Here is a 57,671-nt window from a genome sequence, read left to right on the forward strand (position 1 = left end):
AAATTTGGTACAACAGAAAAAGGAGACATTCTGCTTTGAATTATGCAACTATTGAAGAATTTAACAATCAAATTAATTACAAAAATGTAGCTTAACTTAATGTGCAGTTTTCATTTGTATATCCAGTTTGAACTCTGTATTTTCTTCGGATAAATTGACATTGGAATTGGTGAAAATATATAATTTGAAATTGAAATAATTTTTTAATGTAAAGACGCACTGCTGTGCGTCTCTACAATATAATTATCCCAAAATACTTTCAATCTCGGCTAATTCGGCTGCGGAGAAATCCAAATTCTGCAAACTGTCAATATTATTATTTAATTGACCTACAGAACTCGCGCCAATCAAAACCGAAGTGATTCGCTTGTCTTTTAATAACCAAACCAAAGCCATTTGAGCTAATGATTGATTTCTCTGCTGTGCAATGGTATTCAATTGTATAATTTTCTGGATTCTTTCCTCCGAAATTTCATCCGCTCTTAAATGTCCATTTGGATTGGAAGCTCTTGAATTTTCAGGAATCCCTTTTAGGTATTTGTCCGTTAAAAGTCCTTGTGCCAAAGGTGAAAAAGCGATACAGCCTACTCCTTTTTCTTCCAGAACGTCTAATAAACCCGCTTCAGGTTCCCTAACAAACATCGAATATTTCACTTGATGAATCAAACAAGGTGTTCCTAATCTTTTTAGGATTTCGGTAGCTTCTCTGGTTTGTTCCGCATTATAATTAGAAATCCCTGCATACAATGCTTTTCCGCTTCGTACAGCATAATCAAGCGCCATCATGGTTTCTTCCAAAGGCGTTTCCGGATCAAAACGATGCGAATAAAAAATATCCACATACTCTAAATTCATACGTTTCAAGCTCTGGTCTAAACTCGATAATAAATATTTTCGGGAACCCCAATCTCCATAAGGTCCATCCCACATCGTGTAACCGGCTTTGGTAGTAATTACGATTTCATCGCGCAGGTTTCCTTGAAAATTATTCTTCAGGATTTTACCAAAATTAGTTTCGGCTGAACCCGGAACCGGGCCATAATTGTTGGCCAAATCAAAATGCGTAATTCCTTTGTCAAAAGCGGCTTTGACAATGTTTTCTCCATTTTCGAAACTATCTACTGAACCGAAGTTATGCCATAAGCCAAGAGAAATTTGTGGCAGTAACAAACCACTTTTCCCACATCTGTTGTATTTCATTGTATCAATTTAAAGATTTGATTTTCAATTTTATAATTTGTAAAGTTCGTATTCGTATTTTTATAATGCAACAAAACCCGACTTGTTTTTAAATACAAATCGGGTTAAAAACTATCAAAAACTTCTAGCGTTGTCATTTCGACGAAGGAGAAATCACATAACGAGAGCAACTGATGTGATTTCTCCTCCGCCGAAATGACAAAAAAATCGTCTATAATCACTTTTATTTATTCACTCACAAATGACGAAGCAGGTAGATTCGCTTTATTAAACAACTCAGATTGTGCCGTGTTCGTCCATGCAAAACGAACTTTAACAGGATGCGCCACTTTATCCGATTTTAAAATCACTGTATTTTTTTTAATCACGGCTTCTGCATCATAAAACACATTATCAGTTCCGGCAATTTCGAATTGATTTGATTTTTTAGTTGCAAAATGCAATCCGTCGGCATAATCAAAAGCAACAACAACTTTATTTTTATCGATTTTTATTGCTTTGTAAAGTGGTCCGTTAACCACATCCGAATTGGTTTTATACGTATTCGCCAAAGCTAAATTCGCCAATCTTGTTCCAACTGATTTCTTGTCTTTTGGGTGAATGTCATCTATAGGAGAAATATCGCTGGTTATCGCCATTCCGGTATTGGGAACTTCTTGCAATACTTTGCGTTGTGCATTTCTAATTTCAGCGCCTCCAAAATGATTTTCTCCATATTTATATGGTGCTATCTGAACGTAATAAAACGGAAACTCATACTTCCATAATTTTCTCCAAGAAGTAATTAAAGCCGAAAAGGTTTTATCATAAACCGGTGAACCCACATTCGATTCGCCTTGATACCAAATCACCCCTGCAATTTTAAATCCCACCAAAGGATAAATCATCGCATTAAAAGCACGTCCCGGTTGGTTTGGCCCATAGGATTCTTCTTTTCGGGTTTTGGCACTTTCCAGTAAAATTGCATCTTTTTGAATGACTTCTTCCGGCATCCAAATCTCCGCTGGCGTTCCGCCCCAATTCGAACCAATCAATCCGACAGGCACATTTTTCAACTGTTCCTGTAAACGTTTGGCAAAGAAATAACCAGTTGCACTAAAATATTTCATCGTTTCCGGGGTGCATTCCGTCCAGTTACCCGACACATTATTTTGTGGTGCAGTGGCCGTTAATTTGGGAATCATAAAAAATCGGATATTCGGATTCGTGGCATTTTTCACCACTTCATTCCCGTTTTCAATGCCCCAACTCGCTGACATTTCCATATTGGATTGTCCTGAGCAAATCCACACTTCGCCAATCAAAATATTCTTCAAAACAATTTCATTGTATCCTTTTATAGAAATCGTAAATGGTCCACCCTCTTTTGGTGTTGGAATATTTATTTCCCATTTAGCCTGATTACTGGCTTTGATTTTATAATCTTGATGATTCCAACTTGGAGTTAAAACGACCTCTTCCTGTGGATTCGCCCAGCCCCAAATCGTAACTTCGGAATTGCGTTGTAAAACCATATTATCCGAAAGCACATTCGGAAGCGTAACATTTGCAACAGCAGTATTGCAAAGTATCAGAAAGAGAACAAAGGCAATTATATTATTTTTCATCTAGTAATTTTTTAAAGAAAGGAGTTAATTGGGCGGCCATTATTTTGTCATCGGCAATATCCGGATGCGAACCACAACCGTTTGGTTTCATCGATTGGAATTCGAATAAGGCAATGGTTTTGTGTTGGGTATCATTTTCAAAAGCATGAATCACTTTTTTCAAACAACGCACTAAAGTCACATTTCTATCTCCCGAAACCATTGGACTGCTCAACAATACTATTCTGGTATTAGGCGCATGTTTATAGACTGTTTTGATAAAATTGATGTAATTCGAAACATATTTTTCTTCGTTGAAAGGCAATCGTTCTTTTTTTCCGTCCCCGTCAGAAAGGTCATTCGTGCCCAAACAAATACTGACCAAATCCGGCTGAAAAGCAAAATCATAGGGTATTGAATTGTCTTTATTCAAATATAAATTTTCATAAACGTCAGGAATAATTGCTTCGTCTTTATGCTCGTCATTCCAGTTGCGGTACATCCCAAATCCAGAAACGGAACTCAACACATAATCCACATTCAGGCTACGAGAAACGATAGGTCCATACGCCCAATACGCATTATGCTGGTCGTACCATTCTCCTGTTCCACAAGGAATTGCTGCCGTATCATTACCAAAACCACACGTAATGGAATCGCCTATGAGTTCTATTTTCTTTTTGTTTACAGGAGTAATTTGGGTTAGTTCGGCTGTAGTTCCACCAAATAAAACCCCACCATTCGTAGCTTCGGTAGCTTTATAAATCGTGAGACGGTGTGTATTTTTCTTTTTGAAAAATACAATGGGAAAGGACTGCAACGCTCCTTTTTCAATTCGAACTCTTCCAATATAAGTACCATCTAATTCTAATGATACATAATTTTGGTGTTCTTCAAGACTTTGTAACGAAACAGAACATGAATTTCCTTTAAAATTAAACGAAACAGATGAAGCAGAACCTATCAAAATTACTTTATCATCAGCAAGATTCTCCACTCTTCCTGAATAGAGAAAGGAACTGTTTTGCTCCGCTACTTTTTGAGCAAAGGAAACAAAGGAAAGGAATAGTAATACCAGTAAAAGGGATTTCTTTTTAAACATTATGGTTGGTTGGTTAAAATAAAACATAGAAAGCAAACCTATGCTTTTAATTGCTATTAGAAAGATACTAAAATGTCAAATAGCAATAAAAAAATACCAACCAGTATTTTAAAATGACAAAACCATATTAATAAGATAATTCTTAAGATAGATTTCTTTTAGTTATTTTTACAATACTAATATGTATCTGTTTGATAAGAAATACATTTATAGATATTTTTTGGACAAATTGGAAAATAACAAAAGTGGTAAGTATTCATTAGCGTATCTTTTTATAATCCCCCTCATTTTCATCCTCATTTTTGTCATTCCGAGGAAGGAGGAATCTCCACAATACTATTCAAACAAGTGATTCAAAAAATTCAAATCGGGATTAATCGTTTTAATGAGATCCAGTTTTTTCTCTTTTCGCCAACCTTTTATTTCTTTTTCACGTGCGAAGGCTTCCTGAATCCAAGTGAATTTTTCGTAGTAAAGTAAAAAATAAACATTATATTTTGACGCAAATTTTTTATTTCCAGATGTAATATTATCTATGTGTAGCCCCAAACGGATTTTTAAATGGTTTGTTACGCCCGTTTACAAAACTGTTTTTGCTTTATTGGCAATGATATAAATGTAATATGTATGATATCCTTCTTGTAATTGCATCAAACTAAAATAAGGTTTTATTTATAAAATATAAAATAATATTTAAAATATATTATTGAGCAACTTGTAGAGATTCCTCCTTCCTCGGAATGACAAAATAGACGGAAAAACTTATGAAAAAGAAATAAGTATCAGAAAATTACTATCTTTACTATAAACACTCAAATTAAAAAAATAAACCACCTACGTCAGGTGGTTTTCAAATTTCTATACAACAATTACAAAGGAATATTCCCGTGTTTTCTATTAGGGGTTACGCTCACTTTATTTTCGAGCATGCTAAAGGCTTTTATCAGTTTCCGTCGGGTATCTTGAGGTATGATTACCTCATCAACAAAACCACGTTGCGCTGCTGTGTATGGATTCGCAAACAAATCAGCATATTCTGCTTCTTTTTCCAAGAGTTTTGCTTCATGGTCTTCGGCTTCGTTAATTTCTTTCTTAAAGATAATTTCAGAGGCACCTTTGGCTCCCATTACAGCAATTTCAGCAGTTGGCCAAGCAAAATTCATGTCGGCACCAATGTGTTTCGAGTTCATTACATCATATGCACCACCATAAGCTTTACGTATAATCACGGTTACTCTTGGAACGGTTGCTTCGCTTAAGGCATACAACAATTTCGCACCATGAACGATAATCCCGCTCCACTCTTGATCAGTTCCCGGTAAAAAGCCCGGTACATCCACCAAAACCAATAACGGAATATTAAAACAATCGCAAAAACGAGTAAATCGTGCCGCTTTTTTCGAACTGTTCACATCGAGACAACCGGCTAAAATCATCGGTTGGTTCGCTATAATTCCAATACTTTTTCCTCCCAATCGAGCAAAACCGACGAGGATATTTTCGGCATAATTTTTATGAATTTCAAAAAATGAATCTTCGTCAATAATTCCACCAATCACCTCGTGCATATCATACGGTTTGTTGGGATTATCAGGAATAATAGCCGCTAATTTAGTACGTACCTCATCATTGAGTTCGTACGGTAAATTGCGGGGCGTTTCTTTATTGCTTTGTGGCAAATAACTCAACAAGCGTTTCAAATCTTCCAGACATTCCACATCATTTGCTGACGTGCAATGCGCCACACCGGATTTAGTAGAATGTGTACTTGCCCCTCCCAATTCCTCAGAAGTCACGGTTTCATTGGTTACGGTTTTTACCACATTGGGTCCGGTAACAAACATATAACTGGTGTCTTCAACCATCATCGTAAAATCGGTCATCGCAGGAGAATAAACGGCTCCACCGGCACAGGGTCCCATAATCGCAGAGATTTGCGGAATCACACCACTGGCTTGTACATTTCGATAAAAAATATCGGCATAACCACCCAAAGAACGAACACCTTCCTGAATACGTGCTCCACCAGAATCATTCAGTCCAATCATGGGTGCTCCCATTTTGACCGCCATATCCATGACTTTACATATTTTTTCGGCATGCGTTTCGGATAACGAACCACCAAAAACGGTAAAATCTTGAGCAAAAATATAAACCAATCGTCCATTTATGGTTCCGTATCCTGTAATGACTCCGTCACCATAATACAGCTCTTTTTCCATTCCAAAATCAGAAGTTCGGTGTGTGACCAACATCCCGATTTCTTCAAAAGAACCTTCATCCATCAAATAATTGACGCGTTCTCTTGCTGTCAATTTTTTATTGGAATGTTGTTTTTCGATGCGTTTTTTACCGCCACCCAAATGCGCTTCAGCAATTTTATCGTTTAGTGTTTTTATTTTGTTTTGCATACTTTTTTCTTTAACAACTAATTTTTAGTAACCAATGGAACAAATGGAAATGTTTTTTTTAACCATTAAGAGATTAAGAAAATTAAGTTTTCCTTTTCTAAATGAAACTTAATTCCTTAATGGTTCAAATATTTTTTCCCTTTTTGGCCAAAGCCAACTTATCTATCTTTATTATTTTAAACCATTAAGAGATTAAGAGAATTAAGTTTTACTTTTCTTAATGAAACTTAATTCCTTAATGGTTTAAACATTTTTAATTCGGTAAGCGTACGATTTTTTGATCTTCAAAATACTGTTTCAACGCTACCAAAGCAGCGATTTCGGCTTCTTGCGCCATTTGGTTTTTCAATACATCAGCATTGTAATAGTTCTTTACGAAATGCGTGTCAAATTTCCCGGAACGAAACGCCTCATGTTCAAATACAAATTTACCGAAAGGCAATGTCGTCTGTACACCTTCCACTTGATACCCTTCAATGGCTTTGAGCATAACTTGAATCGCCTCTTCACGGGTTTCTCCGTAGGTGATTAATTTAGCCAGCATTGGATCGTAATAAATCGGAATGTCCATGCCTTGTTCAAAACCGTTATCAACCCGAACGCCCTCTCCTTCTGGCAATTGATACACTTCCAAATGACCTACGCTTGGCAGAAAATCATTCATCGGATCTTCGGCATACACACGTAATTCCATTGCATGTCCTTTTATTTTCAAATCCTCTTGTTTGATTGATAATGCTTCGCCTCTTGCAACCCTAATTTGTAGTTCTACCAAATCAGTTCCTGTAATCCATTCCGTAACGGGATGTTCCACCTGCAAACGGGTATTCATTTCTAGGAAGTAGAAATTGTTGTTTTCATCCAATAAAAATTCGACGGTTCCCGCTCCTAAATAATCACAGGATTTGGCAACCAAAACGGCTGCTTCACCCATTTTTTTACGCAATTCCGGAGTTAAAACCGAAGAAGGCGCTTCTTCTATTACTTTTTGGTGACGACGCTGGATACTGCATTCTCTTTCGAATAAATACAACACATTACCATGACTGTCAGCCATAACTTGAATTTCGATATGTCTTGGCGAACCCACATATTTTTCAATAAAAACGGAACCATCTCCAAAAGCGGAAATCGCTTCACTTATAGCGCGATCCATTTGAGATTCGAAATCGGCTTCACTTTCTACCACACGCATTCCTTTTCCACCGCCTCCTGCTGAAGCTTTAATTAAAATTGGAAAACCAATTTCCTTGGCAACTACTTTTGCTTTTTCGACATCAGTAATGGCTTTGTCAAAACCGGGAACCATTGGAATATTGTATTGTTTAACAGCGTCTTTGGCCGCTAATTTACTCCCCATGATTTTTATCGCTTTCGACTTGGGACCAATAAAAATGATATTGTTTTTTTCGGCTTCTTCGGCAAAATCAGCATTTTCACTCAAAAATCCGTAACCTGGATGAATGGCATCTACGTTTAAAGCTTTGGCAACTTCAATGATTTTACTACCTAATAAATAGGATTGACTCGAAGGTGCTTCTCCAATCCAAACGGCTTCATCAGCAAATTTTACGTGAGGTGCATTTCTGTCAGCTGTAGAATATACCGCCACGGTTTTAATCCCCATTTTTTGTGCGGTTTTCATCACCCTGATGGCAATTTCCCCTCTATTGGCAACTAATAATTTTTTCATTTTTTATTTTTTAACCGCAGATTTGCTAATTTTAAATTCTCTTACAATCACTTGCTTTGAATAATTCAACATTCTATTTTTAATTTGCGAATTAGCGGTATTTTATTATTCAAATTCAATTAACAACTGTCCTTTGTCTACGGCATCTCCCATCATTACTGAAATCGTTTTAATAACTCCGTCACGAGGAGAAAGAAAACTGTTTTCCATTTTCATGGCGCCTAAAATAATTAGGTTGTCGTTCTCTTTTACAGTTTGCCCCACCACAACACTAATTTCTAAAATCAATCCGGGCATCGGTGCTTTGATAAAATTGACTTGCTTGGTAAGTCCCACTTCAAACCCCATTTCTTTGATAAGAATATCCAAAGGATTTGAAATTGCCACAACATAGGTGTTGTTATTTACCTTTATCGTATAGCTTTTTTGAAGAAAATCAGAAGTTACGATTTCCGCTTTATAAGGGGTATTTTGATGTAGTATATGAAATTTATTAGCTTCCACACTAACTGAATCCAGTTTTGAAATACTTTCCTTTTCCAAATCAAAATGGAACGTATCATTTACATTTACTTTATAACCAATACTCATTTGTTTCTATTTTAGAATCGTAAAAATAAGTAAAGAAAACGTTTTCGTGATCTAAAAATAAAAATTTTATGCTAATTTGCTATAGTTATCGTAAAATAAATTTACAACACTAACAATCCAAATTCTCTAAGAGTTTTAATTGGTTTCGAGTACCAAAACAATTCAAAGTCTTCAAATTGTGTTTCAAAATCTGCTTTTACTTCTTGAAACGTGTAGATTTTAGCATTCGAAACTGCTATTTTTTGTAGTATTTTCACTAACCATTCTCCTTCGTTTTTATTGGTTTGAATGGAGAAACTTTCTTTTTTATCATGGAAAGTCAAGGTCATCAACTCCCAAGAATTTCCTTTTTTAGATTTGGTAAAATGCTCAATAAATGGCTTCCCCCCTAACCAAATGATTTTGGCAGTAGGTTTACTATTGAAATCATTGTCTTCTTGTAAAGCATCAAAAATAAAATCAGGTGAAATTTTAGTCTTTGGAATTTTAAATTCAAACCAATCCTGCAACTCATAATCAAAACAGATTCCGTGCATGAAATTGAACAAGGATTTCTTGAGTCCAAAACTGAATTTATCGTGGTCGATTCCTGTTGAATCTGTATAATTAATATCATTGTTGGCGAAAGTTCCCAAGATTTCGGTTTCTTTTACCACACCAAATTTCTCCGGATATAAACCCACAGGACTGTGTGCCGTCATGGCAAACTGGTGCCAAAACCCCGATTGCAAAACACCCACTTCAAATAATTGACGTACCATTTCGAGACTGTCTACGGTTTCCTGAATGGTTTGTGTAGGATAACCGTACATCAAATACGCATGAACCATTACGCCGGCTTCGGTGAAATTTCGGGTTACTTTAGCGACTTGTTCGACTGTTACGCCTTTGTCAATCAGTTTTAATAATCTGTCTGAAGCGACTTCGAGGCCACCAGAAACAGCGATACAACCAGAAGCTTTTAGAAGCAAACATAAATCTTTAGTAAAACTTTTTTCGAATCGAATGTTGGTCCACCACGTCACCGCTAATTTTCTGCGAAGGATTTCGAGAGCGAGTGCGCGCATCAAAGCCGGAGGTGCCGCTTCATCTACAAAATGAAATCCGTTCTCGCCTGTTTGAGCAAACATTTCCTCCATTCGGTCGCACAATAAACTGGCGGCAACGGGTTCATACACTTTGATATAATCCAATGAAATATCACAAAATGTACATTTTCCCCAATAACAACCGTGCGCCATGGTGAGTTTATTCCAGCGTCCGTCGCTCCACATGCGATGCATTGGATTCACAATTTCGATAACTGAAATGTATTTATCCAAAAGCAAATCCGAATAATCAGGCGTTCCCACTTGCGATTGTTTGTAATCATGTTTTAGGGAATTATTTTTATAAACTACTTTCCCGTTTTCCAACAGAAAAGTTCGTTTATACCTTCTTGGCTCCCCTCCTTCGGAGGGGTCGGAGGAGGATAATTCTTCAATTGGCATTTCACCATCATCCAACGTAATAAAATCGAAAAACTCAAACACACGAGCATCCGAAAGTGACCGCAATTCAGTATTTGGGAAACCACCGCCCATTGAAATTTTAATTTCAGGATAATGCGTTTTCACCCATTGTGCGGAACGAAAAGCCGAATATAAATTCCCTGGAAACGGAACAGAAATCAGAAATAATGTAGGTTGAATGGTTTCTATTCTCTCTTTTAGAATCGAAAGCAAAATTCCATCAATATAGGTTGGTTCTTGTTGCAAGGCTTCGTACAATTCGTCAAAAGAATTGGCACTTCGTCCCAAACGTTCTGCATAGCGACTGAATCCAAAATTAGCATCGACACATTCCACAATAAAATCTGAAATATCTTCCAGATACAAAGTTGCTAAATGTTTCGCTTTGTCCTGTGTTCCCATAGTGCCAAAAGCCCAATCCAATTCTTCCAATTGTGCAAATCGAGACGCTTCCGGTAAGAAATCTTCCTGACAAATTTGAAGCGCCAATGTTGGATTTTTTCCTTGCAAAAAAGCAATTACAGGATCAATAGTTTTTAGATATTCGTCTTGTAAAGCGAAAATACGTTTCGAATTATCGGAGATCTCTCCAACTTTAAACTTTAAACTTCCAACGGTAAATAATCTTTGCAAACCTTCTTTCGAAAACAATTTCAAAATCACTTCAATACCCAAATCCGCTTGAACAGACTCAATCTTTTTGGTATTTAGAAACCCTTTGATGTAGGCAGTTGCCGGATACGGTGTATTCAGTTGGGTAAACGGGGGCGTAATTAAGAATAATTTGGTCTTCAAAAGAAATAAGTTTTGTGCAAAAATAAGGGATAATTCTATTCTTTTCACGTAAACATGTTACTACAAATTGCATTAGTGATTTAACTTAAAAAACGAACATTATCTAAATTAAAAATTTATAAAATTAATACATATTTAATTACATTTACAATTAACTAAAGATTACAAATTCATTTGAATGACCATCACTTACAACAAAAAAATATTTAAGCAACTTTTGTTACTGTTTTCATTATTAACTTCATTTATTGGAAAAGCACAAGATTTTATTTGGGCATCTAGTACTAACTATGAAGCCGGTTACGGTTATAATGATATTAGATCAATAGTTACTGATAGTCAAGGAAACATTTATTCAACTGGATATTTTGGTGGAACCGTTGATTTTGACCCCAGTGCTAATAATTTTAATTTAACCGCATCTCCAACTTCGATAGGTTTTACAAATGGTTTTATTTTAAAATTAGACAAGGACAAAAACTTTTTATGGGTAAAACAAATTAAATCTAATTGGGCGGATGGAGGTAGATCGATCATTTTAGATAAAAATGAAAACGTCATCATTACAGGTTTAGCAACGGGATTACAAATAGATTTAAATCCTGACGAAGTTGGTCAATATAAAATTAATAACCCAACAGGTAACCCAGGCTCTTACATAATCAAACTTGACTCGGATGGCAATTTTGTTTTTGGTAATTATTATGCAGAAGCCTATGCAGAAGAATCAACATTAGACAACAATAACAACATTATTACAACTGGTGTTGTGGGTAGGACAAGTGTAGATTTCGATGCTGGAACTGGAGTTTATAATTTAAATAATAATTCTGAAGACATATTTATTTTAAAAAACAATTCAAATGGAGGGTTTATTTGGGCTAAAAACATTGGTGGAAGTAGATATGATTATCCTAACGGAATTGTTTGTGACAATTTTAATAATATTATTATCACAGGTATTTTTGAAACCAATATTAGTTTTTTAAATAAAACATACACCTCTAATGGTAATTGCGGTTTTATATGTAAAATTCAGCCAGATGGGCAAAACCTATGGTTCAGACAACTAGGAGATTCTGGAGGGAGCGGTGGCGATAAATCTATAAAAATTGATAGAGCAAACAATATTTATTTTGGCACATCTTTTTCAAGTATGTATAGGCCTTTCATACCAAATTTCGATAATATCAATTTGACTTTCACATCAGATTCTATTGATAGCATACTTTTTAAACTAAATCAAGAAGGTAATTATATTTGGCATAATTTCATATATGGTAGTGAATGGCAACATCTAGGTTCTCTAGCTTTTGATAAAAATGAAAATTTATACGTTACAGCTAATGTTGCTGGAGAAACATTTATAAATAATAGCTGTAATAAAGTTTTTCCAAATGAAAACACACAAATAAGTAAAGAAAGTCTCCTATTAAAATTTGATAATTCTGGAAATTTCATTAATTTCAAAAATATAATAAATCTAGCTAGAAGTTTACAAATCGATTTTGAAAACAACATATTAATAGGTGGACCTTTTTTAAGTCAAGTTGACTTTGACCCAAGCCCAAAATCAACTTATTTTTTACATTCGTTTTACAGTGATGGCTATATTTTAAAACTATCTGAATGCAATTCTAATGTTCCAAAAGGAGAAGAAATTCAGCGTTTTTGTGATTCAAACATTTATAAAATTGAAGATTTAAAACCCTGCTCAGAATCTGTAGATTGGTATGATTCCTTAAATTCAAATACCCCACTTTCAAAACAAACTCCAATTATTGACGGACAAACCTACTTTGCCGCATATAATGACAGTTGTCCTTTGACTGACAGATTATCCGTTAGCGTACAATTCATTCCTTTACCAAAACCACCAGTACCATCAAATCTTGTGTTCTGTAAGAGCGAAAATACAAAACTTTCAGACATTAAAATTATTGGAGAGAATGTAAAATGGTATAATTCATTAACAGATGGAAACCTTTTAAATAATGGCTTAATCATTCAAGATGGAATAACTTACTATGCCTCTCAAACTGTAAATGGATGTGAAAGTAATCGAGTAATTGTAAAAGTAGTGGTAAACAATAATGTCCCCCCTACAACAACAACTCTCCAAACCTTTTGCATTCAACAAAATGCAACAATTAGTAACATTGCAATTACGGGCCAAAACATAAAATGGTATAATACTTTAGCAAATGGAACTCTTTTATCAAACACAACTCCACTCCAAAACGGAACCATTTATTACGCCTCGCAAACCATAAATGGTTGCGAAAGTGATAGAATCCCCGTTGTAATCAATATCCAAAATACAAATGCTCCAACAGGAAATACAACCCAAACTTTTTGTTCAAGTCAGAATCCAACTTTAGATACTATCAGAGTTTCAGGAAGTGCAATAAAATGGTATAATTCAGCCGGAGTCCTTTTGTCTAATTCAACTCCTTTGCAAGATGGAGCGATTTATTATGCTTCGCAAACAGTGAATGCATGTGAAAGCACCACAAAACTGGCTGTTACCGTTTTCTTAATAAACACTTTACCCGCAAACAATTATGCTGAATTATTTTGTGATGATTTGAATGATAGATCCGAAAAAGTAAATTTATCCGATTATAATTCGAAACTAATTTCAAATACTTCCGGATATACATTTTCTTATTATTCGACTTTTTCAAATGCAGAAAATCAATTGGCAACCAATCAAATTACTACTATTTCAAATTATAAGTTAGTTTTGGGTGATAACAAAATCTACGTTCGTATCAATTCAAATACGCCATGTTATGCGATTGCCGAATTAAAACTAACCCTTTTATCCAAACCAAAAATAACGATTCCTGATGTTGTACCCATTTGCGAAAACAATACAATCATGATTGATGCCGGTTCAGGTTTCGAAACTTATTTATGGTCAAACGGAGCTACTACTCAGTCCATAATTGTGGCAAATCCCGGTAATTTTTCTGTAACAGTAACTGATGATTATGATTCCTTTTATTGTTCCAGCACAAAAAATTTCATAGTAAAAAAATCAAACATTGCCACCATTACTTCAATTGACACTCAAGACTGGACGGATAATCAAAACACAATAAGCGTTTTTGTAACCGGTGCAGGCGATTTTGAATACTCAATAGATGGTATTCATTTTCAGGATAGCAATCAATTTTCGAACATCATTAATGGACAATACAACGTTTCTGTTAGAGACAAAAATGGTTGTGGAACTGTAACCGATGAAGTCTATTTATTGATGTATCCAAAATTCTTTACCCCAAACGGAGATGGTTATAATGACACTTGGAAAATCAAATTTTCAGATTTTGAAGCGGGACTAACCATTAAAATATTTGATCGTTTTGGCAAATTTATTACAGAATTATTTGAAAGTTCCTCTTGGGATGGAATGCTCAATGGACATGAACTGACTGCAACAGATTATTGGTTTCTAATTACTAGAGTAAATGGAAAAGAATATCGAGGGCATTTTAGTTTAAAGAGATAGTTCAATATCAAAACTTATGTTCTTCTTTGCTAATCATCAACAACGAAAATAAAGAGATACAGGCTGCAGTACTCAAATAAAAACCAACATAGGTCAAACTATATTGCGTCGCCAACCAAATCGCAATCATAGGGGCAAAAGCTGCTCCGATGATTCCTGCCAAATTAAATGCCAGAGAAGTACCCGAATAACGAACGGTAGTAGGAAACAATTCTGACAAGAAAGTACCCAAAGGACCATAAGTGAATCCCATCAAAGCCATTCCAACACATAAAAACAAAGTCACTAGAATGGTGCTGCCTGAGTTTAAGAAAAAAGAAAATGCAAAACCAAAAATAGCAATAGCAGTCGTGGCATAAATTAACATCTTTCTACGCCCAATACGATCCGCAATTAGAGCCGAAACAGGAATGAAAAGTGCAAAAAACAATACCGAAAACAACTGCATTAATAGAAAATCTCTTTTAGAATAACCCAAATCAGAAGTTGCCCAGCTGAGCGTGAATACCGTCATGAGATAAAACACTAAGAAAGTAGTAATGGCAGCAAATGTGCCAAAAATCAACTGGTTTTTATAAAATTTCAATAAAGTAAAAAAAGGGATTTTCACTTCTTCCTGTTCTTTTTTAGAATTTTCGAAAGCGGGAGTTTCGGTGATTTTTAATCGGATATAAAAACCTACAACTACCAGTAATGAACTCGCTATAAAAGGAATCCTCCAACCATAATCCAGAAAAGCATCCGCACTCATCGTATCAGTCAAAATCAAGAAAGTCCCTCCCGAAAGCAACAAACCTATTGGAGCTCCCAATTGAGGAAACATACCATACCAAGCACGTTTATTAGGCGGAGCATTTTCGATGGCTAATAATACGGCTCCACCCCATTCTCCTCCTAAACCAACTCCTTGACCAAAACGGCACAACATCAATAATAAAGGAGCAGCAATTCCAATACTCGCATAACTAGGTAAAAAACCAATACTCACCGTAGAAATACCCATGGTCAACAAAGCAATTACTAAGGTAGTCTTGCGACCAATTTTATCTCCATAATGACCAAAAACCGCCGAACCAAGAGGTCGAGAAAGAAACGCTATCGAAAACGTCGCCAGGGATAGCAAAACCGAATTAGTACTGTCTGCGGAAGGGAAAAACAATTGAGGAAAAACCAAAACGGCTGCATTTGCATAAATGTAAAAATCGAAAAACTCTATAGTAGTACCAATTAAACTGCCAAAAAGAACATGTTTTAATGAGTTTTCTTTATTAGGATTTGAATTATCTTTCATAGGAATGTTAAAATATTCGATAAAATTGATACTATTTTTCGAAAGTAACAAATATTATAGTTCCAATTATTAGTGGTAATTTAGCAACATATAAAAATTTATTATGCCAACCGACTGTATTAGCTATCAGAATTCCGGATATTTCTCTCCTTTGATGAATGATTATTTAGACCAAAAAACAAACTTAAAATCCCTATATAACAGATTTCCAACGCTTGAAAACTTTGAAGAACAAATTCTGGAGAAGCAAGCAAATTTTGATGATCATTCCCGAAAAACATTAGTTTCCGTTTTACAAAAACAATATTTAAACGTTGAAACTTCGGCTTTGACCAAACAAAATATTGACGCTTTAGGCAAAACAAATACATTTACTGTCACTACAGGACATCAATTAAATTTATTCAGTGGTCCTTTATATTTCTTGTATAAAATTATTTCTACCATTAATTTGACAACCGAATTAAAAGCGAAATACCCAACGCATCACTTTGTTCCCATTTATTGGATGGCAACCGAAGACCATGATTTTGAAGAAATCAATTATTTTAGTTTTAAAGGTAAAAAATTCCATTGGAATAGAGAAAGTACCGGTCCTGTAGGGAGATTATCGACGGAGGGATTGGATGAATTTCTTGAAATATTTGCGTTGGAAATTGGTTCAAGTTTGAATGCAAATGCCATAAAAAAACTATTTGAGGATTCTTACATCAAACATGACAATCTAGCCGATGCCACAAGACATTTAGCAAATGTACTTTTTGGATCCTATGGCTTAGTTATTCTGGATACCGATGATCACGATTTAAAACGCAATTTTATTCCTTTTATAAAAGAAGAATTACTGCACCAATCTTCTCATTTATTAGTACTTGAAACTGCCAAAAAACTAAAAGATTATACGATTCAAGTAAATCCTCGTGAAATCAACTTGTTTTATATCGAGGACAATTTACGCGAACGCATCGTTTTTGAAAACGGGAAATACAAAGTAAATCATAGTAAAATTGAGTTTTCGGAAACCGAAATCCTGACACTATTAGAAAACCATCCTGAAAAATTTAGTCCTAATGTGATTATGCGCCCGTTGTATCAGGAAGTCATTTTACCCAATTTATGTTACATTGGCGGAGGTGGAGAAATTGCGTATTGGTTGGAATTGAAATCATTTTTTGCTTCTGCAAAAGTGACTTTCCCAATACTTTTGCTAAGAAATTCAGTGTTATTAGCAACCGAAAAACAAGCAAAAAAAACAGACAAACTAGATTTAACTTGGAACGATTTATTTTCAAAACAAGCCAATTTAATCAATTACAAAACCAAACAATTGTCTGAGTTTCCAATTGATTTAACCAATTTGAAAGAGCAATTACAAAAACAATTTGAAGCGCTTTATGAAGTTGCAAACAAAACAGATGAATCTTTTATTGGAGCTGTAAAAGCGCAGGAAGTAAAACAAATTAAAGGATTGGAAAACCTGGAGAAACGATTACTAAAAGCGCAAAAAAGAAATTTAAGTGCTATTTTACAACGCATTATTGACTTGCAAAACGAATTATTTCTCAACCAAAGTTTACAGGAACGTCAAGCTAATTTTTCGGAATTCTATTTGGAAAACGGCGACAATTTAATTCCTGCATTGGTAAAACAATTAAAACCGTTGCAATCTAATTTTGACATAATTACACTTCCTTAAAACCAATAACCGCTCAAACCAAACCAAAAAATAATGACCAAAGAACGCCTAATTTCACTGGATGTATTTCGAGGATTTACTATTTTATTAATGACCATTGTCAACAATCCCGGAAGCTGGGCAACGGTATATCCTCCTCTATTACATTCTGATTGGAATGGCTGTACGCCTACTGATTTGGTTTTCCCTTTTTTTATTTTCATTATGGGTGTAGCAGTATCGTTCGCAATGCCTACCAAAACTTTTGACAACAACACTTTTAATAAAATAATGGTTCGTTCATTACGCATGTTTTGTTTGGGGGTATTTTTTAATTTTTTTGGAAAAATACAACTATTCGGATTGGAAGGAATTCCATTATTAGTAGGACGATTAGCTATTACAATTGGAGTGGGCTATGCACTAATGGGTAATTTTTCTTTAAAAAACAAAACCTATTTGATGCTTTCAATACTTGGCGCATATTTATTTTTGGCTTTTAGCGGAATTGAAGCCTATCACGATGTGAGACTTCTAGGTGTTTTACAACGTATTGGTATTGTTTATTTCGTAATAACTCTTTTGTATTTAAAAACGACGCAAAAAATGCAAGCTATAGTTGCATTAGTAATTTTATTAGGATATTGGGGAATAATGACACTGGTACCGGTTCCTGGAATTGGATTAGCAAACCTTGAAAAAGGCACTAATTTGGCGTCTTGCATGGATGGAATTTTATTAAAAGATCATGTGTGGACAGTAACAAAAACTTGGGATCCAGAAGGAATTTTAAGTACTATACCCGCAATAGCTTCAGGAATAATAGGATTACTTATCGGACAACTACTCAATCGTCCTTTACCAAAGATTGAAATTGCAAAAAAAATGGGAATCGCAGGTATCAGCCTTATTGCTCTGGCGCTTTTATGGTCTATTGCATTTCCACTTAATAAATCACTTTGGACCAGCTCTTTTGTTTTATATACCTCCGGTTTAGCGATACTTTCTTTGACGCTTTTTTATTATGTAATTGATATTGCAAACTATAAAAAATGGACCAAGTTATTTCTCATTTGGGGTATAAACCCAATGATTGTCTTCTTCTTTTCGGAGATAATTCCACAAGGATTAGAAATGATTCAATTCAAAAATCCAGAAATTCCTTCAAAGCAAATCAATCTTCAAAGCTATCTTTACGAATTTTGGATAGCTCCTTTTTTCAATAATCCCATGACAGCATCGTTGGCTGGAGCCTTAATCTATGCAACAATCTGGTCTTTAATTTTATGGACCTTTTATAAACATAAATTAATCTTTAAGGTATAAACATCAAAAAATCAACGTTAATCTTAAACAAACACCTTTTTATTGATTATTTATTAAAACATACACATAAAAAAAGGCTACTTTTGCACCCAAATATAAAAAACACAAAAAATGGCTACGAATAGAACTTTTACAATGATTAAGCCTGATGCTGTTGCTAACGGACACATCGGAAACATACTTGCTATGATTACTACTGCAGGTTTCAAAATCGTTTCTTTGAAATTAACTCAATTAACTGTAGCTGATGCGCAAGCATTTTATGAAGTTCACGCTGCAAGGCCTTTTTATGGTGAATTAGTAGAATTCATGTCAAGAGGACCAATTGTTGCTGCTATTTTAGAAAAAGACAACGCTGTTGAAGATTTCAGAACTTTAATTGGTGCTACAAATCCTGCTGAAGCTGCTGAAGGTACTATCCGTAAAGCATACGCAACTTCTATTGGAGAAAATGCAGTTCACGGTTCTGATAGCGATGAAAATGCAGCTATCGAAGGTGCTTTCCATTTTGCTGGAAGAGAGCAATTCTAATTATAGACTTCTTAGATAGTTAGATTTTTAGACTACTTAGACATTCTTTAAAAGTAAAACCCGCTTCAATGAAGCGGGTTTTATTTTTTATCTAATTTTTGCCTTCTTTTAAAATGTTGTTTTTCTAAAAATCTTGATATCTAACTATCTAAGAAGTCTAACGCAAAACTACATCCTTCACCACATCGCGTCTTAATTCCTCGTTAATCATGGCAACGATTTTAGACCTTCCATGACTTAATTCTTCTCTTAATACTGACGAAGTTAACTCCACATACAAAGTACTTCCTTTCAAAACCACATTATTAGTATAACTGTTCACACCGTTCCCCATAAGATTTTTCCATGCGTCTTTAACGTCAATCTGGTCCATTCCGGGTTGTAGTTTATTCACTTGGATAATTTGTTTCAAAACATCCCCTACTGTACTTTGATTATTTAATCTTTTTGCCATCGCCCAGTAAATTTATTGGTCCCGTTTTCTTGTAATGATATTCCTTTTTCTCTGCATTCAGCAGCACTAATTCATTATCTTTTAACGTGATTAATTCCTCACTCCATTTCGTAAAAGGAGTCGAATAATCGATATATGTTTTATCGTCTTTGAATCGTACCGTCACGTTTTCATAAGCATCATTCACTAAAAAAGTCCCGTCCAATTGTGGCATCACTTTCTTCCGAATCCCTTTATTATTTTTATTAATTTTGAAATAATCATAACTTTCATTGATGCTATAATCCTTATCTTTTTCCTTCTCAAAAGTAACCTTCTCGATTTCCCAATATCCATTTAATTTCGTAACATCGTCAGGCTTTATCTTTTGCTGACAAGCCACAAAAAAGAGTGCAATAAAAAGAATGCTGAATGTGTTTTTCATATTTAATTCATTTTTTTAGGAGCTATTTCCTGCTGTCCGTTATATCTTTTTCTTGAGCTTCTTCCTTCGTCAGAAGCTCAAGAAAAAGGATGCCACTTCCATCAGGGCTATGTTATTCGAATAAAAAAGAAGCATATTTCCAAGGACAAAGTTAAACTTAATAAATTCAAACAAAAACAAAAAACTCAAAACACATTAAACTATTTTCTATATTTTTGGTCTTATCCTATAAATAGCCAGAACATGTCAAAAATAATCTACAGCCTGCTTTTCGCGTTTTTATGTATGAGTTGCAGTTCCGAATCTACTAACCCAGCTCCCATGCCTACACCAACAGAAACACTCTATTTTCCTCCCTTATCAGGAATAACTTGGGAAACAAAATCAATTGTAAGTTTGGGATGGAAACAAGCAGCTGTTCAGCCACTTTTGGATTATTTAGAACTCAAACATTCCAAGGGTTTCATCATTCTGGTCAATGGCCGAATTGTAATGGAAAATTATTTCAATGGACATGCAGCAACGACCAATTGGTATTGGGCAAGCGCTGGCAAAACATTGACATCAACAATAACGGGAATCGCACAACAGGAAGGTTTATTGAATATCAACAATAAAGTTTCACAATACATTGGAACTGGTTGGACAAGTGAAACATTAGCCAAGGAAAATCTAATTACCTGCAAAAACTTACTCACCATGAGTTCCGGTATCGAGGACATCGCTAATGGCGATGATGTCTCTCCGGCAAGCCTGCAATACAAAGCCGATGCAGGAACGCGATGGGCTTATCATAATGTGTATGTAAAATTACAAGATGTTATTGCACAAGCTTCCGGTCAAACTTGGAACACTTATTTCAACACCAAATTAAGGGATAAAATAGGAATGGATGGTGCTTGGTTTCAGTCTGGCAATAATTTTGTTTATGGAAGCACCACGCGCAGTATGGCACGTTTTGGATTGCTGATGTATAACAAAGGAAAATGGGACAACACCGTAATTCTCAATGAAAATTACTTTACCGAAGCAACAACTACTTCACAAAATATTAATTTAGGATATGGATATTTATGGTGGCTGAATGGTAAAGCCAGTTATCATTTACCGCAATCTCAACTTACGATTCCTGGAAGTATTATTCCATCTGCACCAAATGATATGTTTATGGCTTTAGGAAAAAATGACCAAAAAATCTATGTCATTCCAAGCAAGAAAATGGTCGTTATCAGAATGGGTGATGCAGCCGATAATGTCAATCTGGCTTTGTCTGATTTTGATGATGTTTTATGGCAAAAAATCAATGCCTTGTATCAATAAATCTATTTTGTTTTCAATCGTTTCATAAAACCTAAAATAAAGAAAACCAAACCAATTACCAATAAGAAATAATAGAAACCAATACTTTTATCTCGGATAAGATTTGCCAGTATAAAAGAAATAATACTTACAAAGTAAAAATAAATGGGGTTGCTATTTTTGATGGAAGAAAAATTCATTACCTAATTATTATTTAAAAAAACTGTCAACAAACTCATATTTATTAAAAACCTGAAGATCTTCTATTCCTTCTCCCACACCAATGTATTTTACAGGAATTTGAAACTGATCTGAAATCCCAATTACTACACCACCTTTGGCTGTTCCATCCAGTTTGGTAACCGCTAAACAAGTAACTTCTGTGGCAGCGGTAAATTGTTTTGCTTGCTCAAAAGCATTTTGACCAGTAGAACCATCCAAAACTAATAATACGTCGTGAGGTGCATCACCAACAACTTTTTGCATTACCCGTTTCACTTTGGTCAATTCGTTCATTAAATTAATTTTATTATGCAAACGTCCCGCTGTATCAATAATAACAACATCAGCATTTTGCGCCACCGCTGATTGTAAAGTATCAAAAGCTACTGAGGCTGGATCACTTCCCATATTTTGACGAACAATAGGTACTCCTACTCTATCCGCCCATATTTGCAATTGATCAATCGCTGCTGCACGAAAAGTATCCGCAGCACCAAGAACTACTTTATAACCTGCTTTTTTGAATTGATAGGCCAACTTACCTATTGTAGTGGTTTTACCTACTCCATTCACACCAACCACCATTAAAACATAAGGTTTTGTTTGAGTCGGAATTACAAATTCAGTAGCTTCACCTGTATTGGTTTCAGATAACAACGCAGCAATTTCTTCTCGTAGAATTTCATTCAGTTCTTCTATTCCAAGATATTTATCTGAGGCAACACGATTTTCTATTCGGGTGATTATTTTCAGTGTAGTATTAACACCCACATCTGAAGCAACAAGGATTTCCTCTAAATTATCTAAAACTTCATCATCAACTTTTGACTTTCCGGCAACAGCTTTAGTTAGCTTTGAAAAGAAATTTGTTTTTGACTTTTCAAGACCTTTGTCTAATGTTTCTTTTTTCTCTGAAGAAAATATTTTTTTAAAAAAACTCATTGTATTTGTGGTATAAAAAATGATGCATGAGCCCTAAAAACCCATACGTTTTTCTAATCGGTAAATATAGAAAATAGAAAAGCTACTTCCGAATGAAAGTAGCTTTTCTATATAATATGCTTGTGAATTATTTCTTTTTCAAGAATTCATCAACTGCTTCTGGAGTCATAATAGATTCTACGAATGTATATGCTCCTGTTTTAGGAGATTTCACCATTTTGATGGCTTTTGATAATCTCTTAGAAGATGTTTGTAACGATGCTACGGTTTTCTTTGCCATGATTCAAATGTTATTTGTATTTTAATACAATCTCCAAATGTGACCATTTGAGATTTTTATTAAAATTTCTAATTATTACTTAATTTCTTTGTGAACAGTTACACGTTTCAAGATTGGATTAAATTTTTTAATCTCTAATCTGTCTGGAGTATTTTTTTTGTTCTTTGTTGTTATGTATCTTGAAGTTCCTGCAACACCTGATGTTTTGTGTTCAGTACATTCTAAAATTACCTGGATTCTATTACCTTTCTTTGCCATCTTGCTATTTATTTATTTTGGAAAAGATTATTTAATAAATCCTTCTGACTGCGCTTTTTTCAAAACTGCAGCGATTCCATTTTTGTTAATTGTTTTTATCGTAGATGCTGCTACTCTAAGAGTAATCCATCTATCTTCTTCTGGAAGATAAAAACGCTTTTTTACTAAGTTTACAGAAAATTTTCTCTTAGTTTTATTCATAGCGTGAGAAACGTTATTTCCTACCATCGCTCTTTTACCTGTAAGGTCACAAACTCTTGACATTATGCTTATCTTTTATCGTTATTCAAAATCAGGGTGCAAAGAAAAGAAAAATAAACCTATTAAGCAACATATTTATCGCACATTTTTCAAAATTTCTTTCTGCAACAGCTCTAAACTTTTAATTACTGCTCTATCTATCACTTTTTCACGGGGTTGACCAAAATTAAATTCTTCTACAATTACTTCAGTTGGTGTAGCTAATGCGATAAAAACGCTACCAACTTCCGCATTAGAATCTCCTTTTGACGGTCCTGCGTTTCCAGTTGTTGCAATTGCATAATCTGTTTTCATCATCTTTTTAACACTCAGAGCCATAGCCGAAACTACTTCACTGCTCACAACAGAATGTTCTTTTATGAGGCTTTCTGAGACCCCTAAAACGTCAATTTTAACATCCGTAGCATAAGAAACTATACTACCTTTAAAATAATTTGAAGCTCCAGGAACCGATGTTAACACTTGTGCGATTTTTCCTCCTGTACAACTTTCAGCAGTGGAAAGGGTTTTATTTTGTTTTGTCAGCATTTTTCCTACTACAACCTCCAAAGTTTCATCATCATCAAAACCAACGATAATATCGTGGATTATAGCATCCAGTGACTTTACATTTTCCTCAATGGCGGCGTCTAATTTTTCTTTATCAGTTCCACGAGCAGAAAGACGCAAACGAACTCTTCCCGGGGCAGGCAAATAAGCTAATTTTATAGATTCCGGAAGGTTGTTTTCCCATTCTTCAATACGCTCAGCAACCATACTTTCGCCTTGACCGTAAGTAAGAATTGTTTTATGAAGAATGTAGGGACGTTTGTATTCACGTACTACTTTAGGAATTATCTCATGCTCTACTAAATATTTCATTTCATAAGGAACTCCGGGAAGCGAAATGAATACTGTATTTTCCTTTTTCATCCACATTCCGGGCGCAGTACCTACCTGATTGTGAAGCACAGTACATCTTGACGGAACGAGTGCCTGATCTTTATTAATTTGGGTAATAGTTCGTTTATAAAAACCTTCAATAAGTTGCGTAACATGAATAAGTACCTTTTGATCAACAACTAATTCATCTTCAAAATAATCACAAAATGTTTTCTTGGTAACATCATCTTTTGTTGGTCCTAAACCGCCAGTAATAATAACCAAATCTACAGTGTTTTGAAGCTTTGCAAACGTATCTAAAATATGTTTTTTATCATCACTTATCGAAATCATTTCATTGATTTCAACTCCAATTTTGTCCAACGATTTAGCAATAAAACCAGAATTCGTATCGACAATTTGGCCTATTAAAATTTCGTCACCTATAGTAATTATGGTTGCTTTCATTTTTTAAGTAAAGTTTTTTTATGAGATTGTAATCTAAAACAGGAACTTGTAAATTAATACATTCCGTTTTTGTGAAGGATAATAATGAAAATTCTCCCGAATAAAAATCGGGAGAATTTTCACATAATAATTATTTTTAAAGAATTCATTAAACTTCGTTTGTAACGGATAATCTAACCCATTTTTTCAGCGGGTCACGCCCAAATTTTACAAATCAAAGTCTTTTTTTATTTCTTTGATAGCATCATTGACTTGATTTTTAACGCTCTTAAAAGTTTCTTTGATATCTTTCTTTTTACCTTCGCCTTTAGTCCAGGCTTCGATTTGAAGAATCTCTTCGAAAGCCACGTTTAAGCCCATTAAATCCAGAGTTGGCTTTATCTTGTGTGCATAGGAATATGCGTGTTTATGGTCTTTCTTTTTTATTCCTTCTTTGATTTGCAATAAATCGTCTGGAACTTCAGTAACAAACAAAGTCAAAATTTCATTTACAAATTCTGGATCGTTGTCTGAAAGTGCGTACACTTTTGAAAGGTTGTAATTTATAGCCATTATTTCACTTGTATTCTAAATAGTTGTTGTCCTTCTAAAAATCCTTCCAAAACGTCATCCGGCTTTACAGCAGCCACCCCTTCAGGAGTTCCCGTAAAAATAATATCCCCAATTTTTAAGGTGAAATACTGAGAAACATAAGAAATAAGTTCGTCAATTTTCCACAACATATGACTGGAATTACTGATTTGCACCGTTTTATTGTTGTTGGTTAATTCAAAAGTAATATTTTCTAATGAACTAAATTGATTTTTAGGTAAAAATTCTCCTATAACCGCCGAACCGTCAAATGCTTTCGCTTTTTCCCAAGGCAACCCTTTCGCTTTTAATTCATCTTGCAAATCACGAGCGGTAAAATCGATTCCTACACTAATTTCGTCATAATATTTATGCGCAAACTTAGGTTCAATGTATTTCCCAACTTTACTGATTTTGACAATAATTTCAATTTCGTGATGAATATCTTCCGAAAATTCTGGAATTACAAATGGATGCTGTTTTAATAAAATAGCCGAATCCGGTTTCATAAAAACCACTGGTTCAGTAGGTCTTTCGTTATGCAACTCCTCTATGTGATTCGTGTAATTTCTACCAATGCAGATTATTTTCATAACTTGTGTTTTGGGTGTTAGATTGTAGTTTTTGGGAATACCTTTCGCCCAATACTTATTTAGTATTTAGCTTTCGAAGTTTAATTGCCGTTAAGACTTTCTTAGTGTACAAAGGAAAATCAGCATTTTGCATCCAACTGAAATAACCTGGCTCAGTTTCCAGAATTTTATCGACTTTCACTCCTTTGTGTTTTCCAAAAGCAAAAATTTCCTCATTGTCTTTATCAAAAGCAATCATTCCGGCAAAATCAGCAATTCTCTTTCTTGTAGTAAATTCCGATAATGATTTCATGTCGTTTTCCAAGTCAGGATAACGGTCCAGTTGCGCTTTTAATATTTCGTAAGTCGCCATGGTATCTGCTTCGGCAGAATGCGCATTTTCAAGTGTTTTTCCACAATAAAATTTATGTGCTGCCCCCAATGTTCGTTCTTCCATTTTATGAAAAACGGTTTGCACATCTACTGAAACTCTGCCTTTCATATCAAAATCTACTCCAGCTCTTAACATTTCTTCAGCCAATAACGGAATATCAAAACGATCTGAATTAAACCCAGCTAAATCACTGTCTTTAATCATATTGTAAACCTGTGCCGCTAATTCATTAAAAGTAGGTTCATTGGCTACTTTTTCATCAGTGATTCCATGAACAGCTGTTGTTTGAGGCGGAATAGGAATCGTTGGATTCACTAACCACGTTTTACTTTCTTTATTTCCGTTTGGAAAAACTTTAAATATTGAGATTTCTACAATTCTATCTTTTCCGATATCAATTCCTGTGGTTTCAAGATCGAAAAAGCAAATTGGCTTGCTTAACTTTAATTCCATGTCTTTATTTGTCTTGGTACAAATATAAGTGTTTGAAATCAATATCAAATTGACTGAAGCAATTTCATTATTAGAATCTACTTTTTATTTTCTATTCAATATCGCTCTCCAAACAAAATTCCTAAAACTGATAATTATCAATATTTAATAATGGTAACATTCTCTTAATATACGCGATAATTAATAACTATAAGTTTGCAAAAAAATAATACTTACATAAAAATGAAGAAATCAATAATTGCTGTTATTGGTTGTATAATTACAATTTATACTACAAACTCCCAGACTTTAGATTCAAAAACGGACAGTATTCCTAAAAAAGAAGAAACAAAAGAATTTCTTGGCATTCAAAAAAAATGGTTTGAAAACATTAGTTTGAGAGGGTACATACAAGTGCGATACAATGGATTATTAGAAACCAATCCAGATTTGGGCTGTGAACAGTGCGATAAAACATGGGGAGGAGACAACAATGGCTTTTCTTTAAGACGAGGCCGTATTGTACTTTCTGGTGATATAAACGACCATCTCTATATCTACATCCAACCTGATTTTGCCTCATCGGCTTCATCCACCAATAATATTTTACAAATTAGAGATGCTTATTTTGATGTGTCTCTTGATTCCAAAAAAGAATACCGAATCCGAATAGGGCAAAGTAAAATACCCTATGGTTTTGAAAACTTACAATCCAGTCAAAACCGATTGACATTGGACCGTAACGACGCACTAAACAGCGCCGTTGCTAACGAACGTGATTTAGGAATACTATTCTATTGGGCTCCCGCCAAAAAAAGAGCGTTGTTTGCAAAATTAGTAAAAGACGGACTCAAAGGAACAGGAGATTATGGTGTTTTTGGATTAGGAGTTTACAATGGACAAACAGCCAATAGACCCGAAGCCAATAAAAACAAACATATCGTTGCCCGTGTATCGTACCCATTTGAACTGAACAGAAACCAAATTCTTGAATTGGGCTTACAGGGATATACGGGAAAATACGTAGTCAATTCAATATCCAGTACTGTAATTACAAAAAGGGATGCTGAATATTTAGACCAACGTGTGGCCGCGAGTATTGTTCTTTATCCTAAACCATTTGGTTTTCAAGCGGAGTATAATATTGGTACCGGCCCTGAATTTAATACTCACAATAACACCATTGAACAAAAGAAATTATACGGTGGTTATGCGCAGGTTTTTTACAAAATAGACCTGAAAAAACAGACCCTTTTACCTTTTGTAAAATACCAAATGTATCGCGGTGGCAAAAAACATGAATTAGACGCCCGAAGCTATTCTGTAAATGATTTAGAGATGGGTTTTGAATGGCAGTTCTTTAAAAACTTGGAAATCGTTGCCGATTATACGATCGCTAACAGGAGATATGAGGATGCCGTAAAACTTGACAACCATCAAAAAGGCAATCTACTCCGCTTACAAGTTCAATTGAGCTTTTAAAAAAGCTTTCTGTACATTATTAGAAACAATAAATTCCGACTGAATAATTCAAGTCGGAATTTATTGTTATTTTTTATTTTCGTTTAAAAAGCTCTGTCTATATCGAAAGCTTCTAGATATTCCGCTACTCGTTTTACAAAACTACCTCCTAATGCGCCATCTACAACTCTATGATCGTAACTGTGCGACAAGAACATTTTCTGGCGAATACCGATAAAATCTCCTTCTGGAGTTTCGATTACCGCTGGCATTTTACGGATTGCTCCAAGCGCTAAAATCCCTACTTGCGGCTGATTGATTATTGGTGTACCAAAAACACTTCCAAAAGTCCCTACATTCGTAACCGTATAAGTTCCTCCTTGCGTATCGTCTGGTTTTAATTTCCCTGCTTTTGCACGGCCTCCTAAATCATTGACCGCTTTGGCCATTCCAACCAAATTCAATTGATCTGCATTTTTAATAACAGGAACAATTAAGTTTCCATTAGGTAATGAAGCCGCCATGCCAAGATTGATATTTTTCCTCTTGATGATAAAATCACCATCTACAGAAATATTCATTCCTGGGAAATCTTTCAGTGCTTTTGCAACTGCTTCCATGAAAATTGGAGTATACGTCAACTTCTCTCCTTCTCTTTTTTCGAAAGCAATTTTATTTTTTTCTCTCCATTTTACAATATTCGTCACATCGACTTCAATGAATGATTGTACGTGAGCTGATGTTTGTACCGAAGCGACCATATAACCCGCAATTAGCTTGCGCATTCTGTCCATTTCTATAATTTCATCGCCACCACTTAAAGATATCGGAGCTGCTTTTTGAGTAACTGGGGCTGAAATTATTTTTTGAACTGCCGCAACTACAGGCCGGCTTGTTCTATCTTTTACGTACTCTAAAATATCATTTTTAGTAACTCTTCCATCTTTTCCAGTTCCTGAAATCGATTCTAATTCGGCAACAGTAACGCCTTCTTCTTTGGCTATATTTTTAACCAAAGGCGACAAGAATTTTTCAGAATTTGAGAAATCTGCAGGAACAGCAACCGCTTCTTTAGCTACATCAACTGTTTTTTCAATTGCCGCAACGGCAACCGGAGCTGCAATTTCTTGAACGATTTCCGCAATAGCTGCTCCATCGGTTTCAATAATGGCGATGGTTTGCCCTACTTGAACCAAATCATCTTTACCAAACAATTGTTCCACTAAAACACCCGAAACTTCACTTGGCACTTCGCTATCGACTTTATCAGTAGCAATTTCAAGTACCGCTTCATCGGCTTCAATTTTGTCTCCAACTTGTTTCAACCAATTTGTAATGGTCGCTTCTGCAACGCTTTCTCCCATTTTCGGAAGCTTTAATTCAAATCTTGCCATATTGTTAACCTAAAAGGTGATTTTGATTTTCAGTTTGCGAAATTACTAAATATTTTAAATATAAATTACATTTAATGTAATTTTTCACTCTATTTTTATAATCTCACCTCTTTCGTTACTATTATTACTTCCAATTAAAAAATTAGCGTTTTTTGGTAAAATCTTAAAAGTAATCCCGACGCTTCGGGACTTATTCCTTGAAGATTCGAGAATTGCGATACTTTCTTTGAAAGAAACGAATTCGTTATCCAAAATAATTTCGGTTCCATTCCCGCTTCTTAGCGAACACGAAATTACCATTTTTTCTGTTTTTAAATCATGAAATGAAACTTTTTTTTGCAAAACTAAACGGAGCTTATCGGCTAATTTTTGGTTAGCCGAATACAATAGATATGATTTTGGAGTCCTTTTTATTGTAGATTTCCCTTGAAACATTTTTACAAAAGAAAAAAAGACAATTCCTACTTTCATAAAAAGGGTGAACAATATGGATGTACGAAAATGCTTTTTATAAAAGAAATGCATCGCTTCCTGAAAGCGTTTCATATAGGTTTCATCCTTAATTGTACTTTCTCCTTTATAATGGATTACAGTGGTTTCATGGAAATAGTAATTCGATTTTCCTTTTTGCAACATCCGATAAGACAAATCAATATCATCTGAATACATAAAACAATCTTCATCAAATCCGCCTACTTCAAGATACAAATCCCGTTTCATGAACATAAAAGCACCTACGAGAATATCGATTTCCCCCGTTTCGTTTTCCCTTAAATGCTGCGCATAGTATTTCCCAAATGTTTCTGACTTGGAAAACAATTTGTACAAACCCACAATTTTGGTAAAAGCAACCCAAGGTGTTGGAACGCCGCGTTTACTTTCCGGCAGAAAATTACCGGCTCCATCAATGAGTTTACAGCCAACAACTCCTAAATTATTCTTCTCGACTGCGCTCGAAGTGACAAAATTTAAAATTTTTACAAACGTATCTTCGGCAACAACGGTATCTGGATTGAGAATGCAAACGTATTCGCCTTGAGCTTGAGCCACTCCTATATTATTGCCTTTTGGGAAACCTAAATTCTCCTTGTTTTGAATGAGTTTAACGTTTGGAAAACGCTTTTTCATCATTTCACAACTGTCATCTTGGGAATTATTATCGATTACAATGATTTCGCCGTCAATTGTTTCTAAAGCATTTTGGACGCTTAAAACACAGAGCTCTAGAAAATACCGAACGTTGTAATTGAGGATGATGACGGATAGCTGCAAAGTTTATTGTTTTAGTTGTATGGGATTTTCTTTCGTGTTGAAAACTCTCAAAATCACAATACTTTCTTTCTCGACAGAATAGATAATTTTAAAACTCCAAATGGTTGCAAATCTAACTTTTTCAATATTGATTATTGGCTCAATCGGAAATTTATAGGGAAAGTTTGGTAGAGAATTTGCCAAATCATAAATTTTATTAAATACCAAAACGGCATTTTGAGGACTTTCAGTTTTAATGTACTTATAAATAGCTTCTAGTTCATTTGATGCTTTTTTACTCCAAAGCACTTTCATTAACCTAAAATTTTTTTTCTGACTTCTTCGCTCGAATACGTTTCTAACTTCCCTTCATTCAATTGATGCAAAGCCTCATGAATGTCCTTAGTATATTCTTTTTCGGAAATTGGGTTTCCATCCATATCATAACCAACACTGTTTTCTTCATCAAGAAGTTTCGCTATTTTACTAAGAATTTTAAAATCGTTAATATTCAAAATTCTTTGCGTGATGTTGATTTTTAAAGTCTCCGTTTTCATGATACAAATTTTTAACTACTCAAATTTACGTTATTTTATTGAAATCAAAAAACATGTTTCTTATTAGCCCCGATGGAAGGGAAAATCCTTTTTGTTCTTTCTTTAAGAACAAAAAGATTAGAATGACAGCGGGAACGATGTCTCCAAATAAAACCAGATCATTCGCTCCTAAAAACTAGTCTAAATTTTTAGTTTTAACATTACTTGAACCACAAAAACTTGAAACTTGGTGTAAATGAATTACTTTTGCAAAAAAGTTATGTTTCGCAACGAATTCATACCTTATAATTTATAACTCATACCCTACAAAGTGAATTACTTATCTGTCGAAAATATCTCGAAATCTTTTGGAGAAAGAACGCTTTTTGAAAACATTTCTTTTGGAATCAATAAAGACCAAAAAATTGCTTTCATAGCCAAAAATGGTTCTGGAAAGACTACTATCATGAGTATTATTAATGGTCTTGAAGAACCAGATACGGGGCAAGTTGTTTTGAGAAAAGGCATAAAAATGGCTTTCCTTTCGCAAAATAACAACTTGCAAGACGAATTGACGATTGAAGAAAGCATTTTCGCTTCGGATAATGAGACTTTGAAAGTGATTGAAGCCTATGAAAAAGCATTAGAAAATCCGGAGGACGAAGAAGCATACCAAAAAGCTTTTGATGGAATGGATCAGCACAATGCGTGGGATTTTGAAACGCAATACAAGCAAATTTTGTTCAAACTGAAATTGGAAGATTTCAAACTAAAAGTGAAGAATCTTTCTGGTGGACAGAAAAAAAGGCTTTCTTTAGCTATCATTTTGATTAATCGTCCAGATTTATTGATTTTAGATGAACCTACGAATCACTTGGATTTAGAGATGATTGAATGGCTAGAAAGTTATTTTACAAAAGAAAACATTACGCTGTTTATGGTTACGCACGACCGTTTCTTTTTGGAACGCGTTTGTAACGAAATCATCGAATTAGACAACGGTAAATTATACCAATACAAAGGAAATTACTCTTATTATTTAGAAAAAAAAGAGGAACGCATCGCATCCGAGAATTCGAGTGTGGATAAAGCGCAAAACCTTTTTGTAAAAGAATTGGAATGGATGCGTCGTCAACCAAAAGCAAGAACGACAAAATCGAAATCGCGTCAGGATGATTTTTATGACATCAAGGAAAAAGCGCAAAGTCGCCGTCGTGAAAATAAAGTAGAGCTTGAAATTAACATGGAACGCATGGGAAGCAAGATTATCGAGCTTCACAAAATCTCCAAAAAATTCAAAGACCATGTGATCATGGATAATTTCAGTTTTGATTTTCAACGTGGCGAACGCATTGGAATCATTGGAAAAAATGGAACTGGAAAATCGACTTTCTTGAATTTATTGACTGGAACATTACCGCTTGATGGAGGAAAAGTAGTGATTGGTGAAACGATAAAAGTAGGTTACTATACCCAAAGCGGAATTAACCCAAAACCGGGTCAGCGTGTGATTGATGTCATTAAGGAATACGGAGAATTTATTCCTTTGATGAAAGGGAAATTGATTTCGGCTTCTCAATTATTGGAACGTTTCTTATTTGATTCTAAAAAACAATACGATTTTGTCGATAGACTGAGCGGTGGTGAATTGAAACGTTTGTACTTGTGTACGGTTTTGATTCAGAATCCAAATTTCTTGATTCTGGATGAGCCGACCAATGATTTGGATATTGTGACGCTGAATGTTTTGGAAAGTTTCCTTTTGGATTATCCAGGTTGCTTAGTTGTGGTTTCTCACGACCGATATTTCATGGATAAAATTGTGGATCACTTATTCATTTTTAGAGGTGATGGTGTTGTAGAAGATTTCCCTGGAAACTATTCTGATTTCAGAGCCTATGAAGACAGTGCTGATGTTGCCCAAAAAGAAGAAAACAAAGCGGACAAAAAAGACTGGAAACAAAACAATCCAACCGGAAACCTGACGTTCAACGAGCAAAAAGAATTCCAAAAAACGGAACGAGAAATCAAGGATTTAGAGATTCAGAAAACAACTATCGAGCAATTATTCTCCGACGGAAAAATTGCCGAAGGCGATATTGAAAAGAAAGCTAATGAATTGAAAAATATCATCAATAAAATTGAAGAGAAAGAAGAACGATGGTTTGAGCTTTCGGCTAAGATAGAAGGATAGAGTATTCAGTGTTCAGTCGCAGTTTACAGTGTTTAAACAATAAACTTTACAAATAGCATTTCAAATAAAAACCACAACAGAATTTAATTTCTGTTGTGGTTTTCTATTTTTCAAGATTAAAGTGTTTACCAACAAAATACGACTGTAATTTTTAAATAATTTTCCAAACTAATATTTTTTAGTTTTATTCTTTTCTTTTATTCCCATAAAAATAAGTAAATAGAAACAAGATGTGGTGCTCTTTCTCATAAATTTCAATTTATAATCTATACTCTATTTATTATTTTTAAAAAACCTACCCGCTAAACAATACTTAATAATTTTATAAAACAACACTATAAACAAACAAATCTCACTTTATGTTTATAGATTTACTTAATAATTTTATTAAAAAATAATTTTAAATCAACAAAAATGTTAAAAAAATTTACATTATCTGATAAGTTGCTATTTATAGCAGCTTTCCTTTCGTTAATTTTCTCAGAAATTTTATACTTTCAGGGAAATAAAGAGCAAGCAATCTTTATTGGAATTTGGGTCCCTTCCATATTAGCATTCGGCATTTATTTAAAACTTATACAAAACAATAAAGATGTCTGATTTTATCCCATATTTAGCAGCACTAATAACAATATTATTTGGCTTAGGATTTGCATTTGCACTTCAGTCCCCTAAGGACAAATAACAGTTATTATTCTTTAGCGTAAGCATTAGCGCCTTATTTGCTACAAAACCAACTTTAACTCGTACTAAATATTTTAAAATAATACAGAAACTAAATTTAAAAAATTGATAGTTTAGCTGTACAGTAAAAACCACGGTAAAATTCAATTCCGTTGTAATTTTTATTTATAAATTTAGTACGATTTACCAAACAAATAGGATTATAATCTCAGGTTTTTCTAACAATATTTTTTTTTAATAAATATTACATATGATCAAAATAATTTTTAAATAGAAAGTACTTTTTTTTCAAAGCTTTATTTATTTGTATAATAAAACCCTGCGAGTGAGCCTTAATAAATATTGAAGGCTCACTTTCAGAATATATACAACCAAATTAATATGTAAACCTGAAAATTTATGATTATGAAAAACAAAAGACTTGTTGGCATTGTGCTCATAGTGTGTTTTTTATTAATCATCCCATTATTAGCGATACTATTTACAAAAGAAGTAAACTGGAACCTGGCCGATTTTGTGGTCGCAGGTGTTCTATTGCTCGGTACTGGTCTTATTTGTGAACTTGTAATGAGAAAGGTAAAAAAAACCTATCACCGAATCATTCTCTGTACAGTTATTCTGGCAGCGCTTCTCCTCATTTGGACAGAACTTGCAGTCGGTCTTTTCGGGACACCGTTCGCTGGAACATAGACCGTAAATCATGATTGCCAGAATTTATAATCTGTACACAAAAATAAAACAACATAAAATACGCTCTTCGAAATATACAATAGTTCTTGGTTAAGTTGCACAAATGTCTCTGACTTTGCGCTCATAACAATGAGCCACGGGTTTATAAATGAAAACCACAACAAAATCTAATTCTGTTGTGGTTTTCATTTATAAACTCCTAGCCTTTGTAATGGCTTACGCCAAAAACAAGGTCTTCTTATGATAATTATATAAAATCGAATCGTAAAGGGTCACTTTAGGCGCTACTATTTCAGAAGAAGCATCAAACTCGATACCATTGTATTTACGGAACAAGTAAATTTCTTTCAGACAATTAGCCAAACTCTTATGGATTAAGGTCTTAAAAGTTGGCAATTTTTTGTCTCCTACCAATAAATCAATTTGGTAATTCGAACTCGTTTTCGATATATTATTTCCGATGATTCTTACAGTAAATTTTGTCGGAATTCCGTTTTGCTTCCCTTGATACTCTATTACCATAGTATTTAAAATTAAAATGTGGTTAAATTAGATCGTTTTTAAATTTTATATTTATTGAATTCTATATTAAAGATACTAATATAAAGAAAACTGCACAATAATAGCCACTAGATTATTAATTTACAACAAAATTAACTACTAAAATGGTTTTGCACCTAATTTAAAGCTCAAAAAATTTCATAAAACTTATGGCTTTTACCAAGGAATCGGATTGTAATCTTTCAAGAATTTTCCGCACCAGTGTTTTCCTGTATTAATTCCGTCAAATAGTGGATCCATAACCCGTGCAGCACCATCCACAATGTCTAATGGCGGTTGGAAATCTTCTTCTTCCTGTTTTCTTTTGGCTAATTCTGCAGGATCTTCATCCGTAACCCAACCCGTATCTACCGCATTCATAAAAATTCCGTCTTTCGCCAAAGTTCCCGAAGAAGTGTGCGTCAGCATATTCAAAGCGGCTTTAGCCATATTGGTATGCGGATGGCGGTCTTCCTTGAAAAAGCGATGAAACTTCCCTTCCATAGCTGAAACATTAATAATGTGTTTTTGTCCGGTGTTCTCTTTTTTCATCACTTCCGAAAGGCGGTTACACAATACAAAAGGCGCGACTGAATTTACCAATTGTACTTCAATCATCTCTGTGGTTTCTATTTGTCCCAAACGCAAACGCCAGCTGTTGGTTTTTCTTAAATCTACTTGCTGTAAATCGGCATCGAGTTCTCCTTCCGGGAAAACTTCATTTGCCACGAGCGCATTATCAAAAGAATATGGAATCTGTGATAATTTGGCGGAAGCCCGCAACCCAATTCCAGGTTCCGGTCCGTGCCAAGTCACTGGCATATTTTGATTCGAAGAAACTCCTGCTGTCAATACTTTTAATTCTTCCAGACAATTGGTATGATCCAATAATAATTGTTGCGCTTGTAGAGGTAAAGCGGTAACGGAAAGTGCTTCGTTTTCCATTAAATGCGCATAGAATCCGGCGGGACGCCGCACCGTTTGTGCCGCATTATTAATCAAGATATCCAATCGATCGTATTTTTGCTCTATGAAATTGCAAAAAATTTCCACACTGGGAATGTGTCGCAAATCCAATCCATGAATTTTCAAGCGATGTCCCCAATCCATGAAATCATCTTCCTTAGAAAAACGCAAGGCAGAATCCACCGGAAAACGAGTCGTAGCAATAACCGTTGCTCCGCCACGCAGCAACATTAAAGTGATGTGGTATCCTATTTTTAGGCGAGAGCCCGTAATAACGGCAACTTGTCCTTTTACATCTGCGGTTTGAAAACGTTTGGCATAATTAAAATCACCACAATCGGTACACATGGTATCGTAAAAGTGGTGCATTTTAGTAAACTCGGTTTTACATACATAGCAATTCCTGGGAGTTTCCAGTTCTAATTGTTCTTTGAGAGCGAGATGGTTCATCGCCAATAGTTTTGGTGCCACAAAAATACTCGCTTCACGGGCATGCCGAATTCCGGTTTCCTTACGAGCAGTTCTGTCCCGCTTTTCCATTTTCCTTTTGATGGCTAGCTTTCCGTCCTTTTTTCTTCGGGAAAGTTCGTCACGATCTGGTCTGGAAAACATTCCTGCGGCTTTGATTAAGGCTGTTCGTTGTTCTTTTGGGATATCAAATATTTGGTCTGTATCCGTATTCAATTGTGCCAAAATAGCGATGCATCGGTCAATTTCTTCCGAGCTTATGACAGTCTTATTTTCTATTGCTGATGTTATCATCTTAAAAAAACATGTGTTATTATTGATCTAAATTACAAGGGCGCAAAGATAGGCTTTAAAGTGAATCGTGAGTAGTAATAATTCAGGCACTACCCTACTCATTTCTCACTCCTTTATGACTTTTTCGTATCTTCGCGCTTACTTTGCAAATGTTTCTATGTTATTCCAAATAAAATCGTACTTACAATTCCTTTGGCACTCAAAAAATGAGCATGCTGTACATTCACCATTTGTGTTTACTTTATTGACAAAATGTTTTTATGATAAAAAGTCAAAACCCGAATATGCAGTTTTAAAGAATTACAGAAAATCGCTTTTAGAAAACAACAATACGATTGATGTAACCGATTTCGGTGCAGGTTCGAAAGTTTTCAACTCGAATACAAGAGTAATTTCCAAGATTGCAAAAACTGCTGGAATTTCTCCAAAACGTGCCGAATTATTATTTAGAATCACGAATTATTTACTGCCGGAATCTATTTTAGAAATTGGCACTTCATTAGGATTAGCTACTTCTGCGCTTTCATTAGGTAATTTAAAAGCAAAAATAATCACTTTAGAAGGTTGTCCGGAAACAGCCAATCAATGTCAATTGCAATTGCAAAAGTTCAATATCAATAATGTGGAATTAGTAATAACGAAATTCGGCGAATATTTACAATCCCAAAATCTAATATCTAATATCTTCAATCTAATATATATAGACGGTAATCACTCCAAAAAAGCCACACTTGAATATTTCGAATTATTACTTCCAACGATTACCAACGAAACCGTTTGGATTTTCGATGACATTCATTGGTCCCCAGAAATGGAAGAAGCTTGGAAAATCATAAAAAAACATCCAAAAGTAACCGTAACTATTGATACGTTTCAATGGGGATTGGTATTTTTTAGAAGAGAACAGCCCAAAGAACATTTTGTGATTCGGATTTAGATTTTGTACATTTAATCTTCAAAACAACACCTCATGGACGTCAAACAAATTTTTGAGAATAATCGCAACTGGATTGTCAAACAACTTCAATCTGACGAAAATTATTTTGATAAACTATCCGAAGGACAATCACCTGAATTTCTTTATGTTGGTTGTTCTGACAGCCGTGTTTCTGCCGAAGAACTCATGGGCTTACAACCAGGACAGGTTTTTGTACACCGAAACATTGCCAATATGGTTCCTAATACGGACCTTAACTCCATGTCCGTTATTAATTATGCAGTAGTACATCTAAAAGTAAATCATATTGTCGTTTGTGGGCATTATGGTTGTGGTGGTGTACATGCGGCCATGCAACAATCTGATTTGGGCATCTTAAACCCTTGGCTAAGAAACATTCGTGATGTATACCGAATTCACAGGAAAGAGCTGAACTCCATAACAAATGAGGGAGAAAGATATAAAAAACTCGTAGAATTAAATGTGCAGGAACAATGCATCAATATCATCAAAACTGCCGAAGTTCAAAAAGCGAACAGCGAACGCAATTTAAAAGTTTATGGATGGATTTTTGACATCCATACCGGTACACTAATTGACCTGAAAATAGACTTTGATGAAATATTGAAGGATATTAAAGCAATTTACAAAATAGTAACTTAATGACGGTTCCTATAAAAAACTTTTTAAATAGTAAAGCAAAAGATTCTAATTCAAGCTATCGTTTTTGGAATCAATATTAGAAAAATCAAACATAAAAAAAAATGACAGCCATTGCTGACTGTCATTTCTAACTTTGAATTAGTAATTCCTTATTCTTTAGCTCTTTTCATTTCTCCTGATTTTGCTCCCATTCTATTCAATGTATACATTGGTGCAAATTTCAATTTTAAACCAGCAATTTTTCTGTTGTCTTCAGATGAAAGTCCTTCTTTTTCAACAGTATTTTTTCTGCTGTCCAATGCTTCGTACATTAATTTAACTTCATCCCAGTCTTCACGAGAATATTTATCTTTATTGTCTTCAACAGCATGTACAAATTGTTGGTAAACTCTATGAATATTAGCTGCATTTACCCAATCAAAATTCATGTCATCCCCTATTTTTCCTTCACCAAACAAAGTATTTCTTAGTTGTTGTTTTGGATTTGCAACCGCTGTAACTTTTTGTTCCGCTACTTTTTCAGATTCAACTTTAGCTTTCAAAGCTTCATATTTAGCATTTGCTGCATCAAGACGTTCTTGCATTTTCGCATTATCTTTCATATTTGTCAAAGCCGCCTGTGCTTCTCCATTTCTTATTTGATACGTCGCTTCAATACCTTGCCAATTTTCTTTAGCATCTTTAGCAGCTACATTACCTAATGAATCTACATACATTACATAGGTGTTAACTGTTTTCTCTGCTTGTTCTGCTTTTTCATCTTTACAAGAGGTAAATCCTAAAGCGATTACCGCTAATCCTAACAACAATTTTGTATTTTTCATAATTACTTGATTTGATTAAATATTATATCCACAAATGTAATTAGCATTATAGCATATTCAATAAAAAACAAAAAATTATGAAATAAATCGAATTAATTGTGATATAAAAAATAAAAAAATGTAAATTATATAAATTATCACCAAAATAGTATAAACTATAAAAAGGCAATTATGTGTATTAAAAATAGCATTTAAAGTAAAAAAGCAATTATTACAATTATACAAACCATTTTACTGTTTTAAATTGAGTCCAAAATGTAACAATTTAAAAAAAATAACTACTTATTAATAATTAAAAAGTCTTTTGTACTTTTAAAATCTAATTTAATAGTTCCCTAAGCAATGCTCAAGGGTAAAAATAAAAAATACCAATGGCGAACCCGTTAATAAAAATAACTAATATCAAACGAGATTTTGTACTCGGAAACGAAATCGTTTATGTCCTTAAAGGCATTGATTTACAAATAAATAAAGGGGAATATGTCGCATTAATGGGACCATCAGGATCTGGAAAATCAACTTTAATGAATTTATTAGGTTGTTTGGACACACCAACTTCAGGGAGTTATATTCTGAACGGAAAAGATGTCAGCCAGATGAAAGATGATGAATTAGCCGAAATTCGCAATAAAGAAATTGGTTTTGTTTTCCAGACTTTTAACCTTTTACCAAGAACAACTGCACTAGATAATGTGGCTTTACCCATGATTTACGCAGGATTTTCTAAATCCGACAGAAATGCTCGAGCTACTGAAGTATTGGAGCAGGTAAATCTTGCCGATAGAATGGACCACCAACCCAACCAACTTTCTGGAGGACAACGCCAGCGTGTGGCAATTGCCCGTGCTTTGGTCAACAAACCGTCCATCATCCTTGCCGATGAACCTACAGGAAATTTAGACAGTAAAACATCCGTGGAGATTATGAAGCTTTTTGGCGACATTCACGCCAATGGGAATACTGTGATTTTAGTAACTCACGAAGAGGAAATTGCGGCTTACGCCCATAGGATTATCCGTTTAAGAGATGGACTTATAGAAAGTGATACTACTAAATAGTTTTTTCAGGAGCTACTTCCGGCTATCCGCTTGTATCTTTTTCTTTTTAAAGAAAAAAGAAAAAGGATACCGCTGATATCCGGGCTAGGGATTCCCACTAATCAATACCATCTAAAATTCAAAATAACATCTGTAACCAAAATGAAAATTGCTTTACTGACCTGTGAAAAACTTCCTGATTTAACTCCCGAAGATCAAAAATTAATTCCTGCATTAGCACAACATAACATAGAAGCCAAAGCGGTAATTTGGAGTGACAAAACCATTAATTGGAATGATTTCGACTATTTAATTTTTCGTAATACTTGGGATTATTTCGAAAAAGAAACGGAGTTTAACCTTTGGCTTAGCCAAATAGAAAAATTGGGAATTAAAACGCTTAATCCCATTGAAGTAATTAAGCAAAATATACATAAGTTTTACTTGCGTGAAATGGAAAAGCAGGGAATCTCAATTCTTCCAACAGTTTTCATAGATAAAACAGATAATCTCAATCTTGCAGAACGCATTCCCTCCCATTGGAAAAAAGCAGTTATAAAACCAGCATTTTCTGCGGGTTCCTATCTCACCGAAGTTTTTGAAAGATCAGATATTCCAAAAATAAACGAACAATACAAAACTATCGCTTCAGAGAAAGAATTGCTTTTACAGGAATTCATGCCACAAATTCAAACATTGGGAGAAACCTCTTTTATTTTTTTCAATAAAAAATTCTCTCATTGTGTCAACAAGAAACCCGTTGAAGGAGATTTTAGAGTGCAATCCCAATTTGGAGGAAAATACAATTTGGTTCAACCAAGTCAGGATCTCATTGAAAAAGCACAAAAAATTACGGATACATTCCCAGAGAATTTACTGTATGCCAGAGTGGACGGAATAATAATCGACAATGATTTGTACGTAATGGAAATTGAATGCATAGAACCCGATTTGTACTTCAATCTCAGTAAAGGTTCACTGGAACGATTTACAACAGCAATAGTGGAATTAATATCCTAAATTTGTTCTTTTAAAATCAAATAAACGGTAGATGAAAGTATATACAAAGACTGGAGATAAAGGAACAACAGCACTTTTTGGTGGAACCAGAGTCTCAAAAGACCATGCCCGTATAGAAAGTTATGGCACTGTTGACGAATTGAATTCTCATATCGGTTTGATTCGGGATCAGGAAATGAATAGCCATTACAAAGAAATCCTTATCGAAATTCAAGATCGATTATTTACAGTTGGTGCCCTATTGGCCACGCCTCCGGAAAAAGAGGTGATGAAAAACGGGGAACTCCGTTTAAAAAAATTAGGAATTATAGAATCCGACATTGAATTATTGGAAAACGAAATTGACGCCATGGAAGAAGCATTGCCTCCTATGACGCATTTTGTGCTTCCTGGCGGACATACAACTGTGTCATATTGTCATATAGCACGTTGTGTATGTCGCAGAGCAGAGCGTTTAGCCGTCCATTTAAGCCACAACGAACCGGTTGCTGAAATTGCAATCAAGTACCTGAACCGACTTTCTGACTATCTTTTTGTGTTGGCACGAAAGTTGTCTCATGATTTGAACGCTGACGAAGTCCAATGGATTCCAAGGAAGTAGGATTTCAGATTGAAGATTAACGATTTTTGATTTCAGATTTACTGAAAAGTTAAATCTATATTTAATTCAAATGATTCTAAACGATTTAAAACCGTGAAACATCATTTTTTAAAATCAAAAATCGTTAATCTGAAATCAAAAATCAGCAATCAATAAAGACGTTCTTAAATTTAACTAAAAATAAATGATTTTTTACTTGTCTTTTTCAGTAAAAAATTTATTTTTGCACAAAACTAAATCGACAACAAATGTATTGGACATTAGAATTAGCATCTTATTTAAGTGATGCCCCGTGGCCTGCTAACAAAGACGAACTTATTGACTACGCTATTAGAGCAGGAGCTCCATTAGAAGTAGTAGAAAACCTTCAATCTATAGAAGATGAAGGCGAGATATATGAATCAATGGAAGAAATTTGGCCAGATTATCCTACAGACGAAGATTATCTTTGGAATGAGGATGAATATTAAAAAGTAAACCAAGAAAAAGTCTCAAAAGAGGCTTTTTTTTGGTTTAAATTTACACAATTATACAATTAGAAATAAAAACATATTATGAGTTTCATAAACAGTATCATTAAAGTCTTTGTTGGAGATAAATCTCAAAAAGATGTAAAGGCTTTACAGCCTTATCTTAACAAAATTAAAACTTTTGAAAATCCTCTAATGGCATTATCTAATGATGAACTTAGAGCGCGTACCGCATTTTTCAAAGGTAAAATAAAGCAAGCCCGTTCTGAAAAAGATGCGAAAATCGACGCATTGAAACAGGAAGTGGAAAGCATTGAAGACATTGATAAAAGAGAAGATATTTATATCGCTATCGATGCGCTGGAAAAAGAAGCTTACGAAATTTCGGAAAAAACGTTACTGGAAATTCTTCCTGAAGCATTTGCCGTAGTAAAAGAAACGGCTAGACGATTTAAAGACAACACTCAAATCGTTGTAACTGCAACTGCAAAAGACCGTGAATTTTCAGCAATTAAAAGCTACATCACTTTAGACGGAGACAACGCAATTTGGGCCAATTCTTGGAGTGCAGCAGGTAAAGAAATTACTTGGGACATGATTCACTATGACGTACAGTTAATAGGTGGAATGGTATTACATGAAGGAAAAGTAGCTGAAATGCAAACGGGTGAAGGAAAAACATTGGTAGCAACCTTACCGTTGTATTTAAATGCTTTGACTGGAAATGGGGTGCATTTAGTAACGGTGAATGATTACTTGGCAAAACGGGATAGTACATGGAAAGCACCTTTATTCGAATTTCATGGATTGACTGTTGAATGTATTGACAATTACCAACCAAGTTCTGAAGGAAGAAAAAAAGCATACAACGCTGACATCACTTACGGAACGAATAATGAATTTGGTTTTGACTATTTAAGAGATAACATGGCGCATACGCCAGATGAATTAGTTCAAAGAAAACACAATTATGCCATTGTTGATGAGGTCGATTCTGTTTTGATTGATGATGCAAGAACACCATTGATTATTTCAGGACCAGTTCCACAAGGAGATCGTCATGAGTTCATGGAAATGAAACCAAAAATTGAAAACCTAGTTAGTTTACAGCGCCAGTTGGCTAACGGTTTCTTATCTGAAGCTAAAAAATTAATCAAAGAAGGAAATACTAAAGAAGGTGGATTCTTATTGTTAAGAGCGTACAGAAGTTTACCTAAAAATAAAGCTTTAATTAAATTTTTAAGTGAAGAAGGAATCAAACAATTGCTTCAAAAAACCGAAAACCAATACATGCAGGACAACAATCGCGAAATGCATAAGATTGATGAAGCGTTGTATTTTGTAATCGAAGAAAAAAACAACCAAGTTGAATTGACTGATAACGGAATAAAATTCCTTTCAGGAGATACAGATGCTGACTTTTTCGTACTTCCGGATATTGGAACTGAAATTGCAGCTATCGAAAAGAAAAAACTGGATAAAGACGCAGAAGCGGAAGAAAAAGAAAGATTATTCCAAGATTTCGGAATTAAAAGTGAGCGTATTCACACCTTGACTCAGCTTTTGAAAGCATACTCTTTATTCGAAAAAGATGTAGAATATGTAATCATGGACAATAAAATCATGATTGTTGATGAGCAAACAGGACGTATCATGGATGGACGTCGTTATTCTGATGGATTGCACCAAGCAATTGAAGCCAAAGAAAACGTAAAAATTGAAGCCGCTACTCAAACATTTGCAACAGTAACTTTACAAAACTATTTCAGAATGTACAGCAAACTTGGCGGTATGACTGGAACTGCTGTAACTGAAGCGGGTGAGTTATGGCAAATATACAAACTGGATGTTGTTGAAATTCCTACTAACAGAGGAATGGCCAGAAAAGATAAAGAGGATTTTATTTATAAAACGACTCGTGAGAAATTTAATGCCGTTATTGAGGACGTAACACAATTATCAAATGCAGGAAGACCAGTATTAATTGGAACAACTTCGGTAGAAATTTCAGAATTATTAAGCCGAATGCTTAAGATGAGAGGTGTTGCGCACAATGTATTGAATGCAAAAATGCACAAACAAGAAGCTCAAATCGTTGAAGAAGCAGGAAAATCCGGTGTGGTAACGATTGCTACTAATATGGCTGGTCGTGGTACCGATATCAAATTATCTGCTGAAGTAAAAGCGGCTGGTGGATTAGCGATTGTAGGTACGGAACGTCATGATTCGCGTCGTGTTGACCGTCAGTTACGTGGTCGTGCAGGACGTCAAGGTGATCCTGGAAGTTCTCAGTTCTATGTTTCTCTTGAAGATAACTTGATGCGTTTGTTTGGTTCTGAAAGAGTAGCTAAAGTGATGGACAGAATGGGATTGCAGGAAGGTGAAGTGATTCAGCATTCTATGATGACCAAATCTATCGAGCGTGCTCAGAAAAAAGTAGAAGAAAACAACTTTGGTGTTCGTAAACGTTTATTGGAATACGATGACGTTATGAACGCACAACGTGAAGTGATTTACAAACGTCGCCGTCACGCTTTGTTTGGAGAGCGTTTGAAATTGGATATTGCCAACATGCTTTACGATACTTGCGAGTTGATTATTGACGAAAACAAAGCAACAAATAATTTCAAAAACTTTGAATTCGAATTAATTCGTTATTTCTCTATCACTTCTCCAGTTACCGAAAGTGAGTTTGTGAAATTAACTGAAATGGAATTAACCGGTAAAGTATATAAAGCGACACTAGAATTTTATACCGAGAAAACAGAAAGAAGCGCCAGAGAAGCTTTCCCTATCATAAAAGATGTTTACGAAGATAAAAACAATCAATTTGAGCGTATTGTAGTTCCATTCACTGACGGAATCAAAACCTTAAGCGTAGTTACCGATTTGAAAAAAGCGTACGAAACTCAAGGGGCGCAACTTGTTGCTGATTTTGAGAAAAACATTACTTTGTCTATTGTAGATGAAGCTTGGAAAAAGCACTTACGCAAAATGGACGAGTTGAAACAATCCGTTCAATTAGCCGTTCACGAACAAAAAGATCCTTTGCTTATTTACAAATTGGAAGCATTCAATTTGTTTAGAGGAATGCTTGACAATGTAAACAAAGAAGTTATTTCGTTCTTGTTCAAAGGTGATTTACCGGCTCAAGAGAATCAACAAATTCAAGAAGCAAAAGAAGTTCGTCAACAAGAAGACTATAAATTGAGTAAAGACGAAATTCCAAATAGCGAAAGTGCCAATCGTGAAGCGGGAGAAACACAACAACGACAAGTAACGGAAACGATCGTGAGAGATATGCCAAAAATCAATCGCAATGACAACGTAACGATTCAAAACGTGGCAAACGGACAAACTCAAGAAATGAAATTCAAAAAAGCCGAAAGCTTAATCGCCTCAGGTCAATGGGTCATTGTTAACTAATAACCGTTTCGATTCTCTATAAAATTAAATTCCCCAATTACGAAAGTAGTTGGGGAATTTTTTTTGGAGCTATTCCCGCCAAACGTTTCAATCTTGTGGGGCAAAACGAAAGCCCCACAAGGATTTCCACTACTGTCGGGCTAGGAATTTTGTGATAAATAACTCTGTTTACGGTTTCCCGTAATAATGAGTCTCTTAAAGAATATATCTTTAGCAATAAATTAATTACAGTCTTCTGTTCATAAGTGTTTTCGGCGATTAATTTATATATTTGAAATCATTAAGTCTGATATTTAGCAGACCAATCTTCACTATTTCGGGGTGATGAGTCTGTTATAGTCAGTAGTATATGAAAGTGCACAATATTTCAACCAAAACAAAATTCATAATCAAAACAATGAGACTAAAAGTATTTTTATTTCTAAGCTTTTCGACAATTATTCTATCTCTAATCTCTTGTAAAAGTTCAAAAGTCACAAATAATGAAAATTATATATTCTCTAAAGAAATAGAAAATATTACTAAAGAAAATAATTTTAATGGAGTTATACTTTTGACACAAAAAAATAAAACAACTTACTTTAAAGCTTTCGGATTCTCGGATTTAGAAAACAAAACTGCATTAAATGAGAATGATCAATTTGTAATAGGTTCTATTAGTAAACAAATTACAGCAGTTTTGGTATTACAAGAATATGAGAAAGGAAAACTAAAACTTGATGATAAAATCAGCCAATATTTACCTGAAATTAGTCAACCTTGGGCAAAACGAATAACTATACATCAACTTCTAACTCACACTCACGGAATAATTGATTTAGAAAAACCATTAAAATTTGAAGAAGGTTCTAAATTTGAATATTCTCAATTAGGCTATGAACTTTTGGCAAAAATTCTCGAAAAAGTGACAAAGCAAACTTTTGAGCAGTTATCAACAGAACTTTTTATCAATAATGATTTAAAAAATACCTTTCATCCAGACAATAAAAAATATAAAAATCTAGTCAAAGGTTATGAAGAAGATGAAAATGGAAAATTAGCATATGCAGATAACAGTCTAGACAACTATGTTCCTGCGGGTGCTTTTATTTCTAATGCCAAAGATTTGAATAAGTGGAATAAGTTATTACACTCAGGCAAACTCGTAAATTTGTCTACTCTAAAATTAATGAGTACAAGATATGCAACCAGAATCCATCCAATTTTCAATACTGTAGAATATGGTTACGGTTTGCTTTTTAAAGAGGGAGAAAATGATACACAAATTGGTGCTTTAGGTTATTCTCCAGGTTTTGTCTCTGCTTGTTACTATTACCCACAAACAAAAATGAACCTCATTATTTTAGAAAATACCGCTTTTGTGCCAAACGATATTAAAAAGACATTTAAAGCTCATATAGAATTAATGAATCTCGTAAAAAACGTTTCATCGCAGCGTTTGTAACGCGGTTTCTTAAACTAAAACTATATACTTCTGCAAACTTGTCACTTACTTTGTCGAAATACTAGATGTGATTGCTTCTTTCCTCGCAATGACAAGCAAACCGTTAAAATCTAATTTAAGCGTTCGTTTACACTACCTTAGATTCTCTTCAAAATACCGTTCCTCAATTCTTTTAATGTCTTTTATGGAATTTTTGGCCCAAGCCAAACGCTTTTCTAAGATTTTATTTTTGGATAAATGCCAATAAATGTTTGAATTGCGCAATCGGTTCTTTAATTTTTCAATTATTACAACTGCTATATCCAGATTGCGCGGATTTGCAATCCGTGCCCACAACGATAAGCACTTAATCAAAAGAAAATACTAGATGTGATTGCTTCGTTCCTCGCAATAACTGAGCTAACTGTAAAAAAACAAAGTTGAGTAAACTATACTTTGTCCAAATACTTAATACAATTCCTCCTTCTTCGAAAAGACTGTGCGATGGGAAGCTGTGACTATTTTTTTGTAACTGAATTTAAGAAATAAATGCTATAGATATTCAATCTTCTAAAATAGAATTGGTAAAAATCATTCTCAACATTGAGAATGATAAATTTATCGAAAAAAATCACGGAATTTATTCAAAAAGAAAAAGTAAATTTTTGGGATGAATTGAGTGTTGCTGAGCAAGAAGAAATTGAAAAAGGAATAAAAGAATTGAATAAAGGAAAAAGAGTTGACTTCAATGACTTTCTTAAAAAAATCTCTTAGTGAAAGTTTTTTTATCAATCAAAAGAAAATACTAGATGTGATTGCTTCGTTCCTCGCAATGACAAGCAAACCGTTAAAATCTAATTTAAGCATTCTTTTACACTACCTTGAATTCTCTTCAAAATACCGTTCCTCCATTCTTTTGATATCTTCTATGTTTTTTTTGGCCCAAGCCAATCTTTTTACAAAAATTTCATTTTCGGATAAATGTCAGTCAATATTTGAATTTTGTAATCGGTTCTTTAATTTTTCAATGATTACAACTGCTATAACCGTATTGAAATTAGTTTTTGGGCAACTGATAAAATATTCTTTTCATTGATTTCAGGCAAATTTGCAAGCGGAAATAATTCCCGATCGCTCGGATATACTAGATTTTCTCTCGTTACGATAGCGCGGATTTGCAATCCGTGCCCGCAACGATAAGACATAAGACTAATTGATAAAAAAAAGCTACAAGTAATTTATTCTTGTAGCTTTTTATATATTTTTAAATAAAAAACATGTCAACCAAATACAAAGCAACTGTTTTGAAGAATTAAAATGCCAATCGTTGTGGGCACGGATTGCAAATCCGCGCTATCTGGTTTCCTCGCAATGACTCAGCTAACGATAAAAAAAGTTGAGTAAACTATACTATGTCAAGATAGGCACTACGATTCCTCCTTCGTTGGAAAGACAACACGACGGGAATAGCTGTGATTATTTTTTTGTAACTTTGAATTTAAGAAATAAATAAAATGGATATTCAATCTTCTAAAATAGAATTGGTAAAAATCATTCTCAACATTGAGAATGATAAATTTATCGAAAAAATCACGGAATTTATTCAAAAAGAAAAAGTAAATTTTTGGGATGAATTGAGTGTTGCTGAGCAAGAAGAAATTGAAAAAGGAATAAAAGAATTGAATAAAGGAAAAAGAGTTGACTTCAATGACTTTCTTAAAAAAATCTCTTAGTGAAAGTTTTTTTATCAATCAAAAGAAAATACTAGATGTGATTGCTTCGTTCCTCGCAATGACAAGCAAACCGTTAAAATCTAATTTAAGCATTCTTTTACACTACCTTGGATTCTCTTCAAAATACCGTTCTTCTATTCTTTTGATATCTTCTATGGTTTTTTTGGCCCAAGCCAATCTTTTTACAAAAATTTCATTTTCGGATAAATGTCAGTCAATATTTGAATTTTGTAATCGGTTCTTTAATTTTTCAATGATTACAACTGCTATAACCGTATTGAAATTAGTTTTTGGGCAACTGATAAAATATTCTTTTCATTGATTTCAGGCAAATTTGCAAGCGGAAATAATTGCTGTCCCGGACGACTAACAAATGCCGTTTGCCAACCAGCCCAATTTGCACCGGCAACATCCCAACCATGTGCCGCTATCAACATACATTCACTCGGTTTCAATCCCATTTTTTTGGCAGCCCAATTATAGGTATCTGTATGTGGCTTGAATTTACCTACATCTTCTATACTTAAAACATCGTCAAATAGATCATGAATCCCGGCATATTTAAGTTGCGTTTCTACCGCTTTATTGGAGGAGTTAGTGAAGGCAACCAATTTATATCCTTCTTTTTTCAAAAGTAAGAGTGCTTCTTTCACTTCTGGATGTGCAGGCAATGCTAAAATTGGAGCAACAGCATCCTTGGCTTGTTTATCCGTTATATTAATTCCATTTTTGTGGGCAACCATCATAAGTGCAGCCGCTCCAATTTTTCCAAAATCATGATATTGATTTGCTACTGTTGTAACTAATGAATATTGAAGCATTGTAGTGAACCACAACGACATCAATTCAGGATGACCTCCTAGCGCTGCGCCAATACTTTTTTTCATCATATTAAGATCCAGCAATGTTTCATTTACATCAAAAAATAAAACCTTAGGCCTTTGGAAACAACCAACGCTACACTCCTCACTATCGTTTTCCTCCTCTTTTACCATTAAAGTAGGCGCGCTAATTTCTTCGTTTCCAACAGTCAATGCATTACTTATTAAATTCTCGTTGCTATTTCTAAATTCTTTCATTGCTTTTCTTTTTAAATCATGCGTTAAATAAAATATACGACAAAGTATCTTGTTTTACGAAAACAGTACAAGTTACATACTATTTTTTAAAATAAATAACACAACTATAACAATATAAAAAGAACTATTTCACGTTTTCAGAAAAATACCGTTCTTCAATTCGCTTGATTTCTTTTATGGAATTTTTGGCCCAAGCCAAACGTTTTTCTAAAATTTCCTCTTCGGATAAATGCCAATCAATGTTTGAATTGCGCAATCGATTCGTCAAGTTTTGAATAATTATTGCCGCCGAAACCGAGATATTCAAACTTTCGGTAAAACCAACCATAGGAATTTTCAGAAAACCATCGGCGCGTTGTAAAATTTCTTCTGATAATCCGTCTCTTTCGGTTCCAAAAAACAGAGCGCTTGGTTTCGAAATATCAAAATCGTCCATCAAACAATCATTCTCGTGAGGGGTTGTGGCAATAATTTGGTAGCCTTTACTTTTCAATGTATCCACACAATTCGTAATACTGTCGAAGGTATTGATGTCAACCCATTTTTGGGCACCCATCGCTATTTCCTTGTCGATACTTTTTCCGTACCGTTGCTCAATCACATTCAATTCCTGAATTCCAAAAACCTCGCAGCTGCGCATTACCGCACTCGTATTGTGCATCTGAAAAATATCTTCTACGGCAATCGTAAAATGATTGGTTCTGTTTTCCAATACTTTCAAAAATTTTTCTTTTCGGTTATCGGTTAGGATATTTTCGAGAAAATTAAGATAATCGATATCAATCATTGCGGGTTCTTTTTTGGCAAAAATACTAAAAAAGAGTAGTTTTATATAAATATAGTAATTTTGTCATTCCGACGAAGGAGGAATCACATAATGAGGGCAACTAATGAGATTTCTCCTTCGTCGAAATGACAAAACAATGAAAAAAAATTCCATGAAAAAGAAATTAGTTGTTTTAACCGGAGCTGGAATTAGTGCCGAAAGCGGTATCAAAACTTTCCGGGATAGTGATGGCCTTTGGGAAGGACATAACGTTATGGATGTTGCAACTCCAGAAGGCTGGCATAAAAATCCAGCTTTAGTGCTGGATTTCTATAATCAAAGACGAAAACAACTCAAGGAGGTAGAACCTAATTTGGCGCATCAGATTCTGGCCGAATTAGAAAATGAATTTGATGTTTTTATTATTACCCAAAACGTGGATGATTTACATGAGCGCGCGGGGAGCTCCAAAGTCTTACATCTTCATGGTGAATTATTAAAAGTGAGAAGCACTAAAAATGAAAATTATATTGTGGACTGGCAAGGCGATTTGAATTTTGGTGATTTAGATGACAATCAAAAACAACTAAGACCACATATCGTTTGGTTTGGTGAAGCCGTTCCAGCACTTGATGAAGCAATTGCAATAACACAGCAGGCGGATTACTTTGCTGTAATCGGGACCTCTTTACAAGTATATCCCGCGGCAGGATTAATCGATTTCACCACCCCTGACATACCTGTTTTTTATATTGATCCAAAACCCATAAAGATTCCAAATCTTCGAAATCCATTAGATGTAATTCCTATGCGTGCAACGGAAGGAGTTGCTTTTTTGAAAGAAAAATTACTCAATCAAATGCAATGACAACAACAATTGCAATGGCAAAAAATCAATTACAATTGCAATAAAAATCTAAACTTATAACCCATAACTTATAACTTATAACTATTTTTGTGCCTTTCGAACAAACAACTAAACAATGACTACTTTAAACGAATTGAATGCTATTTCTCCTATTGATGGAAGATATAGAAGTAAAACCTTTTCTTTAGCTCCATTTTTCTCTGAAGAAGCTCTAATCAAATACCGCGTATTGGTTGAGATTGAATATTTTATTGCTTTGTGCGAAGTTCCTTTGCCACAACTAAAAAACGTAAACCCGAATTTATTCGAAAGCTTACGTAACATCTATAAAAATTTCTCTACCGAAGACGCCCTTTGGATCAAAGAAACCGAAAAAGTGACCAACCACGATGTAAAAGCGGTGGAATACTTTATCAAAGATGCTTTTGAAAAATTAGGCTTATCTGAATTTAAAGAGTTTATTCACTTCGGATTGACTTCTCAAGATATTAATAATACGGCCATTCCGCTTTCTACAAAAGAAGCTTTCGAGAAAGTATATATGCCTTCTTTAATTACTTTGACATCAAAATTGAAAGATTTAAGTGTGGAATGGAAGGACATTCCAATGCTTGCGCGTACGCACGGACAACCGGCTTCACCAACGCGTTTGGGTAAAGAAATTGCTGTTTTTGTGGAGCGTTTAGAAGAGCAAATGCGTTTGTTATTTAATGTTCCTTTTGCAGCTAAATTTGGCGGAGCAACAGGAAATTATAACGCACATCATGTGGCGTATCCACAAATTGACTGGAGAAAATTTGGAGGAAAATTTGTGGAGGAAAATCTTGGTTTGCACCACTCCTTCCCTACTACACAAATTGAACATTACGATCATTTCGCTGCATTTTTTGATGCGTTGAAAAGAATAAATACGATCATCATTGATTTAGACCGAGATATTTGGACGTATGTTTCGATGGAATATTTCAAACAAAAAATTAAAGCAGGAGAAATTGGTTCTTCAGCGATGCCACATAAAGTAAACCCTATTGATTTTGAAAATTCAGAAGGGAATTTAGGAATTGCCAATGCTATTTTCGAACACTTATCTGCTAAATTGCCCTTATCAAGATTACAACGCGATTTAACAGACAGTACGGTTCTGAGAAATATAGGTGTACCAATTGGACATACTATAATCGCTTTTGAAGCTACTTTGAAGGGATTAAATAAATTATTATTGAACGAACCAAAATTCCACGAAGATTTAGAGAAAAACTGGGCTGTTGTTGCCGAAGCGATTCAAACTATTTTACGTCGCGAAGCGTATCCTAATCCATATGAAGCTTTGAAAGGATTGACTAGAACCAATGAGGCGATTGATAAAAAAGCAATTCATGGTTTCATTGCAACGTTAGAGGTTTCGGATGCAATTAAAGCCGAATTAATGCAAATCACTCCAAGTAATTTCTTGGGGATTTAAATACAAAAAACATACTAAGTACAAAGTAATATGATCAAAAAGCACTTTAAATTCATATTACTTTGTACTTTTTTTTTATTTTCTTGTGAAAATAAAAACACTTCTCAAAAAAGCAATCTTAAAGAGATTAATCCTGGAGTTGTAATATCATTTGATGATGCAAGTATCAATGAATGGTACCAAGCAGATAAAATATTGCGTCAATATTCTTGGAAAGCTACTTTTTGTGTTTCTAAAATAAATACTTTAAATCCTTCTGAGATAAAAGAACTTTTGGAATTACAAAAGGAAGGACATGAAATTGCAGGACATAGTTTCCATCATTTTAATGCACCTAAATTTGTTGCCAAAAATGGAATTAACGCCTACATCAATCAGGAAATAAATCCGATGCTCGCTTTAATGCATTTTTATTCCATCAAAGTAACTTCATTTGCCTATCCTTTTGGATTTAGAAATGCGAATATTGATGCAGCCCTTTTAAAAAAATTTAAAGTTATTAGAGGAACAACCTACGGTGCAGAAGATCCTTTTTTTCAAAATTGCTATTTCAATAACTCAAAATTAGTTTTCGCGATAGGCATCGATACGGATCATCCCAATTTCAGCATTCCGTATCTTTTAAAATTATTAGATTATGCTAAACGAAAGCACAAAATTCTAATATTGTTTGGTCACAAACCAGTACAAAAAATAACATCCAACTATCAGACCAAAATGGAAACATTACAACTGATTTGCAATTATGTCAAACAACATAATATGACCTTTTATACTTTATCTGAATTAAACCATTTAAAATAACATTTCATTCCAACAGTGAAATGTATTAATTTTATAAAAACACAAATACTCCTGGCAAAATAGCCCAGACAGCGGTGAAAAGCCTATAGGGAAATAAAATTGTTTTTTCGTGTACAGGCAAAGCGACCAAAGGAAGCTCCTATGAGTGCAATAGAAAAAAAATGGCCGAATCCCGAAACTTCGGGATTGAAACGTAGGGCTGGAATAGCTCTTAAAAAATAAAAATCTATGAGTACAGTAGCAACAGTAGCAGAAGCATCGCATCACTTGAAGCCATTAATAAGCGATTTGGGACTAATCCTAATGACCGCAGGAGTGGCCGTTTTGTTGTTTAAAAAAATCAAACAACCGCTCGTTTTGGGATATTTGATTGCTGGATTTTTGGCAGGAAATCATTTTAATTTTTTTCCATCGGTAACAGATATTAAAAGTGTGGAGGTTTGGGCAGAAATTGGGGTGATCTTTTTATTATTCAGTTTGGGTCTCGAATTTAGTTTTAAAAAATTGATGAAAGTAGGCGGAACAGCTTCTATTACCGCGATTACTCAAATTTTAACGATGGTATTAGTTGGTTTTCTCGTAGGCCAATGGATGGATTGGTCGAAAATGGATAGTATCTTTTTAGGCGTTATACTTTCCATTTCATCAACTACAATTATTCTAAAAACATTTGACGAGTTAGGTGTAAAAGCACAAAAATTTGCCGGAATAGTAATCGGCTCGCTTATTGTTCAGGATATAATTGCCATTTTGATGATGGTTTTACTTTCTACTGTGGCTGTGAGTCAGCAATTTTCGGGTAGTGAATTGTTTTTATCTGTTTTAAAATTGGTTTTTTTCTTAACGATATGGTTTGTTGGAGGTATCTTTTTTATTCCAACATTACTCAAAAGAGCAAAACATTTATTATCCGATGAAATGTTGCTTATTATTTCGCTAGCATTATGTTTAATGATGGTAATTCTTGCCGCAGATGTTGGTTTTTCACCGGCTCTTGGCGCATTTATTATGGGCTCTATCATTGCCGAAACAACTCAAGCCGAACATATTGAGCATTTAGTAAAGCCCGTTAAGGATTTATTTGGAGCAATTTTCTTTGTATCAGTTGGGATGTTAATCAATCCGCAAACCTTATATGCACATGCAATTCCTGTAATGATTTTGACTGTTGTTACTATTTTTGGCCAATCAATAAGTTCAACAATTGGAGCATTACTTTCCGGGCAACCATTAAAACAATCGGTGCAAACAGGAATGAGTTTGTCACAAATTGGTGAATTTTCTTTTATTATTGCCACATTGGGAATGACACTGAATGTAACCAGTTCTTTCCTGTATCCTATAGTGGTGGCGGTTTCAGCAGTGACTACTTTTACCACTCCGTTTATGATAAAAATGTCTACTCCGTTTTCAGAATACTTATCTAAAAAATTACCTAGAAGATGGATTAAAAGAATTGAGCGTTATAGTGCGAATGCTCAAGCCATTAAATCAGTTAGCAATTGGCAGATTGTAATCAACGCTTATATCGTTCAAGTCGTTGTTTACTCCGTAATTATATTTGCCGCAATTTTACTTTCCTCAAAATATCTTTTACCAATGGTCACTGATTTTAAATTTGGTAATGCCATAGGTGCCCTAATTACCTTGGTGGTACTTTCTCCATTTTTATGGGCACTGTCATTACGCCGTGTCGCAGTAAATGAAGTGGCAATCTTGCTTGAAGAACGGAAGTATCGTGGTCCAATCTTGATGATGTTTTTATTACGATTACTTCTAACCATATTTTTTATTGGATTTTTATTAAATATTTTCTTTTCTCCAGTTATTGCTTTCATCACATTGATTGTAGCTCTAGTTGTTTATTTTGTTTTTCAAAAAAGATTAAATGCACAATATCATAAAATTGAAAATCATTTCTTAAAAAACCTAAATGCCCGAGAAATCACCAAAGCTAAAAGAAGCAGAAGTGACTTATCACCTTGGGATGGTCACATGACTTTTTTCGATATTGCAACAGAGTCAAATATTGCCGGAAAGACATTGGAAGAACTAAAAATCAGGGAACAAATTGGGATAAATATTGCGTTTATCAAAAGAGGGGATATTATGATCAATATTCCCAATAAAAATGAGCGTATCTTTCCTGGCGATGAAATTTGTGTAATTGGTACTGATACACAGGTGGCAGCATTTAAATCCTATTTAGACCAGCATGAAATTGATGTTCCTAATGCAGTCAAAGAAGCCGAAATTGTGTTGCGACAAATAGAATTAAAAAATGAAGCATTTATAGGGAAAAGCATCCGTCAATCACAATTACGAGAAAAAACTAGCGGTCTGATTGTAGGAATAGAAAAAAAAGGAAACCGAATTCTCAATCCAGAATCTAATGTTATTCTTGAAAAAAATGATATCCTTTGGATTGTGGGTGACAAAAAATTACTAGCGGATTTGGTTCATAATTAGAATCCTCTCCCGACCCTCTCCAAAGGAGAAGACGAAATAGTTAATAATTATACTAAAAAAAAAGTGCAAGAAAATCATCTTGCACTTTTATTATGTTTGTCTTTTTAAACTATTTTATCTCGAATAATTCGGAGCTTCTTTAGTGATTGTCACATTGTGTGGATGACTTTCGTTGATTCCGCTTGCAGTAATACGAACAAAACGACCCGTATCTTGTAAAGTAGGAATATCTTTTGATCCACAATATCCCATTCCGGCACGAAGACCACCAATGAATTGTTGCATACTTTCATTCAATTCTCCTTTGTAAGGCACACGACCTACGATTCCTTCCGGTACCAGTTTCTTAACATCATCTTCCACATCTTGAAAATAACGATCTTTTGACCCTTCCTGCATCGCTTCAACAGAACCCATTCCTCGGTATGATTTGAATTTTCTTCCTTCGAAAATAATAGTTTCTCCAGGAGACTCTATTGTTCCGGCTAGTAAAGAACCTAACATCACACAATCAGCACCTGCGGCAATCGCTTTAGGAATATCACCTGTGTAACGAATTCCACCATCAGCAATTACGGGAACTCCAGTCCCTTTAATCGCTGCAGCCACTTCAAGAACAGCTGAAAATTGTGGAAAACCAACACCCGCAACAATACGAGTAGTACAAATAGAACCCGGTCCTATTCCTACTTTAACCCCATCAGCACCATTTTCAACAAGATATTTCGCCGCTTCGGGAGTCGCAATATTACCAACAATAACGTCTAAGTTAGGGAATTTAGCTTTCACTAATTTTAGTACATCTACAACTCCTTTTGTATGTCCATGAGCGGTATCGATTATAACTGCATCTACTCCGGCATTCACCAAAGCAGTCGCTCTTTCAACTGCATCTGCAGTAACGCCTAATGCTGCAGCAACACGTAAACGTCCGAATTTGTCTTT

50 protein-coding genes and 1 pseudogene (1 of these 51 running past the window's edge) are annotated in these 57,671 nt (G+C 34.6%); 22 read left to right on the forward strand and 29 right to left on the reverse strand.

What is annotated here, in order from left to right; translation table 11 throughout:
* Positions 1-243: 243 nt before the first annotated feature.
* From ACM55I_RS07810 to ACM55I_RS07845, 8 genes and pseudogenes are all read right to left on the reverse strand, one after another.
* A complete protein-coding gene (locus ACM55I_RS07810; protein WP_416846214.1) occupies positions 244-1,200 on the reverse strand; it encodes an aldo/keto reductase in 957 nt (318 codons plus the stop codon).
* Between the two features lie 227 nt (positions 1,201-1,427).
* Positions 1,428-2,807: a sialate O-acetylesterase gene (locus ACM55I_RS07815; protein WP_416846215.1), complete on the reverse strand. Its 1,380-nt coding sequence runs from the start codon at positions 2,805-2,807 to the stop codon at positions 1,428-1,430.
* Complete coding sequence (locus tag ACM55I_RS07820) at positions 2,797-3,888, reverse strand: SGNH/GDSL hydrolase family protein (protein WP_416846216.1); 1,092 nt, start codon at positions 3,886-3,888, stop codon at positions 2,797-2,799. The genes ACM55I_RS07815 and ACM55I_RS07820 overlap by 11 nt, the downstream gene beginning before the upstream one ends.
* Before the next feature lie 336 nt (positions 3,889-4,224).
* Positions 4,225-4,455: pseudogene (locus ACM55I_RS07825) on the reverse strand (GIY-YIG nuclease family protein); the annotation flags it as partial.
* A gap of 302 nt (positions 4,456-4,757) precedes the next feature.
* Positions 4,758-6,299 (reverse strand): acyl-CoA carboxylase subunit beta, encoded by a 1,542-nt coding sequence (locus ACM55I_RS07830; protein ID WP_416846217.1) that lies wholly within the window; start codon positions 6,297-6,299, stop codon positions 4,758-4,760.
* Positions 6,300-6,552: 253 nt separating this feature from the next.
* Positions 6,553-7,992 carry an acetyl-CoA carboxylase biotin carboxylase subunit gene (gene accC / locus ACM55I_RS07835; protein WP_416846218.1) on the reverse strand — a complete coding sequence of 480 codons (1,440 nt, stop codon included), beginning with the start codon at positions 7,990-7,992 and terminating at the stop codon, positions 6,553-6,555.
* 105 nt (positions 7,993-8,097) lie between these two features.
* Positions 8,098-8,583 (reverse strand): acyl-CoA carboxylase biotin carboxyl carrier protein subunit, encoded by a 486-nt coding sequence (locus ACM55I_RS07840; protein WP_416846219.1) that lies wholly within the window; start codon positions 8,581-8,583, stop codon positions 8,098-8,100.
* Positions 8,584-8,684: 101 nt separating this feature from the next.
* Complete coding sequence (locus ACM55I_RS07845; RefSeq protein WP_416846220.1) at positions 8,685-10,889, reverse strand: B12-binding domain-containing radical SAM protein; 2,205 nt, start codon at positions 10,887-10,889, stop codon at positions 8,685-8,687.
* Positions 10,890-11,067: 178 nt separating this feature from the next.
* Here ACM55I_RS07845 and ACM55I_RS07850 point away from each other — a divergent pair, with 178 nt between their 5' ends.
* A complete protein-coding gene (locus ACM55I_RS07850; protein ID WP_416846221.1) occupies positions 11,068-14,406 on the forward strand; it encodes a T9SS type B sorting domain-containing protein in 3,339 nt (1,112 codons plus the stop codon).
* 7 nt (positions 14,407-14,413) lie between these two features.
* Here ACM55I_RS07850 and ACM55I_RS07855 read toward each other — a convergent pair whose 3' ends face one another.
* Positions 14,414-15,697 carry an MFS transporter gene (locus ACM55I_RS07855; RefSeq protein ID WP_416846222.1) on the reverse strand — a complete coding sequence of 428 codons (1,284 nt, stop codon included), beginning with the start codon at positions 15,695-15,697 and terminating at the stop codon, positions 14,414-14,416.
* A gap of 103 nt (positions 15,698-15,800) precedes the next feature.
* On the opposite strand from ACM55I_RS07855, the gene bshC reads away from it, so the two are divergent.
* The 3 genes from bshC (at position 15,801) to ACM55I_RS07870 (ending at position 19,229) form a co-directional block, all read left to right on the forward strand.
* The gene (bshC, locus tag ACM55I_RS07860) at positions 15,801-17,393 is read left to right on the forward strand and encodes a bacillithiol biosynthesis cysteine-adding enzyme BshC (protein WP_416846223.1); all 1,593 of its coding nucleotides are present in this window, start codon (positions 15,801-15,803) and stop codon (positions 17,391-17,393) included.
* 33 nt (positions 17,394-17,426) lie between these two features.
* Complete coding sequence (locus ACM55I_RS07865) at positions 17,427-18,698, forward strand: acyltransferase family protein (RefSeq protein WP_416846224.1); 1,272 nt, start codon at positions 17,427-17,429, stop codon at positions 18,696-18,698.
* A gap of 111 nt (positions 18,699-18,809) precedes the next feature.
* A complete protein-coding gene (locus tag ACM55I_RS07870) occupies positions 18,810-19,229 on the forward strand; it encodes a nucleoside-diphosphate kinase (protein ID WP_039109514.1) in 420 nt (139 codons plus the stop codon).
* Positions 19,230-19,386: 157 nt separating this feature from the next.
* Here the strand turns inward: ACM55I_RS07870 and ACM55I_RS07875 are convergent, their stop codons facing one another.
* Both ACM55I_RS07875 and ACM55I_RS07880 read right to left on the reverse strand, forming a co-directional pair.
* Positions 19,387-19,683, reverse strand: a complete 297-nt coding sequence (locus ACM55I_RS07875; RefSeq protein WP_416846225.1) for a DciA family protein — start codon at positions 19,681-19,683, stop codon at positions 19,387-19,389.
* A complete protein-coding gene (locus ACM55I_RS07880) occupies positions 19,664-20,107 on the reverse strand; it encodes a lipocalin family protein (RefSeq protein ID WP_416846226.1) in 444 nt (147 codons plus the stop codon). Before ACM55I_RS07880 ends, ACM55I_RS07875 begins: the two co-directional genes overlap by 20 nt.
* Before the next feature lie 243 nt (positions 20,108-20,350).
* On the opposite strand from ACM55I_RS07880, the gene ACM55I_RS07885 reads away from it, so the two are divergent.
* A complete protein-coding gene (locus ACM55I_RS07885; protein ID WP_416846227.1) occupies positions 20,351-21,427 on the forward strand; it encodes a serine hydrolase domain-containing protein in 1,077 nt (358 codons plus the stop codon).
* 189 nt (positions 21,428-21,616) lie between these two features.
* Here ACM55I_RS07885 and ftsY read toward each other — a convergent pair whose 3' ends face one another.
* The 8 genes from ftsY to ACM55I_RS07925 all read right to left on the reverse strand — a co-directional run bounded on the left by ftsY (position 21,617) and on the right by ACM55I_RS07925 (position 26,687).
* Positions 21,617-22,570, reverse strand: coding sequence for a signal recognition particle-docking protein FtsY (gene ftsY, locus ACM55I_RS07890; RefSeq protein WP_416846228.1), 954 nt, complete (start codon positions 22,568-22,570; stop codon positions 21,617-21,619).
* Between the two features lie 127 nt (positions 22,571-22,697).
* Positions 22,698-22,850: a DUF4295 domain-containing protein gene (locus tag ACM55I_RS07895; protein WP_082014152.1), complete on the reverse strand. Its 153-nt coding sequence runs from the start codon at positions 22,848-22,850 to the stop codon at positions 22,698-22,700.
* Between the two features lie 75 nt (positions 22,851-22,925).
* A complete protein-coding gene (rpmG, locus tag ACM55I_RS07900; protein WP_017495179.1) occupies positions 22,926-23,108 on the reverse strand; it encodes a 50S ribosomal protein L33 in 183 nt (60 codons plus the stop codon).
* A gap of 27 nt (positions 23,109-23,135) precedes the next feature.
* The gene (gene rpmB, locus ACM55I_RS07905; protein ID WP_024980263.1) at positions 23,136-23,372 is read right to left on the reverse strand and encodes a 50S ribosomal protein L28; all 237 of its coding nucleotides are present in this window, start codon (positions 23,370-23,372) and stop codon (positions 23,136-23,138) included.
* A gap of 72 nt (positions 23,373-23,444) precedes the next feature.
* Complete coding sequence (locus tag ACM55I_RS07910; RefSeq protein WP_416846229.1) at positions 23,445-24,698, reverse strand: CinA family nicotinamide mononucleotide deamidase-related protein; 1,254 nt, start codon at positions 24,696-24,698, stop codon at positions 23,445-23,447.
* 207 nt (positions 24,699-24,905) lie between these two features.
* Complete coding sequence (locus tag ACM55I_RS07915; RefSeq protein ID WP_039109508.1) at positions 24,906-25,250, reverse strand: Hpt domain-containing protein; 345 nt, start codon at positions 25,248-25,250, stop codon at positions 24,906-24,908.
* Positions 25,250-25,861: a fumarylacetoacetate hydrolase family protein gene (locus tag ACM55I_RS07920; protein WP_416846230.1), complete on the reverse strand. Its 612-nt coding sequence runs from the start codon at positions 25,859-25,861 to the stop codon at positions 25,250-25,252. Before ACM55I_RS07920 ends, ACM55I_RS07915 begins: the two co-directional genes overlap by 1 nt.
* A gap of 55 nt (positions 25,862-25,916) precedes the next feature.
* On the reverse strand, positions 25,917-26,687 hold the full coding sequence (locus ACM55I_RS07925) for an exonuclease domain-containing protein (protein ID WP_416846231.1): 771 nt from the start codon (positions 26,685-26,687) through the stop codon (positions 25,917-25,919).
* A gap of 222 nt (positions 26,688-26,909) precedes the next feature.
* Here ACM55I_RS07925 and ACM55I_RS07930 point away from each other — a divergent pair, with 222 nt between their 5' ends.
* A complete protein-coding gene (locus ACM55I_RS07930; protein ID WP_416846232.1) occupies positions 26,910-28,148 on the forward strand; it encodes a porin in 1,239 nt (412 codons plus the stop codon).
* 83 nt (positions 28,149-28,231) lie between these two features.
* On the opposite strand, the gene ACM55I_RS07935 is transcribed toward ACM55I_RS07930, so the two are convergent.
* The 4 genes from ACM55I_RS07935 to ACM55I_RS07950 all read right to left on the reverse strand — a co-directional run bounded on the left by ACM55I_RS07935 (position 28,232) and on the right by ACM55I_RS07950 (position 31,329).
* A complete protein-coding gene (locus ACM55I_RS07935; RefSeq protein ID WP_416846233.1) occupies positions 28,232-29,521 on the reverse strand; it encodes a dihydrolipoamide acetyltransferase family protein in 1,290 nt (429 codons plus the stop codon).
* A gap of 84 nt (positions 29,522-29,605) precedes the next feature.
* Positions 29,606-30,793, reverse strand: coding sequence for a glycosyltransferase family 2 protein (locus ACM55I_RS07940; protein ID WP_416846234.1), 1,188 nt, complete (start codon positions 30,791-30,793; stop codon positions 29,606-29,608).
* A gap of 3 nt (positions 30,794-30,796) precedes the next feature.
* Positions 30,797-31,087 carry a type II toxin-antitoxin system RelE/ParE family toxin gene (locus tag ACM55I_RS07945; protein ID WP_416846235.1) on the reverse strand — a complete coding sequence of 97 codons (291 nt, stop codon included), beginning with the start codon at positions 31,085-31,087 and terminating at the stop codon, positions 30,797-30,799.
* Positions 31,087-31,329, reverse strand: a complete 243-nt coding sequence (locus tag ACM55I_RS07950; protein ID WP_416846236.1) for a hypothetical protein — start codon at positions 31,327-31,329, stop codon at positions 31,087-31,089. Before ACM55I_RS07950 ends, ACM55I_RS07945 begins: the two co-directional genes overlap by 1 nt.
* A gap of 310 nt (positions 31,330-31,639) precedes the next feature.
* On the opposite strand from ACM55I_RS07950, the gene ACM55I_RS07955 reads away from it, so the two are divergent.
* On the forward strand, positions 31,640-33,502 hold the full coding sequence (locus ACM55I_RS07955) for an ABC-F family ATP-binding cassette domain-containing protein (RefSeq protein WP_416846237.1): 1,863 nt from the start codon (positions 31,640-31,642) through the stop codon (positions 33,500-33,502).
* Between the two features lie 1,089 nt (positions 33,503-34,591).
* Positions 34,592-34,876, forward strand: coding sequence for a hypothetical protein (locus ACM55I_RS07960; protein WP_416846238.1), 285 nt, complete (start codon positions 34,592-34,594; stop codon positions 34,874-34,876).
* 216 nt (positions 34,877-35,092) lie between these two features.
* Here the strand turns inward: ACM55I_RS07960 and ACM55I_RS07965 are convergent, their stop codons facing one another.
* Both ACM55I_RS07965 and ACM55I_RS07970 read right to left on the reverse strand, forming a co-directional pair.
* Positions 35,093-35,398, reverse strand: coding sequence for a hypothetical protein (locus tag ACM55I_RS07965; RefSeq protein ID WP_416846239.1), 306 nt, complete (start codon positions 35,396-35,398; stop codon positions 35,093-35,095).
* A 195-nt stretch (positions 35,399-35,593) separates the two neighbouring features.
* Positions 35,594-37,144: an SDR family NAD(P)-dependent oxidoreductase gene (locus tag ACM55I_RS07970; protein WP_416846240.1), complete on the reverse strand. Its 1,551-nt coding sequence runs from the start codon at positions 37,142-37,144 to the stop codon at positions 35,594-35,596.
* Between the two features lie 157 nt (positions 37,145-37,301).
* On the opposite strand from ACM55I_RS07970, the gene ACM55I_RS07975 reads away from it, so the two are divergent.
* Positions 37,302-38,081, forward strand: a complete 780-nt coding sequence (locus ACM55I_RS07975; protein WP_416846284.1) for an O-methyltransferase — start codon at positions 37,302-37,304, stop codon at positions 38,079-38,081.
* A gap of 33 nt (positions 38,082-38,114) precedes the next feature.
* Positions 38,115-38,744, forward strand: coding sequence for a carbonic anhydrase (locus ACM55I_RS07980; RefSeq protein ID WP_416846241.1), 630 nt, complete (start codon positions 38,115-38,117; stop codon positions 38,742-38,744).
* 149 nt (positions 38,745-38,893) lie between these two features.
* On the opposite strand, the gene ACM55I_RS07985 is transcribed toward ACM55I_RS07980, so the two are convergent.
* A complete protein-coding gene (locus ACM55I_RS07985; protein ID WP_416846242.1) occupies positions 38,894-39,568 on the reverse strand; it encodes a hypothetical protein in 675 nt (224 codons plus the stop codon).
* A 371-nt stretch (positions 39,569-39,939) separates the two neighbouring features.
* Here ACM55I_RS07985 and ACM55I_RS07990 point away from each other — a divergent pair, with 371 nt between their 5' ends.
* The 8 genes from ACM55I_RS07990 (at position 39,940) to ACM55I_RS08025 (ending at position 49,278) form a co-directional block, all read left to right on the forward strand.
* The gene (locus ACM55I_RS07990) at positions 39,940-40,626 is read left to right on the forward strand and encodes an ABC transporter ATP-binding protein (RefSeq protein ID WP_416846243.1); all 687 of its coding nucleotides are present in this window, start codon (positions 39,940-39,942) and stop codon (positions 40,624-40,626) included.
* A 141-nt stretch (positions 40,627-40,767) separates the two neighbouring features.
* Positions 40,768-41,625, forward strand: a complete 858-nt coding sequence (locus tag ACM55I_RS07995) for an ATP-grasp domain-containing protein (protein WP_416846244.1) — start codon at positions 40,768-40,770, stop codon at positions 41,623-41,625.
* A 31-nt stretch (positions 41,626-41,656) separates the two neighbouring features.
* The gene (locus ACM55I_RS08000; protein ID WP_416846245.1) at positions 41,657-42,226 is read left to right on the forward strand and encodes a cob(I)yrinic acid a,c-diamide adenosyltransferase; all 570 of its coding nucleotides are present in this window, start codon (positions 41,657-41,659) and stop codon (positions 42,224-42,226) included.
* A 248-nt stretch (positions 42,227-42,474) separates the two neighbouring features.
* A complete protein-coding gene (locus ACM55I_RS08005) occupies positions 42,475-42,696 on the forward strand; it encodes a DUF2795 domain-containing protein (protein WP_007138072.1) in 222 nt (73 codons plus the stop codon).
* Positions 42,697-42,780: 84 nt separating this feature from the next.
* Positions 42,781-46,122: a preprotein translocase subunit SecA gene (gene secA / locus ACM55I_RS08010; RefSeq protein ID WP_416846246.1), complete on the forward strand. Its 3,342-nt coding sequence runs from the start codon at positions 42,781-42,783 to the stop codon at positions 46,120-46,122.
* Between the two features lie 397 nt (positions 46,123-46,519).
* Positions 46,520-47,566 carry a serine hydrolase domain-containing protein gene (locus ACM55I_RS08015; RefSeq protein WP_416846247.1) on the forward strand — a complete coding sequence of 349 codons (1,047 nt, stop codon included), beginning with the start codon at positions 46,520-46,522 and terminating at the stop codon, positions 47,564-47,566.
* Positions 47,567-48,154: 588 nt separating this feature from the next.
* Positions 48,155-48,319 carry a hypothetical protein gene (locus ACM55I_RS08020; RefSeq protein WP_416846248.1) on the forward strand — a complete coding sequence of 55 codons (165 nt, stop codon included), beginning with the start codon at positions 48,155-48,157 and terminating at the stop codon, positions 48,317-48,319.
* 740 nt (positions 48,320-49,059) lie between these two features.
* Positions 49,060-49,278 carry a hypothetical protein gene (locus tag ACM55I_RS08025; protein WP_416846249.1) on the forward strand — a complete coding sequence of 73 codons (219 nt, stop codon included), beginning with the start codon at positions 49,060-49,062 and terminating at the stop codon, positions 49,276-49,278.
* A 266-nt stretch (positions 49,279-49,544) separates the two neighbouring features.
* On the opposite strand, the gene ACM55I_RS08030 is transcribed toward ACM55I_RS08025, so the two are convergent.
* Together ACM55I_RS08030 and ACM55I_RS08035 are read right to left on the reverse strand one after the other, a co-directional pair.
* On the reverse strand, positions 49,545-50,357 hold the full coding sequence (locus ACM55I_RS08030) for a haloacid dehalogenase type II (RefSeq protein WP_416846250.1): 813 nt from the start codon (positions 50,355-50,357) through the stop codon (positions 49,545-49,547).
* 124 nt (positions 50,358-50,481) lie between these two features.
* Entirely contained in the window at positions 50,482-51,144 is a 663-nt protein-coding gene (locus ACM55I_RS08035; RefSeq protein ID WP_416846251.1) for a TrmH family RNA methyltransferase, read from the reverse strand.
* Positions 51,145-51,295: 151 nt separating this feature from the next.
* Here ACM55I_RS08035 and ACM55I_RS08040 point away from each other — a divergent pair, with 151 nt between their 5' ends.
* The 4 genes from ACM55I_RS08040 (at position 51,296) to ACM55I_RS08055 (ending at position 56,726) form a co-directional block, all read left to right on the forward strand.
* On the forward strand, positions 51,296-51,991 hold the full coding sequence (locus tag ACM55I_RS08040; RefSeq protein WP_416846252.1) for an SIR2 family NAD-dependent protein deacylase: 696 nt from the start codon (positions 51,296-51,298) through the stop codon (positions 51,989-51,991).
* Positions 51,992-52,106: 115 nt separating this feature from the next.
* Positions 52,107-53,453, forward strand: a complete 1,347-nt coding sequence (gene purB, locus ACM55I_RS08045; protein ID WP_416846253.1) for an adenylosuccinate lyase — start codon at positions 52,107-52,109, stop codon at positions 53,451-53,453.
* A 30-nt stretch (positions 53,454-53,483) separates the two neighbouring features.
* A complete protein-coding gene (locus ACM55I_RS08050) occupies positions 53,484-54,257 on the forward strand; it encodes a polysaccharide deacetylase family protein (protein WP_416846254.1) in 774 nt (257 codons plus the stop codon).
* Between the two features lie 228 nt (positions 54,258-54,485).
* Positions 54,486-56,726, forward strand: a complete 2,241-nt coding sequence (locus tag ACM55I_RS08055; protein ID WP_416846255.1) for a cation:proton antiporter domain-containing protein — start codon at positions 54,486-54,488, stop codon at positions 56,724-56,726.
* Between the two features lie 114 nt (positions 56,727-56,840).
* On the opposite strand, the gene guaB is transcribed toward ACM55I_RS08055, so the two are convergent.
* Positions 56,841-57,671, reverse strand: partial view of an IMP dehydrogenase gene (gene guaB / locus ACM55I_RS08060; RefSeq protein ID WP_416846256.1) — the 3' portion only. It continues 642 nt past the right edge of the window; the window shows 831 of its 1,473 coding nt (coding positions 643-1,473); its start codon lies off the right edge, out of view; its stop codon occupies positions 56,841-56,843.

It is taken from the genome of Flavobacterium algoris, from assembly GCF_048158525.1.
GTDB classification, from domain to species: domain Bacteria; phylum Bacteroidota; class Bacteroidia; order Flavobacteriales; family Flavobacteriaceae; genus Flavobacterium; species Flavobacterium algoris.

Coding starts and splice junctions, on each gene's coding strand:
- ACM55I_RS08055 (WP_416846255.1), top strand. CDS start 54,486: ATGAGTACAGTAGCAACAGTAGCAGAAGCATCGCATCACTTGAAGCCA.
- ACM55I_RS07920 (WP_416846230.1), bottom strand. CDS start 25,861: ATGAAAATAATCTGCATTGGTAGAAATTACACGAATCACATAGAGGAG.
- ACM55I_RS07840 (WP_416846219.1), bottom strand. CDS start 8,583: ATGAGTATTGGTTATAAAGTAAATGTAAATGATACGTTCCATTTTGAT.
- ftsY (WP_416846228.1), bottom strand. CDS start 22,570: ATGAGTTTTTTTAAAAAAATATTTTCTTCAGAGAAAAAAGAAACATTA.
- rpmG (WP_017495179.1), bottom strand. CDS start 23,108: ATGGCAAAGAAAGGTAATAGAATCCAGGTAATTTTAGAATGTACTGAA.
- ACM55I_RS08000 (WP_416846245.1), top strand. CDS start 41,657: ATGAAAGTATATACAAAGACTGGAGATAAAGGAACAACAGCACTTTTT.
- ACM55I_RS07915 (WP_039109508.1), bottom strand. CDS start 25,250: ATGGCTATAAATTACAACCTTTCAAAAGTGTACGCACTTTCAGACAAC.
- rpmB (WP_024980263.1), bottom strand. CDS start 23,372: ATGTCAAGAGTTTGTGACCTTACAGGTAAAAGAGCGATGGTAGGAAAT.
- ACM55I_RS07980 (WP_416846241.1), top strand. CDS start 38,115: ATGGACGTCAAACAAATTTTTGAGAATAATCGCAACTGGATTGTCAAA.
- ACM55I_RS08050 (WP_416846254.1), top strand. CDS start 53,484: ATGATCAAAAAGCACTTTAAATTCATATTACTTTGTACTTTTTTTTTA.
- ACM55I_RS07975 (WP_416846284.1), top strand. CDS start 37,302: ATGTTATTCCAAATAAAATCGTACTTACAATTCCTTTGGCACTCAAAA.
- purB (WP_416846253.1), top strand. CDS start 52,107: ATGACTACTTTAAACGAATTGAATGCTATTTCTCCTATTGATGGAAGA.
- ACM55I_RS08030 (WP_416846250.1), bottom strand. CDS start 50,357: ATGAAAGAATTTAGAAATAGCAACGAGAATTTAATAAGTAATGCATTG.
- ACM55I_RS07945 (WP_416846235.1), bottom strand. CDS start 31,087: ATGAAAGTGCTTTGGAGTAAAAAAGCATCAAATGAACTAGAAGCTATT.
- ACM55I_RS07995 (WP_416846244.1), top strand. CDS start 40,768: ATGAAAATTGCTTTACTGACCTGTGAAAAACTTCCTGATTTAACTCCC.
- ACM55I_RS08015 (WP_416846247.1), top strand. CDS start 46,520: ATGAGACTAAAAGTATTTTTATTTCTAAGCTTTTCGACAATTATTCTA.
- ACM55I_RS07960 (WP_416846238.1), top strand. CDS start 34,592: ATGAAAAACAAAAGACTTGTTGGCATTGTGCTCATAGTGTGTTTTTTA.
- ACM55I_RS07895 (WP_082014152.1), bottom strand. CDS start 22,850: ATGGCAAAGAAAACCGTAGCATCGTTACAAACATCTTCTAAGAGATTA.
- ACM55I_RS07875 (WP_416846225.1), bottom strand. CDS start 19,683: ATGGCAAAAAGATTAAATAATCAAAGTACAGTAGGGGATGTTTTGAAA.
- ACM55I_RS08025 (WP_416846249.1), top strand. CDS start 49,060: ATGGATATTCAATCTTCTAAAATAGAATTGGTAAAAATCATTCTCAAC.
- ACM55I_RS07885 (WP_416846227.1), top strand. CDS start 20,351: ATGTCAAAAATAATCTACAGCCTGCTTTTCGCGTTTTTATGTATGAGT.
- ACM55I_RS07985 (WP_416846242.1), bottom strand. CDS start 39,568: ATGAAAAATACAAAATTGTTGTTAGGATTAGCGGTAATCGCTTTAGGA.
- ACM55I_RS07880 (WP_416846226.1), bottom strand. CDS start 20,107: ATGAAAAACACATTCAGCATTCTTTTTATTGCACTCTTTTTTGTGGCT.
- bshC (WP_416846223.1), top strand. CDS start 15,801: ATGCCAACCGACTGTATTAGCTATCAGAATTCCGGATATTTCTCTCCT.
- ACM55I_RS07910 (WP_416846229.1), bottom strand. CDS start 24,698: ATGAAAGCAACCATAATTACTATAGGTGACGAAATTTTAATAGGCCAA.
- ACM55I_RS07930 (WP_416846232.1), top strand. CDS start 26,910: ATGAAGAAATCAATAATTGCTGTTATTGGTTGTATAATTACAATTTAT.
- ACM55I_RS07925 (WP_416846231.1), bottom strand. CDS start 26,687: ATGGAATTAAAGTTAAGCAAGCCAATTTGCTTTTTCGATCTTGAAACC.
- ACM55I_RS07810 (WP_416846214.1), bottom strand. CDS start 1,200: ATGAAATACAACAGATGTGGGAAAAGTGGTTTGTTACTGCCACAAATT.
- secA (WP_416846246.1), top strand. CDS start 42,781: ATGAGTTTCATAAACAGTATCATTAAAGTCTTTGTTGGAGATAAATCT.
- ACM55I_RS08020 (WP_416846248.1), top strand. CDS start 48,155: ATGATAAATTTATCGAAAAAAATCACGGAATTTATTCAAAAAGAAAAA.
- ACM55I_RS07820 (WP_416846216.1), bottom strand. CDS start 3,888: ATGTTTAAAAAGAAATCCCTTTTACTGGTATTACTATTCCTTTCCTTT.
- ACM55I_RS07935 (WP_416846233.1), bottom strand. CDS start 29,521: ATGGCAAGATTTGAATTAAAGCTTCCGAAAATGGGAGAAAGCGTTGCA.
- ACM55I_RS07990 (WP_416846243.1), top strand. CDS start 39,940: ATGGCGAACCCGTTAATAAAAATAACTAATATCAAACGAGATTTTGTA.
- ACM55I_RS07815 (WP_416846215.1), bottom strand. CDS start 2,807: ATGAAAAATAATATAATTGCCTTTGTTCTCTTTCTGATACTTTGCAAT.
- ACM55I_RS07865 (WP_416846224.1), top strand. CDS start 17,427: ATGACCAAAGAACGCCTAATTTCACTGGATGTATTTCGAGGATTTACT.
- ACM55I_RS08040 (WP_416846252.1), top strand. CDS start 51,296: ATGAAAAAGAAATTAGTTGTTTTAACCGGAGCTGGAATTAGTGCCGAA.
- ACM55I_RS07830 (WP_416846217.1), bottom strand. CDS start 6,299: ATGCAAAACAAAATAAAAACACTAAACGATAAAATTGCTGAAGCGCAT.
- ACM55I_RS08035 (WP_416846251.1), bottom strand. CDS start 51,144: ATGATTGATATCGATTATCTTAATTTTCTCGAAAATATCCTAACCGAT.
- ACM55I_RS07850 (WP_416846221.1), top strand. CDS start 11,068: ATGACCATCACTTACAACAAAAAAATATTTAAGCAACTTTTGTTACTG.
- ACM55I_RS07970 (WP_416846240.1), bottom strand. CDS start 37,144: ATGATAACATCAGCAATAGAAAATAAGACTGTCATAAGCTCGGAAGAA.
- ACM55I_RS07965 (WP_416846239.1), bottom strand. CDS start 35,398: ATGGTAATAGAGTATCAAGGGAAGCAAAACGGAATTCCGACAAAATTT.
- accC (WP_416846218.1), bottom strand. CDS start 7,992: ATGAAAAAATTATTAGTTGCCAATAGAGGGGAAATTGCCATCAGGGTG.
- ACM55I_RS08005 (WP_007138072.1), top strand. CDS start 42,475: ATGTATTGGACATTAGAATTAGCATCTTATTTAAGTGATGCCCCGTGG.
- ACM55I_RS07950 (WP_416846236.1), bottom strand. CDS start 31,329: ATGAAAACGGAGACTTTAAAAATCAACATCACGCAAAGAATTTTGAAT.
- ACM55I_RS07855 (WP_416846222.1), bottom strand. CDS start 15,697: ATGAAAGATAATTCAAATCCTAATAAAGAAAACTCATTAAAACATGTT.
- ACM55I_RS07870 (WP_039109514.1), top strand. CDS start 18,810: ATGGCTACGAATAGAACTTTTACAATGATTAAGCCTGATGCTGTTGCT.